Here is a 55781-nt window from a genome sequence, read left to right as displayed (position 1 = left end):
GGTGTTCCCGACGATGACCGAGCCGCTGCCGACGGCGGCGACGGTGCGCGCGCGGCTCGGCGACGACGAACTGTGGGAACAGGTGACCGAGCGACCTCTCGGCGAGCTCGTGCGCGCGAGTCTCCTGACCGATCTGATGCGCGGGGTCGCTCTCACCGACGGGCTCATCGGCACGTCGTCATGGTCGGACGACCCCTCTCTCGCCCAGAACCGGTGCTTCCTCTATCACGTGATCGGTGGCGGCACCGGCGACTGGGACGTGCCCGTCGGCGGCATGGGACGGGTCAGCGCAGAGATGGAGCGGGCAGCCCGCGAGGCGGGTGCCGAGGTGCGCACGCGCGCGGAGGTGACGAGCGTGTCACCCGACGGCGAGGTGCGCTGCGCCGATGGGCGGGTGGTGCGCGGGAGGCTCGTGCTGTCGGGCGTGGGGGCCGCCGTTCTCGCCGATCTGGTGACGGCCGGTGGGGGCGAGGCATCCGCTGTCTCTCGTCCGGCCGGCGCGCAGGTGAAGGTCAACATGCTGCTGCGTCGACTGCCGCGGCTGCGCGACACATCCGTGGCCCCCGAGGCGGCGTTCGCGGGAACCTTCCACGTGAACGAGCGGATGAGCGATCTGGATGCCGCGTACGCCACGGCGCGCGCCGGTCGCGTGCCCGATCCGCTGCCGGCGGAGATCTACTGTCATTCGCTGACGGACCCGTCGATCCTCGGACCCGAGCTGCGCAGCGCCGGCGCCCAGACCCTGACACTGTTCGGGCTGCAGGTGCCGCACGCGTTGGTGACCGGACGCGACGCCGCGGGCGCGCGCGACGAGGTGCAGTCCGCGGCGATCCGGTCGCTGAACGCGGTGCTTGACGAACCGATCGAGGACTGCCTGTGGATCGCGCCCGACGGGTCGCCGTGCATCGAGGCGCGCACGACCGACGATCTCGAACGCTCACTCGGCATGGTCGGCGGTGACATCTTCCACGGCCCGTTGTCGTGGCCGTGGCTCGATGACGCCCCCGATGCCGCACCCGCCCGCTGGGGCGTCGCGTCAGGCGTCGACGGGGTGCTGCTGTGCGGATCGAGCGCGGTGCGAGGTGGCGCGGTCAGCGGCATCGGCGGTCACAACGCGGCGATGGCGGCGCGGGAGCTGCTCGAGGCCTGAACCCCAGGTTCAGTCGCGGGCCGCCGTTCCATCGGGTCGCGCGGCCCGTCGCCGAGTCAGGTCACGCGGGGAGGGCGCGATCTGACCGTGGGTGTGCGACCCGGCGGTCACTCCGTGGGCGTCTGCGGCGGCAGCGGAAGGCGCGGCGGAAGCGTCGGGTCACCGGTCGGCGCAGCGACGGGAGCCGCGGGCGCCGGTGCGGCAGCGGGGGCCGTGCCCGGAGCGGGATAGCTGGGCCGGCCCGTGTAGTACGCGTTCCAGTCCGGCGTGCCGTTCGGCAGCGGAGGCAGCGGCGTGACCCGGTCGGCGTAGGTCGGCCATCCGGGCGGGGGCCCCGCGACCAGGGGCTTGGGAGTCCGCGGCGCGAACAGCACGGTCACGAGCGGCACGAGGGCGGTGCCGACGGCGGCGAGGATCGCGACGGCGACCGTGAGGCGCCAGTAGATGTCGTGGAAGCGCAGGAACTCCTGCAGCACGAGCGGGATCACCAGCAGCACGGCGAGGATGCCGACCAAGGCGATGGTCGCGAGAGACGTGACCGTGGTGAACGACGTGCGGAACCGCAGCCATGCCTTCACGTAGAGGCGCACGTGCAGCACGGCGAGCTGGAGGATCAGCACCACGAGAAAGAACGAGAAGGTGCGCTGCGCGCCGAGAAGCGGGTCGACACCGTCATACGACGGGACGAGCGGGTTGGAGCCGCTGCCGTAAGGATCGTCGTAGCCGCTTTGCGCGGAGCCTGCCGGCATCCAGATGAAGATCGCGCCGATGAGCAGCGTCACGACCCACACCGTCATGCTGACCAGCACGAACCACACCGGACGCCGCGATGACAGCCGCGCCTCGACGATCGAGACCCCGGCGAATGCGGCGAGCAGGAAGATCGTGAGGAACGCCCGCCCGATGAGGCCGTTCTGGTTGCCCACGAGCACCCAGACGACGCTCACGATTGCTGCGGCGATGAGTGCGCCGATGGCGACCCAGATCGATGCACGCACCAGTGGGGACGAGGTCGACCCGTTCGCGGCGGGCGGGGTGGCGGGCGTCGGCTGCGTCATGAGAGGGATCCGTTCTGCGGGTCGGTCGCGCTGCCCCCATCGTGGCATGCGGCGTCCCCGCGGCCCAGGACGATGACGTCCCGCTGTGGATGACCGCCAGCGGGAAGCGTGCGGGGAGGGCTACTGGGGGTGCGGACGCTCACCGCGCGCGAACTGCGCGACCAGCCGGTCGAGTCGCGCGGCGCGGGTCTCGGCCGTGGTGGCGGTCATGAGGCGGTGCAGCACTGCGTAGCGGTTGTTCGCGTTCGCCGTGGCGAAGGTCTCGACGGCGGTCGGGCCGGCCGCGGCGAGCGCGGCGACGAGGTCGTCGGGCACCTCCGCGGTCGCCGCCCCGGAGTATGCGCGATCCCAGCGACCGTCGGACTGTGCCGCATCGATCTCGATCTGGCCACGCGCGCGCATGCGCGCATCGGCGATGAGTCGTTCGACGATCTCGACGTTGCGGGCCGACCACATCGATCGCTTGCGGCGCGGGGTGAAGCGCTGCAGGAAGGTGGCCTCGTCGTTCGAGCGCTTCTGCCCGTCGATCCAGCCGCTGCACAGCGCCTCTTCGAGCGCCTCCTGGTAGACGAGGGAGGTCGGCTCGGTCACGCCCTTCTTGGCGAGCGCCAACCACACCCCGTCGGACTCGTCATCGTGAGCGATCAGCCATTCCCGCCACGCGGCGACGTCGACGACGACGAACACCTCGATGTCGGTCATTGGTCGAATCCGGATGCCGCGGTCACGCGCCCGAGCATACGGGCGGGGCGGGACATCCGCCCGGAAAAACGTGGAACGGGCCTCGACATGCGAGGCCCGTTCTGGGGTGGCAGGTGAGGGATTCGAACCCCCGAAGGCTGAGCCGGCTGAGTTACAATCAGATCCCTTTGGCCGCTTGGGTAACCTGCCATGGCGCACCCGCCCGGCTTTTTCAGTCGACCGGAGGCGCGATCTCCGATCTTACCCGCGATGCGGTCCGTGTCGAAATCGGCCCGGGTGCGCGCTCAGGTGCCGATGCGGTCGAGGTCGATGCCGCCCAGCGACTCGGGGAGCCGCAGCAGGGCGCCCTCGACGCGGCAGGTCGCGGCCGCGACATCCATCGCCCGGTGCAGCACCGCGCGCCACGCGTCGCCGCTCTCCGGACGCCCCTCGATGACGGATGCCGCGACCGACGCGAGCACCGCATCGCCGGCTCCCATCGTGTCGACGATGCGTCCCGGCAGGGCCGAGACGGGCAGCGACACATCGGCGTCCCCGGCGACGATGCGCGCGCCCGCAGAACCGCGGGTCGCGAGCACCGCCCCGACGCCGAGGCCGACGAGTCGGTCGGTGAGCGCATCGAGGGAGATGCCGTAGAGCAGCTCGGCGTCGTCGTCGCCCACCTTGACGAGGGTCGCCCCCGCGGCCGCGCGCTCGAACCCGCGCACGAACTCGTCGCGGTCGTGCAGCATGCCGGCGCGAGGATTCGGATCGATGGCGACGACGGATGCCGCGGCCACCGCGTCGATCAGCTCGTCGGTCTGGGCGCGGTCGTCGAACGGCACGCAGCTGATCGCGACGAGCGGCGCGGCGGCGATGGCCGCACGCTCGGCGGCGCCGTAGACGACTCGCCGCTGTTGGGCGGCCGTGTTGAAGACGTAGGTCGGCTCGCCGCCGGCGCTGCGCGTGCTGACCGCGCGCGAGGTGCCGTGCGGTGACGCGGAGGCGATCAGCTCGACCCCGTAGTCGGCGAGGAACCCGCGGATGCGCTCCCCCGGCTCGTCGTCGCCGACCATCGCGATGAGGCTCGTCGGCACGCCGAGACGCGACAGTCCGACGGCGACGTTCAGGGCCGCACCGCCGACGAACTCGCGCACCCCGCTGTCGTCGCGCAGTTCGTCGATGAGCGCGTCGCCGATCACGACGACCCGGGATTCAGCGGCCATGGATGCTCCTTCGCAGTCGTGCCCACTCTGTCAGCGCGGAGCGCAGGGCGCCACCGCACGCGGGGCGTGTCAGACGCGCTCGGCGACGCGGGCGACGAACGACTCCGCCCGCTCCTTCGTGCCGTCGATGCGCACGTCGACGCTCGCCCGGATCTCGCCCGGCGCCAGCGGCGCCGCCAGCCGCACGTTCTCGTGGCAGCTGAGATCGGCGCAGATGTAGGTGCCGACGCTCGACCCCGAGGCATCCGGAAGTCGCGCCGAGAAGAGCGTCACCTGGTTGCCCGGCTGCATCGTGTGGCAGAGGTTGCACAGGCCCACATGTCCGCGTGACGACGAGGATGCCGCGCGCAGCACGACCCCGTGCGGGGAGCCGTCGCGTTCGGCGACGAGGTAGCCGCGGTCTCGGTTCTCGGGGTCGCGCCAGGCGAGGAAGTCGAGGTGGTCCCAGTCGAGGATCGGGAAGTCGTGCGGCAGGGCCAGCAGACGCAGGTCGTCGGTCGAGGCGTTCACGAACGCGGCGCGCAGATCGTTCTCGGTGAGCGCGTGCATGCCGACCAGTCTACGAACCGGGCAGCGCCCCGGCTCGGGACGCCGCCACACGCCGCGGCTAGACTCGCGGGCATGGCAGACAGCTCCTTCGATATCGTCAGCAAAATCGATCGTCAGGAGGCCGACAACGCCCTCAACCAGGCGCACAAAGAGGTCGAGCAGCGCTACGACTTCAAGGGCACCGACGCGTCGATCGCGTGGAGCGGCGAGCAGATCCTCATCAAGGCGAACAGCGAGGAGCGCGCGAAGGCCGTGCTCGACGTGTTCCAGTCGAAGCTCATCAAGCGCGGCATCTCGCTGAAGTCGCTCGACTCCGGGGACCCCGTCGCCAGCGGCAAGGAGTACCGCATCACCTCGAGCCTCAAGGAAGGCATCTCGCAGGAGAACGCGAAGAAGATCGGCAAGATCATCCGCGACGAGGGCCCCAAGACCGTGAAGAGCCAGATCCAGGGCGACGAGCTGCGCGTGACCTCGAAGTCGCGCGACGACCTGCAGGAAGTGCAGCGCCTCCTCAAGGCCGCCGACCTCGACGTCGACCTGCAGTTCGTCAACTACCGGTGATCGCGCCGGACCTCGAGGACTCCGACCGGGCCACCGACGACCAGATACTCGCCGCATATCGCGAGATGGGATTCGAACCCTCCGAAGCCAAGGCCTACCTCGCTGCTTTTCGCGGCCGAATGCCGCCGGGGCCGGGGGTGGACTAAGTCGCGGAGAGCGGGACCGCGCGGTGATCGACCCGGATGCCGCGGCATCCCGTCACAGCAATCGCATAGCGTTCTCTCCCCGCCCGCCCGGCGCAGACCTGGGGAGCGCATCAGTGCGACGCGCACGCTTCTTTCACAACGGAAGGAGCATCCGATGCGCAGAAGTGAGAAGGCGAAGCTGCGGGCGACCCTCGCGACCGCCGCGGTGATCTCAGCCGGAGCGGGCGTGCTGATCGCCGCCGCCCCCGCGGTCGCGACCGAGTGGAGCGGAACGAGCACGACCTCGACGTCGTCCTCGAGCACGGGCACCTCGAGCACGGGGACGTCGAGCACGGGCACATCCGGCTCGAGCACGTCGTCGTCGGGCACCACCAGTTCGGGCACCACCAGTTCGGGCACGACGTCGTCCGGTTCGAGCTCGAGCTCGAGCAGCGGATCGACCAGCTCGAACTCCGGCTCGGTCTCGAGCGGATCCGGCACCACCTCGCACGGCACGACGTCGGGCTCACGATGACCGCCGCGCACGAGTGGGCGCTGTGGTCGACCGACGCCCGCCTCGTGGTCACCCGCGACGACGCCCTCCCGATGGCGATCGAGGTCGCGCAGCGCGAGCTCGCGATCATCGCCGCCGCGGTCGACCGGTTCGACGCGACATCCGAACTCAACCGCATCTCCGACCGGCTGCCGGACGGAGTGCGTGTGAGCGCCACGCTCGCCGACTTCGTGCGCGCCGCCCTCGAGGCCGCCGAGCTCACCGGCGGACTCGTCGACCCCACCGTGCGCACCGCGATGGACGCCCTCGGCTACGACCGCGACATCCGCCTGATCCTCGACGACGACCGGCCCATCCGCGTCGTCGTGCGTCACACCCCCGGGTGGCGCCGCATCACGCTCGACGGCGACCTGCTGACCGTGCCCGCGCACCTCTCCCTCGACCTCGGCGCGACCGCGAAGGCGCTCGCCGCCGATCGCGTGGCAGCCGCAGTCGCCGTCGCGTGCGACTGTGGCGTGCTGCTCTCCCTCGGCGGCGACATCGCCTGCGCCGGCCCCGAGCCGGTCGGCGGCTGGCAGGTGACGGTGCAGGATGCCGCGGGCGAGCCGATCGACCAGGTCACCCTGCGCGCGGGCGCGGGCATCGCGACATCCAGTGTTCTTCATCGCCGGTGGCAGCGGGCGGGACGCGACATCCATCACATCGTCGACCCGCGCACCGGGGAGCCGGCGCCCGAGGCGTGGCGCACCGTGACGGTCGCGGCGCGCAGCTGCGTGGAGGCGAACGCCCTGTCGACGGCAGCGATCATCCGCGGTGCGCAGGCGCCCGCGTGGCTCGCCGACCTCGCGCCGGCCCGCCTCGTGTCGGCTGCCGGCGACGTGGTCACGACCGGCGGGTGGCCGGCGCCGACCCGCCTCGCCGCGTAAGTCGAGCGCGCACGGCCCAACGCCCTCGAGCGATGCCGCCTACCCTCGCGCAAGCACCCCGTCGGCCCAGCGCGCGAGACGCGCGTACGCCTCCTCGCGGGCATCGTGGCGCGACAGGAAGACGTCGTGCAACGCACCCTCGATGCGCTCGACCGTCACCGACGAGCCGAGCTGCACCGCCGCGCGGGCGATGTCGTCGACCACGAGCACGCTGTCGGCACGGGTGAGCTCCTCGCTCCACCGGGTGGGCACGGCGCTGCGCGCCGACAGCAGCACGCACACTGGCGCGTCGATGCGCAGCCCCGCCTCGACGCGCGCGTGCCCCGCGAGAATCGCGTTCAGCCACCCGGTGTGCACGGCCATCGTCTGCTCGGGACGCCAGTCGAGATCGATCGACACCGGATCGGTCGGGTCGGCCACCTCGCGCTGCGCCCGTGTGTAGAAGCCGAGATCCACCTGCGGCACGGTCTCGTACGGACGCATCCGGGCCCCGATGCCGACGACCGGGGCGAGCGCACTGCGCCGACGCCCGGGCAGCTGGAACTCGAGCCACGGACTGTTCAGGATCACGGCTGCCGCCGCCCGCGGATGCCGGTCGGCCCACAGGCTCAGGGTCAGCCCGCCGGTCGAATGCCCGAGCAGCACGAGCCGGCGATGCGGATGCCGCCCCTCGCCGTCGCGACCCATGGCGCCGAGGGCTGCGGCGATGTCCTCGTCGTAGGTCGTGAGGTCGGTCACGTACCCGGGGGTCTGCCCGGGCCGGAGGCTGCGTCCGTACTTGCGAAGATCCAGGGCGAAGAAGCGGGCGCCACGGGAGGTCCAGAATCGGGCGAGCCTCGTCTGGAAGAAGTAGTCCGACCACCCGTGCACGTAGAGCACATCGACGTCTCCGAGCGGCCTTGCGGCGAACCACGACGCCGGCCCCCGCTCAGGCACCGCACGCACCAGGGTGGCGACCACCGCACCCTCGGAGTCCTCCCCGAGGGGCAGGCTGAGCTGCATGAATCCGTCGCCGAGGATGTCGGCGCCCCACCCGACCGTCATGCCGCCAGCCTACGACCGCCCCGGACCGGCAAGATGATCCCCGTGACGATGAACACTCCCCCGCACGTCGCCGCAGGATCCGTGACCGCACGCATGCGCCGCATGCTCGGCCGGAACCCCCGCGAGCACGGCCGCGCAGCGACCCCACTCGAACTCCTCTTCGACCTGACGTTCGTCGTCGCGTTCGGCATCGCCGGATCCCAGATGGCGCACGAGATCGCGGAAGGACGTCTCGCCGTCGGGCTCGGCGGATTCGCCTTCGGGATGTTCGCGATCATCTGGGCCTGGATCAACTTCTCGTGGTTCGCCTCGGCGTTCGACACCGACGACTGGGTGTACCGCCTCACGACGATGGTGCAGATGGCGGGCGTGCTGGTCCTCGCCCTCGGCCTCTCCGACGTGTTCCACTCGCTGGAGGGCGGCCACGGCATCGACAACACGGTGGTCGTCGCCGGCTACGTGATCATGCGCGTCGCCATGCTCGCCCAATGGCTGCGCCTCGCAGCCCAGTCGCCCGCGCACCGCCGAACGGCGCTGATCTACGCGACGTTCATCGCGATCGCACAGATCGGGTGGGTAGCCACCGCCGTGCTGCATCTCGAACTCGGCCCCACCCTGGCGTTCGCGGCCGTGCTCTACCTCATCGAGCTCGGGGGTCCGCTGCTCGCCGAGCGGCGGCATCCGACCCCCTGGCATCCGCACCACATCGCGGAGCGCTACGGCCTGCTCGTGCTCATCGCCCTCGGCGAAGGCGTGCTCGGCACGGTGACCGCGGTGCAGCCGATCATCGCCGAGAGCGGCTGGTCGGGCGACGCGATCGTTCTCGTCGCGGCCGGCGTGACCCTCACCTTCGGCATGTGGTGGGCCTACTTCGCGGTGCCGTTCGGCCACCTGCTCGAGCATCGCCCCGGCGGCGGCTTCGTGTTCGGCTACCTGCACATGCTCGTCTTCGCGGCGGTCGCCGCGGCGGGGGCGGGACTCCATGTCGGCGCCTACGTGGTCGAGGGGCAGGCGCACGTCGACTTCGCGGTCGCCGTGCAGGTCGTCGCGATCGCGGTCGCCGTGTTCCTCGCGACCTATCTCGCGGTCGCCGCAACGCTCACACGCCGCGTGCGGCGCGCACACGCGGTGGCTCTGACGCTCGCTCTCGTCGTGCTCGCCACCGCCGTCGTCCTGGCCGAGATCGGCACATCGTTCGCGCTCTCGATCCTGCTCGTCGCCGCGGCACCCTGGGTCGTGGTGGTCGGCGAGGAGCTCACCGCAGGGCGATCGGCCGCGGCATCCGCTCGTCCCGTCGCCGAATAGCCCGAGTCGCGCCCGAGTCGTCGCGGTTCGGCGACCATCACGTCGCTGACGATGTGGACATCGACCCGCCGTCGAATTAGTATGTGCGCATACTGAATTGAGGGAGTTCGACATGTGGGTACGAGAGTTCACGGGCGAGTGCGACGCGACGCCGTCGGCGGTGTTCGCGATCATGGCCGACCCGGCGCGGTGGTCCGAATGGAACGACGGCGTCGCAGCCGTGCGCATCGACGACCCGTTCGCGGCGGGCACGACCGCGGTGATGGTGTTCCCCGACGGGAGCGAGCTGCCCTTCGAGCTCACGTGGGTCGAGGCGGAGCGTGGATACGAGGACCTCACACCCGTGCCCGATGCCGGGGTGACGGTGCGTGTCCGCCACGAGATCGAGGCGTGGGGAACCGGAAGCCGGGTGACCTATCGCTGCACGGTGGAGGGGCCTGACGAGGTGTCGGCCGAGGTCGGCGCGGGCGTGAGCGAGGACTTCGCCGACGTCATCGCCGCGCTCGGCGCACACGCGAAGCGCCCGCGTGGCTGACTCGCTCGAGCCGCGCGAGAGCCCCGGACTCCTCCTGTGGCGAGCGACGCTGAGTTGGCAGCGGGTCATCACGTCCACGCTCAAGCCGCTGGGCCTCACACACGTGCAGTTCGTGCTTCTCGCCAGCGCCTGGTGGCTGACCCGGGTGGCCGGGGAACGGCCGAATCAACGACGGATCGCCGAGCATGCGAACACCGACGCCATGATGACGTCGCAGGTCATCCGAGCGCTCGCGGAGAAGAATCTGCTGGTGCGCACGACCGACCCCGATGACGCCCGTGCGCACATCATCGACGTCACCGACGACGGCGTGGCCCTCGCGCTCCGGGCGGTTCAGGTGGTCGAGGAGGCCGACCGCCTGTTCTTCGAGTCGGCCGGCGACCGATCTGCACTGATGGCGGTGCTGACAGCGCTCAACCGGTGAGCCACGGTACCCGCTCCGCCGCGGGCGGCTCCGCCTAGGCGGCCGGCAGCGGCCGCGGACGGGTGAGCAGCACGACGACCGCCGCCACCGCCGATGCGACGAGCGCGACGAGCGCCATCGGCACCGCCGTGTCCTCGCCCCACAGGCCGACGAGCGGGGAGGCGATCGCCCCGACGAGGAACTGGCTCGACCCGAGCAGGGCCGCTCCCGCGCCCCGCGCCGCAGCCGCGCGGGCGAGAGCGAGCGCACTCGCGTTCGACATGATGAGACCCGTCGCCGAGGTCAGCACGAACGCGCACAGGATGAACGTCGCCGGCTGCAGCGCCCCCGTGAGCGCGAGCACCGCCAGCGCGACCGAGGCGACGACGGAGAGCGCGACGCCGACCAGCAGCATCCGTCTCACGCCGACTCTCGGCGCGACCCGCGCGTTGACGAGGTTCGAGAGCACGATGCCCGCCGCTCCCGCCGCGAACCCGAACGCATACACGAGGGGCGGCATGCGCAGCACGGTCTGGCCGACGAACGGCGAGGCGGAGATGTAGGCCATCATCGCGGCGAAGCCGAACGCGAACACCGTCACATAGCCGCGCACGCCGCCGTCACGCAGCAGCGTGCCATACCGCGCGAACGCGCTCGCCACCCCTCCTGCGTGTCGCTTCTCGGGCGGCAGCGACTCCGGCACCACCGCCACGGCGAGCACGAACATCGCGACCGAGATCGCGGCGAGCACCCCGAGCACCCCGCGCCAGCCGGCGATCGCCGCGACCGCGCCGCCGATGGGGGGTGCGATGAGCGGCCCGAGCCCGACGAGCATCGCGATGAGGCTCAGCGCCCGCACCGCCGTCTCGCCCTCGCTGAGGTCCACGGCGATCGCGCGGGCGAGCATCATGCCCGCGGCTCCCGTCAGACCCTGCACCAGGCGCAACGCGATGAACACCTCGACGGTCGGCGTGAACGCCATCGCGACACCGGATGCCGCGAACACCGCCAACGCGATGACCAACACGGGGCGCCTGCCGAACCGGTCGGACAGAGGTCCGAGGATCAGTTGACCCACGCCAATGCCGATGAGGAACGCGGTGAGGGTCAGCTGCACGCTCGAGGCGGGAGCGGCGAGATCGGTGCCGATCTGCGTGAACGACGGAAGGTACATGTCGACCGCGAACGGGCCGACCGCCGTGATGAACCCGAGTGCCGCGAGCAGCCCGGGGGTGGGTCGCCGTGCCGCGGTCATTCGCCGCGGGAGATGCTGATCATCTCGTCGCGCGGAACGACCTTGATGCGTGCGCGCTCGTGCGCAGCCCCGAGGGCGATCTCGTGCTCGTCGAGGCGGTGCCAGCCCTCGAGGTCGGTCCAGCGCACACCGCGCTCGGCGAGGAGCGCGGGGATCGCCTCTTCGGACGGGTCCTCGGGCTGCCACCACGACGCCTGGTCGCCCACGAGGTGGCGCACGGTCTCCATCGCGTCGGACTTAGTGTGGCCGATGAGCCCCACCGGCCCGCGCTTGATCCACCCGGTCGCATAGACGCCCGGAACGATCTCGTTCGAGTCGGGCTCGAGAACCTGACCCTCGTGGTTCGGGATGACCCCGTGCCGGTCGTCGAACGGCACTCCCGGCAGCGGCGAGCCGAAGTAGCCGACAGCGCGGTAGAGCTGCCCGATCGGCACCTCGCGCAGCTCGCCGGTGCCGACGACCCCGCCCTGCCCGTCGGGACGGGTGCGCTCGTAGACGAGGGACGCGACCCGGCCCGCGGCATCCGTCGTGACCTCGACAGGCTTCGCCCAGAAGTGCAGGTGCAGGCGGCGCGAGGCGGGCCCGGCAGCACCGTTCGCCGCCGGACGCGTGCGCCACTCCTGCAGCACGCGGTCGATGACCTTGACCTGCTTGTTGCTCGCGATCGCCGCGAGGGAGGCCTCGTCGTAGTCGAAGTCCTCGTCGTAGACGACCATGTCGACGTCGCGCAGCTCACCGAGCTCGCGCAGCTCGAGCGGGGTGAACTTCACCTGCGCCGGGCCGCGGCGGCCGAACACGTGCACGTCGGTGACGGGGCTCGCCTCGAGGATCTCGTAGACGTTGCCCGGCACCTCGGTCGGCAGCAGGTCGATCGCGTGCTTCGCGAGAATGCGCGACACGTCGAGCGCGACGTTGCCGACGCCGACGACAGCGACGGATGCCGCCTCGAGCGGCCAGGTGCGCGGGACGTCGGGGTGCCCGTCGAACCAGCTCACGAAATCGGCCGCGCCGTACGAGCCCTCGGCGTCGATCCCGGGGATGTCGAGGTCGGCGTCACGGATCGCTCCGGTCGCGAAGATTACCGCGTTGTAGTGCTTCTTCAGGTCCTCGAGGGTGATGTCGACGCCGTAGCGCACGTTGCCGAAGATGCGGATGTCACCCCGGTCGAGCACCTCGCGGAGCGCCGTGATGACGCCCTTGATGCGCGGGTGGTCGGGGGCCACGCCGTAACGAACGAGTCCGTAGGGAGCCGGCAGGTGCTCGAACAGATCGATCGAGACGTCGAAGGGCCGCTGTTCCTTCAGGAGGATGTCGGCGGCGTAGATCCCTGCGGGACCGGCACCGACGATGGCCAGCCGGAGCTTGGTCATGGGGGTGTCCTTTCGTGGGGCGCGACGCAGTCGGATGCCGCGGCGCGGCCGGGCGTCGGGGGGTCAGCTGCTGCGGTCGACGACCGCGTCGGCGAACCGCGTGAGGCCCTCGCGCACGGGCCCGGCGGGGAGCGGCGCCAGGGCGGCGACCGCGTCAGACGCCCACTGACGGGCGAGCTCGAGCGTGCGGAGGGTCGCGGGGTGCTCGCGCAGCCGGGTGAGCGGCTCGTCGAGGATCGCCGGGTCGGCGCCGTCGGCGATGCGGGCGACGCCCTCGTCGATGCGGGCGCGCAGGTCGACCGAGGCGGCGTCGGTGTCGGCGCCGAGCAGCAGGTAGGGCATGGTCGGAACGCCCGCGCGCAGGTCGGTGCCGGGCACCTTGCCGGTCTCGTCGGCGTCGGCCGAGAGGTCGATGACGTCATCGAGCAACTGGAACGCGACGCCCGCCTTGTCGCCGAAGACCTGCAGCGGCTCGGCGTACTCCTCGGGGCCGTTGCCGAACGTGATTCCGGCCTTCGCGGATGCCGCGATGAGTGAGCCGGTCTTGTCGGCGAGCACCTGCAGGTAGAACTCCACCGGGTCGTCGTCGTCGGACGCACCCACGGTCTCGTGCAACTGGCCGAGCACGAGTCGTTCGAACGTGTCGGCCTGCAGCTGGATGGCGGCATCGCCGTGGCGGGCCATGATCTGGCTGGCGCGGGAGAAGAGCAGGTCGCCGGTGAGGATGGCGATGCTGTTGCCCCACACGGCATGGGCGGCCGGAACGCCGCGGCGCACGTCCGCACCGTCCATGACGTCGTCGTGGTAGAGGGAGCCGAGGTGGGTGAGCTCGAGCGCGGCGGCACCCTCGATGACCGGCTGTGTCGCGCCGTCGCCGAGCTGCGCGGTGAGCAGCGTCAGCATCGGCCGCACCCGCTTGCCGCCGGCCTGGTAGAGGTAGCGGCTGGTGACGTCGGCGAGCCGATCGGTGAACGCGATCTCGGTCGCCAGCTGGGCCTCGACCTGCGCGAGACCCGCTTCGACCGTCTTCCACAGGCGACGGGAGGCCGGCCCCGCGAACACCCGCTCCGTCACGCTGAGGTGACCTGCCAGGGGCAGACCGGGCGCGGACGAGGTCGGAGTCACGCAGACAGCCTACCGGCGCTCACTCCACCGGTGGCCGCCGATCCCGTCGGTCGAGAACGCCTCGTAGCCGATGCCCAGGTGCGCCGATCAGGCCTTCACCGCACGGTGGAGCGCGACGATGCCGAAGGTGAGGTCGCGGTAGGCGACATCGGTCCAGCCGGCCTCGCGCACCCATGCGGCGAGCGCGCGCTGGGCGGGCCAGGCCTTGATCGACTCGTTGAGGTAGTCGTACGCATCGGCGTTCGAACTCACCCAGCGGGCGACGGTGGGCAGCACGCGGTCGTTGTAGAACCGGTAGAGCGCCGCGAAAACCGGATTCTGCGGCTGGGAGAACTCGCAGATCACGAGGCGGCCGCCGGGCTTGGTGACCCGCAGCAGCTCGGCGAGGGCGACCTTGGGCTCGGCGACGTTGCGCAGCCCGAACGAGATGGTGACGGCGTCGAACGATGCGTCATCGAACGGCAGCGCCATGGCGTCGGCTTCGACGAAGGAGAGATTCGGGATGCCGCCGTGCCGCCGCGCGCCCTCGGCGATCATGCCGGGCGAGAAGTCCGCGGCGACGACCTCGGCGCCGCTGCGGGCGAGTGCGACGCTCGATGCTCCTGTGCCCGCCGCGAGGTCGAGCACCCGCTCCCCCGGCTGCGGCGCGACGGCGCGGGTCATCGCGATGCGCCAGAGGCGATCGTTGCCGAGGCTCAGCAGCGTGTTGGTGCGGTCGTAGGCCGCGGCCACCTGATCGAACATGCCGCTCACACGGGCGGGATCCTTGCCCAGGTCGGCGCGGTTGGGCTCGTCGGCGGCGGTCACCCGTCGAGTCTAGGCGGGCCGGGCGAGGCCTAGGCTGGACGGGTGACCCTGCCCGCTCCCCCCCGACTGGTGGCGGTCACCCGGGAGACCATCGCGCACGAGGATCTGCTGGCTCTGGCGGACCCGCACACACCGCTGGTGTGGTCGCGGCGCGGCGACGGATTCGTCGGGATCGGTCGCCCGCTGATCACCCTCGAGGCATCCGCGGAGGCCGCGACCCGGCTCGCGTCGACGTGGCGCGCGATCGCGGATGCCGCGTCCGTCGACGACAAGGTGCACGCCCCCGGCACGGGCCTCCTCGCCTTCGGCTCTCTCGCGTTCGACGAGCACGCCGAGGCGCGCTCCCGTTCGGGTGCGACGTCGCGACTGGTGGTTCCGTCCGTCGTCGTCGGCCGCACCGGCGGGAAGACCTGGATCACGCGCATCACGAGGGAGGAGGCATCCGATCAGGGCGAGGATGTCGCCCCGATCCCGTACGGCCCGTACTGGTCGGCCACGCTCGGACCCGGCGCGCAGAGCCCCGAGGACTACACCCGCGCCGTCGCCGAGGCGGTGGCCCGCATCGGCCGCGGCGAGCTCGAGAAGGTGGTGCTGGCCCGCGACCTCGTGGGGTCGGTGCCGGCGGGCGCCGACCTGCGCCGGCTCGTGCGCGCCCTGCAGAGCGGCTACCCCGACACGTGGACCTTCGCCGTCGGCGGCCTCATCGGCGCGAGCCCCGAGACCCTCGTCACCGTGCACGACGGCACCCTCACCGCCCGGGTGCTCGCCGGCACCGCCGCGCGCGGCGCCGATGCCGATCGGGATGCCGCCGCCGCCGTCGCTCTCGCGACCAGCCAGAAGGATCTCGACGAGCACCGCTTCGCCGTGCAGAGCGTGCTCGACGCGCTCGCCGGTCACACGCGCGCGGTGACCGCCGCCGAGACGCCCTTCACCCTGAAGCTGCCCAACGTGTGGCACCTCGCGACCGACGTCGAGGGCGACCTGGGGCACGAGGCATCCGCTCTGGATCTCGTCGCGGTGCTGCACCCCACCGCCGCGGTCGCCGGCACCCCGACGGCGTCGGCCCTCGCGACGATCCGCGAGCTCGAGCCGTTCGACCGCGGACGCTACGCCGGTCCGGTCGGCTGGATCGACGGCGACGGCGACGGCGAGTGGGCGATCGCGCTGCGCTGCGCGCAGTTCGGCGCAGAGTCGTCGTCTCCCACGGCCGAGGATCGCGACGACATCCCGGTGACGGCGTTCGCGGGCGCCGGCATCGTCGCCTCGAGCGACCCCGAGGCGGAGCTGCTCGAGACCCGGGTGAAGTTCCGCCCGATCGTCGACGCGCTCGCCTGAGCGGATGCCGCGGCGCGCTCAGCGCTCGAGAGGCACCTCGATGAGCTGACGTCCGCCCGACGGCGATGTGAGCACCTGATCGAGCGCGGACCGTGTCGTGACGCGGTGGTACTCCCAGCCGTAGGCGAGGGCGAGCTGTTCGAGGCGCACGGTCTGCGGCGTGTACTGCACGCGATCCATCGCCTCGGGGCCTGCGATCTGGGCCACCTCGAGCCCGTCGAAGATCGTGCCGCCGCCGTCGTTGCCGACGATCACCTGGATGCGCGGTTCCGGCTCGCCGGGCGCGGCCAGCAGCGCGCCGACGTCGTGCAGCAGCGCGAGGTCGCCGAGGAGCACCCGGGTGACGCCCGGTCGCCCGTCCGCCTGCGAGGCGGCGGCGACGCCGAGGGCGGTCGCGATCGTGCCGTCGATACCCGCGAGCCCACGGTTGGCGTGCACCCGCACCTTCTTGCCGGCGAGCACCTGGTCGGCGACCCGAACGAGCCGCGACGATCCGAACACGAGTCGGTCGTGCGGCCAGGTCGCGCGCCAGACGGCGTCGACGAGCAGCGTGCGGTCGACCCGCTCCCGCGCGACCGCGAGCTCGGCGTCGATCGCACCGAGGCGGCGCTGAGGCTCGGCGGACGCGAGCGCATCGGCGTCGGGCGCGGGCGGGGTGAGATCGACGGATGCCTCGCGCGACGCCCGCAGCCATGCACCGAGCCACTCGCGGTCGGTGTCGCCGGGTTCGACGGCGAGCGCGTCGACGGCGAGGCTCTCACCGTTGAGGTTGAGCGGCTCGCCGGGGCCGCGCAGCGCGACAACCTCGACGTCGGCACGCGAGAGCAGGGCGGTGACCTCGCGGCTGAGAGTCGGATGCCCCAGCACCACCGCCCGCTCGACGGCTCCGCCGAGCGCGGGATCGCGGAGCAGTTCGCGATAGCCGTGCACGAGCTGCCGGCCGAACCGGGCGCCGGAGACGATCTCGGCGACGAGCGGCCAGCCGCCCAGGTGGGCGAGCTGCTCGGCGTCGGGCCCGGCGTCGGATCCGGCGATCACCACGGTGCGCGGACCCCGCACGAGCAGGTGCGGCAGGGGCTCGGGGTCGGTCGCGACATCCGCCTCGCCGATGCCGCCGCCGCCCTGGTAGAGCGCGCCGAACGACTCCTCTTCGCCCTCCTCGGCGGGGGCGGCGGGAACGGGAACGGCCGCAGCCTCGGCCGCGAACCAGGCCGGGAGGGGCCCGGCGAGCGGCTCGCGGTACGGCAGGTTCAGGTGCACCGGGCCGGCGGCGCGGGTGCCGGCACCGATGGCCTCCTCGACGGCCTGGGCGGCCACGGCGCGCAGCATCGCGGTCTGCTCGGCGGTGCCGTCGGGGTCGGTCTCCTCGGGCACCGGAAGATCGGTCTCGTGGCGCGCGGCGAGCGCGAAGAGTCCCGGCTGGCGGGTGGTCTGGTTCGCGCCCACGCCGCGCAGCTCGGGCGGGCGATCTGCGGTGAGCAGCAGCAGCGGCACACCGGCGTGGTGCGCTTCGAGGGCGGCAGGCAGCAGGTTCGCGACAGCGGTGCCCGAGGTGCAGATGACGGCGGCGGGCACACCGGACTCGCGGCCGATGCCGAGCGCCGTGAAGCCCGCGACGCGCTCATCGATGCGCACGTGCAGCTGGGCGAGTCCGCGGCGGTCGAGCTCCGCGGCGGCGAGGGCGAGGGCCTGGGAGCGCGAGCCGGGGCTGACGACGAGATGCCGCACCCCCTGCGCGACGAGCGCGCCCAGCAGGGCCGCGGCGGCATCCGTCGCCGGAGATCGATCGGTCACGCGGTCAGCCCTTGCGCTTCTCGTCGTCGTCGGTCGTACGGGGAGGGAGGTCGGGGTCGGCGTCCTCCGCGTCGAGGCGTGCCAACTCCTCTTCCAGCCGGCGGATGCGCTCATCCTGGTCGGAGAGATCCGCGAGCGACCCGAGGAACGCGGGGTCGTCGTCGGGGGCGGGCCGTCCGGCGGAACGAAGCCGCGAGCGGCCGATGGTGAACCAGAGCACCCCGCCGATGACCGGCAGGAGCAGCAGGATGAGGATCCACACGGGCTTGGACACGCCGCGGTGCCGGTCGGCCGGTTGCACAGCGCCGTCGATGACGCTGTAGATCCAGAACACGACCGCGAGCACTGCAACGATCAGCACGAGCCGCATGCCCTCATCCTAGGCGCGCCCGCCGGGGAGAGGCCTGGGGAGGACGGCGGGATGACGCATCCGCTCGTTCAGGCGACACGTCACCGGCCGACCTACGATGGAGGGATGTCCGCCCATCCCGTGCGCTCGGCCGTGCTCTACTCGGTGCTGCGTCTGCTCGCATTCGCCGTGCCGTTCGGCCTCATGATGCTGCTCCCGATCTTCCAGCAGTTCGTCTGGCTCGCCGCGATCTTCGCCGCACTGATCGGACTGAGCATCTCGGTGATCTTCCTGCGACGCCCCCTCGACGAGGTCACCACGACCCTCGCCGACAACCGCGAGCGTCGGCGCGCCGCGCGCAGCGGCGACCGCGTGCGCCGCAACGAGTTCGACGAGGACGAGGCGGCAGACGCCTACTTCGGCGACGACGACGCGCGCTGAGCGTCACTCACCGGCCGGAGCGGATGCCGCGGTTCAGGCCGAGAACGCCCAGAACAGCAGTGCGCTGTAGGCGAGGGCTCCGAGGGACGTGAGACTGAGGGCGATCACGAGCTCCTGCGGCTTGCCGTACATCCACACGATGAGCAGCGCCGGACCGAGCAGCAGCAGCGACATCAGCGCGAGCCACGCGATCGGGTAGAAGAACCCGAGGAAGCAGGCGATCAGCAGCGCCACGACGACGAACACCGTGTACAGCGCCTGTGTGCCGCGCGCGCCGATCAGCACGCTCAGGGTGCGCTTGCCGGCCTCACGATCCTGGGGGATGTCGCGCAGGTTGTTCGCGAGCAGCACGGCACAGGCGAGCAGACCCGCTGCGACCCCGCCGAACCAGGCTTCCTGCGGCACGACGCCGACCTGGATGAAGGTCGTTCCGGCCGTGGCGACCAGCCCGAAGAAGACGAAGACGAACACCTCGCCGAGGGCGTTGTAGCCGTAGGGACGCTTGCCGCCGGTGTAGAACCACGCCGCCGCGACGCACACCGCGCCGACGATCAGCAGCCACCAGTGCTGGGTGCGCACCGTGAGCACGACTCCGACGATGCCCGCGAGCGCGAAGAACGCCAGGGCGACAGCGAGGACCGCCTTCGGGGCGGCCTTGCGGGAGCCGGTGAGCCGGCCCGGGCCCACCCGGTAGTCGTCGGTGCCGCGGATGCCGTCGCTGTAGTCGTTCGCGTAGTTCACGCCGATCTGCAGGAAGACCGCGACCGCGAGGCATCCGAGTGCCAGCACCCAGTGAAGGTTCGGGTCGATCACGTGCGCGGCGCCGGTGCCGATGAGCACGGGGGCGATCGCGAGCGGCAGGGTGCGCAGACGCGCGGCGGCGATCCAGTCGCGCACACCCGCGCGACGCGGCGCGGTCACGGGCGAGCCGGAGCGCTGCGGATTGCCTCGGGGGTGCGTCTTGCGCGCGGGCGCCGAGCGCCGCTTCTTGGTGTTGCCTGCCACGGGGAGCAATCCTAGGGGCGCGCGCTCATGTGCCCGCCGAGAGGGCGGCGCGTGCGTGCGCGGCGAGCGCACGCCGGTCGGGCTTCCCCGAGACGAGCAACGGCATCTCGGCGACGGTCAGCAGGTGCGCGGGGCGGGCTGCGCCGCCCACCTCGGCCTCGACGCGCGCGCGGGCCGCGGCGAGCGCGGCGGCCTCGTCGACGTCCCCCGCGACGACGATGGCGGATGCCTCGCCCCACCGCGCGTCCGGCACGCCGACGACGATCGCGGCGACGAGCGCGGGCACCGTGCGCACCGCCCGCTCCACCCGGTCGAGCGAGACGTTCACCCCGCCCGAGACGATCACGTTGTCGATACGGCCGGTGATGCGCAGCATCCCGTCGTCGACGCTGCCGGCGTCGCCCGTGCGATACCAGCGCACCCCGTCGGCGTCGACCGGGAACACCGCCGCGGTGAGTGCCGGATCACCCAGGTAGCCGTCGGCGAGCGTCGGCCCCGCCACCTGCACCTCGCCCGCTTCGACGCGCAGCCGCACGCCGTCGAGCGGCGCTCCGTCGTAGACGCATCCGCCGGCGGTCTCGCTCGACCCGTAGGTGCGCACGATGCGCACCCCCGCCGCCGCGGCCCGTTCGGCGAGCGCGGGGGCGAGCGCTTGACCGCCGATCAGCACGGCGTCGAAGCTCGCGAGCGCTCGGGCGGCGGCGGCATCCGCGTCGAGCAGGTCGCTCAACTGGGTCGGCACCAGGGCCGTGTAGCGGGGCCCCGGGCCGAGGGCGTCGGTGGCCTCGATGACATCGGATGCCGCGAACCGTCCGCCGTGCGCAATCGATGGCAGCACGACCGGCTCGGTGCCGCTGACGACCGAGCGCACGAGCACCTGCAGGCCGGCGACGTAGGTGGGGGTCAGCGCGAGCAGCCAGCGCCCGGCGCCGAGCAGCCCCACGGTTGCGCGCGCCGACGCGAGCAGGGCATCGGCCGACAGCACGACCGACTTCGGATGCCCCGTCGACCCCGACGTCGTGATGACCGCCGCCGCGCCCGGCAACAGGTCGTCGCGCGAGGACAGGGAGCCTTCGCGGGCAACGTCCTGTTCTCGCGCGTTCTCCTGCGGCCGCGCGGCCGGCGCCGCAGCCACCGGCTCGCCGCCGAGACGCAGCGCGGACCCCGACCCGTCGAGCGCGGCGCGCAGCGCACGGGTCAGGGCCGCGACATCCGTCATCTCAGAAGTGCCAGGGATACGGCGACCAGTCGGGGTCGCGCTTCTCGAGGAATGCGTCGCGGCCCTCGACGGCCTCATCGGTGCCGTAGGCGAGACGCGTCGCCTCGCCCGCGAACAGCTGCTGGCCGACGAGCCCGTCGTCGACCGCGTTGAACGCGTACTTCAGCATGCGGATCGCCGTGGGCGACTTGCCGAGGATCGTGCGTGCCATCGCCACCGCCTCGCGCTCGAGGTCCTCGTGCGCGACGACACGGTTGATCGCCCCGATCTCGTACGCCCGCTCTGCGGAGTATTCCTCCGCCAGGAAGAAGATCTCCCGCGCCACCTTCTGACCCACCTGGCGCGCGAAGTACGCCGAGCCGTACCCCGCGTCGAACGAGCCCACGTCGGCGTCGGTCTGCTTGAACCGGGCGTGCTCACGCGAGGCGATCGCCAGATCGCACACGACGTAGAGCGAGTGCCCGCCACCGGCCGCCCATCCGGGGACGACCGCGATCACGGGCTTCGGCATGAAGCGGATGAGCCGCTGCACCTCGAGGATGTGCAGCCGCCCGGCGCGGGCCGGGTCGTGCACTGCGGCCTCGTCCTCGCTGTATTTGTAGCCGTCGCGACCGCGGATGCGCTGGTCGCCGCCCGAGCAGAACGCCCACCCGCCGTCCTTCGGGCTCGGCCCGTTGCCGGTCAGCAGCACCACGCCGATGCGCGGGTCCTGACGCGCGATGTCCAGCGCCCGGTAGAGCTCGTCGACCGTGTGCGGACGGAACGCGTTGCGCACCTCGGGTCGGTCGAACGCGATGCGGGCGATGCGCCCGTCACGGCTGACGTGGGCGGTGATGTCGGTGTACGACGCCGCCCCCGGGGCATCCGCCCACTCGGACTCATCGAACAGCGGCGAGATCATGCGCGGCTCAGTTCTTGCCGTCGCGCCACTGCAGCCAGCGGCGCACGACGTCGAAGTCCCAGTCGGGTCCGTCGAAGCCGAGCGTGAACAGGCGCACGCCGGCGTCATAGAGCGCGTCGGCGTCGTCGGTCGTGCGGCGCTGCAGCTCGTTCGAGACGACCAGGTTCGACACGTCCGTGCCGTCCTTCGCCGCCCACTCGTCGATGACCGAGATCTTGTGCGCGAGCTCCTCGGGGGTGACGAAGCTGTGCCAGATGTCGGCGTGACGGGCGACGATGCGCAGTGTCTTCTGCTCGCCCTTGCCGCCGATGAGCACCGGGATCTTTCGGGTCGGCACCGGCACCAGCTTCTCCCAGCGCGCCTCGATGCGCGGCAGAGCCTCGGCGAGCGCGGTGAGGCGGGTGCCGGGGGTGCCGAACTCGTAGCCGTACTCGTCGTAGTCGCGCTCGAACCAGCCCGAGCCCGTGCCGAAGATGAAGCGCCCCTCGCCGCCCTTGGCCGAGATGTGGTCGACCGTGCGGGCCATGTCGGCCTGCAGGTCGGCGTTGCGGTAGCTGTTGCAGTTCACGAGGGCGCCGAATTCGACCTTCTCCGTCTGCTCGGCCCACGCCGCGAGCATCGTCCACGACTCGAAGTGGCGGCCCTCGGGGTCGCCCGAGAGCGGGTAGAAGTGGTCCCAGTTGAAGAGGATGTCGACGCCGAGGTCTTCGAGGGTGAGGACCGCACGACGGATGTCTTCGTAAGAGACGTGCTGGGGACGGATCTGGATGCCGAGACGGACCGGGGTGTCGAGGAGCATGGCATCCAGCCTATTCCTGCCCCGCCCGACGCCGCCGCCCTCGCGGCCGGCCTGGGCGGCGGCGGGCGGCGCTCAGCCGAAGAAGCCGAAGCGGATGATGCTGGCGACCCCGACCACGACGCAGTAGATCACGAACGGGTACAGCGTGCGCGTGTGGAAGTAGCGCGACAGGAACGCCACCGCGGCGAAGGCCGCGACGAATGCGCAGATCGAGCCGACTATGACCTGGCCCATGATGCCGCGGGCGTCGGGCTGCAGCAGGTCGGGGACCTTCAGAACCCCGGCGGCGAGGATGACGGGCGTGGCGAGCATGAACGCGAACCGTGCGGCGCTCTCGTGGTCGAGGCGGCGCAGGAGTCCGGCCGAGATCGTCACACCCGAGCGGGAGATGCCGGGCAGCAGGGCGAGCGCCTGGGTGGTGCCGATCAGGGCTCCCTCGCCGAGGGACAGGTCGTCGATGCGGCGGGCGGCGACGCCGCGGGCCTCCGCACGCGACCCGGCGGCACGGGCGGCCCGCCCGGCGAGGATCGTCTGACGGCGACGCAGCAGCTCGGCCGTCAGCAGCACGAGGCCGTTCAGGGTCAGGAAGACGGCGGCCACGAGCGGGGTCGAGAAGAGCACACGCAGCGGCTTCTCGAGCAGCAGGCCGATGACGCCCACCGGGATCGTTCCGATGATGAGCAGCCACGCCAGACGCGCCTCGCTGCGGCCGAGACTGCGGTGGCGCAGCGACCAGAAGAACCCGCGGATCACCGCGACCCAGTCCCGCCAGTAGAAGACGATGAGCGCGAGCGCCGTCGCAACGTGCAACGCCACGACGAACGCGAGGAACGGGGTGTGCCCCGACGAGTCGCCCTGGGTGACGAGGGACTGCCACTCGCCGCCGATCCACGCGGGGACGAGAATGGAATGCCCGAGGCTGGAGATCGGGAAGAGTTCGGTCACTCCCTGGAGGAGTCCGATGACGACGGCCTGCAAATAGGTCAGATCCACGCGGGCATGATCGCACACCCGCTCATGGATGACGCTAAGGAAACGGAACGCCCGATGCCAGACACCCCGTCGCTCGCCGACATCGCCGCCACCGCGCGGGTCGTCGCACTGCCGATGGCGACCCGCTTCCGGGGCGTGACCGTGCGCGAGGCGCTGCTGTTCGAGGGGCCGCAGGGCTGGTCGGAGTTCGCCCCCTTCGCCGAGTACGACGACGACGAGGCATCCGTCTGGCTGCGTGCGGCGATCGATTTCGCCTGGATGCCGCAGCCCGCCGCCCGCCGCGACGAGATCCCGGTGAACGCGACCGTGCCGGCGGTCGCGGCGGACGAGGTGCCCGTCGTGCTGGCCCGCTTCGACGGCTGCCGCACCGCGAAGGTGAAGGTCGCCGAGCGCGGGAAGTCTCTCGCCGACGACGTCGCCCGCGTCGCGGCGGTGCGACGGGCGCTCGGCCCGGAGGGACGCGTGCGCCTCGACGCGAACGGCGGATGGAACGTCGACGAGGCCGAGCACGCCATCCGCGCGCTGGAGCCGTACGACCTCGAATACGTCGAGCAGCCGTGCGCGCGGGTCGACGAGCTCGCCGACATCCGCGCCCGCATGCACGACCTCGACGTGCCGATCGCCGCCGACGAGAGCGTGCGCAAGGCCGAGGATCCCCTCGCCGTGGCCCGCGCGGGGGCGGCCGACATCCTCGTCGTCAAGGCGGCGCCGCTCGGCGGTCTCTCCCGGGCACTGGAGGTCGTGGCCGCGGCGGGGCTGCCGGCGGTGGTCTCGAGCGCGCTCGACACCTCGGTCGGGCTCGGCATGGGACTCGCCCTCGCTGCCGCGCTCCCCGAGCTCGACTACGACTGCGGGCTCGGCACCTCGTCGCTGTTCCTCGCCGACGTCACAGCGCAGCCGCTGCGCCCCGAAGGCGGTGTCATCGCCGTGCGCCGCGCGCAGCCCGACGCGGCGCTGCTGGCGCGGCACGAGGCATCCGACGACCGACGCGACTGGTGGATGTCACGCCTCGCCCGCTGCCACGCGCTGATCGCCGGCTGAGCGAGGCGCGGCTCAGAGCAGCGACTGCAGCAGACCGAGCTGCAGCTGGGCGGTGCCGAAGATGGCGAGGTACACGAGGATCGTGAGAAGCGGGATCCACGGGGTCAGCACGCGGCCGACCTTCGCGAGCGCCGTGCCCGCATAGCCCTCGCGGAACACATGCAGCACGGTGGCGAACCACATGGGAGTCACCGCGAGGTAGACCAGGGCGCACCACGGGCACAGCGTGTGCAGCGAGAAGATGCTCTCGGACGCGAGCCAGAGCACGAAGCCCATCGCGAAGGTCATGCCGGCCAGGAACAGCCACCAGAACCAGGCGGCGAAGCGCGCCCGGGCCAGAAGCCCCACCCCGACCGCGATCGGTGCGGGGAACATCATGAGACCGAGGATCGGGTTCGGGAACCCGAACACGTTGCCCTGCGGCGACTGGATGTTCTTGCCGCACTGGATGAACGCGTTGACCGAGCACGAGAGCGCCGCGTCGGGGTTCTTCAGCAGCGCCAGATCGTCGAGCGTCAGGTTGAACGCCGCGATGAGACCCGCCAGGCCCCCGACGATCAACAGGATCGGGAGGGCGAGCGGGATGCGGGATGCGGGGGCTGCGGCGGCGGTCGGCGTCGGCGAGGTCACCTCGCGAGGCTATCGCGACCGGCGCACGACGGGGTCGCACCGGCGCGGATCCACAGGGATCCGACGGCTCGACACGGCGGCGGCTCAGCCTGCGGGCGACTCGACCAGCAACGACGCCAGAGCCGCGATGCGCTCGGCGCACTGCTGCTCGGCCCGCTTCGGCGACAGGCGCGCGATCGCCGCGTGCACCGCGGCATCCTCCCACGTGTTCACGAGCATCCGGGCGGCCTCGTCGTCGGGGACGCGTAGCGCGAGACGCGACGTGCGCCGGATCTCGGCGATGATCTGCGCGACCCGGGCGGCCATCGCGCCGTCCCAGGCGAGATAGGCACGGGCCAGGCGCTCGTCGCGCATCGCGTTCGTGCGGATCTCACTCATGAGCAGCACGCCGAGACGGTCGTCGGTGGCGATGTCGAGCACGAAGCGCACGATCTCCGCGGTGCTGCGGGGCACCTCGGCGGCGGCCATCTCGGACACGCGGTCCGCGACGCGGGCGAGCTTGGTGTCGGAGACCTGCCGGGCGAGTTCGAAGAAGAGATCCTCCTTCGACTCGAAGTTGGAGTAGAAGGCTCCGCGGGTGAAACCCGCGCGCTCGCAGATCGCCTCGACGGATGCCCCGTCGAAGCCGACTTCTGCGAACACCTCGGAGGCCGCCTCGACCAGGCGGGCTCGGGTGTTCTCGCGACTGCGCGTCGTCGGCATCAGCGACGCACCACCTCTCCGTGCGCTCATCCGCCGTTCAGGTTGCGGGGGATGGCGGACTCTACGATACACACCTGTATCGGATACAGTCATGTATCGAACCCCGAACCTCGATTTCGCGGAGGCGTCGTGTCCACACTGCTCTACTCGCTCGGCCGTTGGTCGTTCCGCCACCCGTGGCGGGTGCTGCTGACCTGGGTGCTGCTGCTGGTCATCGCCGGCGGCGCCGCCGCGGTGTTCGGCAAGGGCACCGACAACGCGTTCTCGATCCCCGGCACGGAGTCCCAGGCCGGCCTCGAGCAGCTCAGCCGCACCTTCCCGCAGGCGGCCGGCACGAGCGCGCAGATCATCGTGGTCGCCGCCCCCGGGCAGACGGTCGACGAGAGCGCCTACACGAGCGAGATCGCGAACACCGTCACCGAGATCGGAGCGCTCGACGGCGTGCTGGGAGCGACCGATCCGTTCGGGAAGACCGTCAACGGCCTCGTCTCCGACGACAAGAGCGCCGCCATCATCAGCATGCAGTTCAACGGCCAGGTCACCGACGTTCCGGCGAGCACGAAGACCGACCTGCAGTCGATCACGACCTCGCTGCAGCACGCCCTCCCCCAGGGCGCCACCGCCCAGCTCGGCGGCGACCTGTTCGCCGTCTCGGTGCCGGGCATCAGCATCACCGAAGCGGTCGGGCTCGTGATCGCCCTGCTGGTGCTGCTCGTCACCTTCCGGTCGTTCCTCATGGCCGGCATGCCCCTCGGGAGCGCCCTCATCGGCGTCGCGATCTCCATGTCGCTCATCCTCGGGGCGACGGCGTTCGCCTCGGTGTCCTCCACGACCCCTCTGCTCGCGCTGATGCTCGGGCTCGCCGTCGGCATCGACTACGCGCTGTTCATCGCCGCGCGACATCAGGACCAGGTGCGCGCCGGCGTCCCTCCGGAAGAGTCCGCCGCCCGCGCGACCGGCACCGCCGGCTCCGCCGTCGTCTTCGCCGGCATCACCGTGCTCATCGCGCTCATCGGCCTCGGCTTCGCGAACATCCCGTTCCTGACGACGATGGGCATCGCGGCCGCGCTCGCCGTCGCGATCGCGGTGATCGTCGCGATCACCCTCACCCCCGCCTTCCTCGGCTTCGCGAAGGGCCGGGTCGTCGGCTGGTCGCGCCGTCCGAAGGCCGCCGCGAAGAAATCGGATGCTGCACCCCGCCGGTCGTTCTCCACCCGCTGGGCGGGCGTGGTGACGAGGCATCCGCTCGTCACGACCATCGCGGTCATCGTGACGCTCGGCGTGCTGGCCATCCCGGCGGCGAGCCTGCAACTGGCCCTTCCGAACGCGGGCGTACTGCCGAAGGACAACGAGGCGCGCAAGACCTACGACCTGATCTCCGAGCACTTCGGACCCGGCTTCAACGGCCCGCTCATCATGACCGGCACGATCGTCACCTCGACCGATCCGCTGAACCTCATGAAGAAGATCGGCGACGACGTCGCCACCCTGCCGGGGGTCAAGACCGTCGCCCTCGCGACCCCGAACGAGACCGCCGACACGGGCATCGTGCAGATCATCCCCACGACGGCGCCCGACTCACCCGAGACGGCCGCACTCGTGCGGGAGCTGCGCGCGCAGCACGACCACATCCTCGACACCTACGGCGTCGACATGAAGGTCACCGGCTTCACCGCGGTCGGCATCGACATCTCCGATCGCCTCGGCGGCGCGCTGCTGCCGTTCGGCATCTTCGTCGTCGGGCTCTCGCTCGTGCTGCTCATGGTCGTGTTCCGCTCGATCTGGGTGCCGATCAAGGCTGCGCTGGGCTACCTGCTGTCGGTGGGCGCCGCGTTCGGCGTCGTGTCGGCCGTGTTCGTGTGGGGCTGGGGCGCCGACCTCATCCACGTCGCGAAGGTCGGCCCCATCATCAGCTTCATGCCGATCGTGCTCATGGGCGTGCTGTTCGGCCTGGCGATGGACTACCAGGTCTTCCTCGTCTCGCGCATGCGCGAGGACTTCGTGCACGCGAAGGCCGACGGCCGCACCCGCCGCGAGGTCGCGATCGACGCCGTGCGCAGCGGCTACACCGGCTCCGCCCGCGTCGTCACGGCGGCGGCGACCATCATGTTCGCCGTGTTCGCCGCGTTCATCCCCGAGGGGGACTCGAGCCTCAAGCCCATCGCACTGGGGCTCGCCAGCGGCATCCTGTTCGACGCGTTCCTGGTGCGCATGACGCTCGTGCCGGCCGTGATGGCCCTGCTCGGCGCGCACGCCTGGTGGATGCCGCGCTGGCTCGGCAAGCGCCTGCCCCACTTCGACATCGAGGGCGAGGCCGTCGAGCGCGAGATCGCGCTGGCCGACTGGCCCGACGACGCCGACCGCTATGCCGTGGCCGCCGACGCGCTCGAGCTCGACGACGAACGGCGTCGCGTCTACACCGGCGTCGACGTGAGGCTCGCGACCGGCGACGGCCTGCTCGTCACCGCGGAGGACCCGCGGGCGACCCGCGCCCTGCTGCTCACGATCGCCGGACGCCTCGAGTCGACCGGCGGGCGCCTGCGTGTGGCGGGCCACCTTCTCCCCGGACGCAACGCCTGGGCCCGTCGACACAGCGCGTTCGTCTCGCTCGGCACCAGCGAGGCGCCGCTCACCGACCTGCGCCGTGGCCTGCGCCGCGCCAGCATCGTCGTGATCGACGGCATCGACCGGCTCGAACGCCTCACCCCCGCCGACCGCGACCAGGCGCTCGCCCTGCTGCGCGAGGGCGCCGGCGACGGCCGCGTGACGCTCGTCGCGTCGGCGCCACCGACCTCCGTCGACGATCTCGGCGCCCTGCTGCGGGGCGCTCGCATCTCCATCGCGCCCGCACTGCGCATCCGCACGACGCTCTCCGCGTCCGACGTCGCCGAGGTGACCGCATGACTCTGCTCGAACGCTCCCGCACCCTGCGCCCGGTGACCTGGCTCGCCGTCATCGGCGTGATCCTGCTGCCCGTGCTCGTCGGCGCCGTGCTGGTCGTGTCGCTGTACAACCCGACCGACCGGCTCGGCAACATGACCGCGGCCATCGTCAACAACGACAAGCCGGTCACCCTCAACGGCCAGACGGTGCCGCTCGGACGTCAGTTGACCGCCGGCCTCGTCGAGGGTTCGAAGGACCTGCCCTCGAACCTCGACTGGGTGATCTCCAACACGGATGACGCGGCCTCCGGTCTCGCCGACGGCACGTACGCCGCGGTCATCACCATCCCCGACAACTTCTCCGCCGCCGCCACCTCCACCGCCCCGGGCGGCACACCTGAGAAGGCGACGATCTCGATCGCGACGGCCAACGACGCGAAGGTCGTCGACTCGGCGATCACCGCGCAGATCGCGCAGACCGCGACATCCGTCATGGGACAGCAGCTGTCGCAGAACTACGTCAAGAACGTGCTGCTCGGCTTCACGACGCTCAACACGCAGCTCGGACAGGCCTCGAGCGGTGCCGAGCAGCTCGCCACGGGCGCCGCCACCGCCGCGAGCGGTGCGGCCGCCCTCCCCTCCGGCATCGGCCAACTCGCCTCCGGGGCGAACCAGCTAACCTCCGGCGCGAACCAGCTGTCATCGGGCGCCGGCCAGCTCGCGAGCGGACTGGAGACCGCTGCCGCGCAAGTCGCGAGCCCGTCGTTGAACTCGGCCGCCGCCACCACGTCCCAGTACGCGGCCAGCGCGGCCAGCCAGACGACAGCGGTCGCGACGACGCTCGGCGCCCTCGCCCAGGAGTGCGCGCAGCTACTGCCGCCGCACGCGCTGCCGAACACGAACACGGCCGCCATCGCGACGCTGTGCGAGAAGCTCGGCACACTCGTCGGCTCCCCGACCGACCCCGCGAACGACACGGCGATCGGGGCGGCGACGGCCGCCGGCTACGCGGCGGGCTACGCGTCCGGCACCCAGACCGGCGTGTCCCAGCTGACGTCGCAGACCTCGGCCGGTCTCACGCAGTCGGCCGCCGCGGCGCACCAGCTGCAGTCCGGAGCATCCGGCATCGCCGCCGGCTCGGCCGCGCTCGCGTCGGGCGCCACCCAGGCGTCGTCCGGGGCGACCCAGCTCGTCGCCGGCGTGGACCAGCTCGCCACCGGCGCCTCGTCGCTCTCCGACGGCCTGAAGACGGCCGTCTCATCGATCCCCACCTACAGCGACACACAGGCGGCGACCCTCGCCGACGTCGTCGCGAACCCGGTGACCGCCAGCGGGGTCTCCACGAACCTGTTCGGCGGCTCCGCCATCCCGCTGCTGTCGACCCTCGTGCTCTGGTTCGGATCGCTGGCGACCTTCGTGGTGCTGCAGGCGGTCTCGCGTCGTGCGCTCGCGAGCCGTCTGCCCTCGGTCGTGCTGGCGCTGCGCTCCTTCGCCCCCGCCGCCGTCATCGGTGCCCTGCAGGGCGTGCTCGTCGCCATCGTCGTGCAGATCGCGGCGAACTACGACACCGGATCGTGGCTCGCGTACGCCGGGCTGAGCGTCGTCGCCGGCATCGCGTTCGCCGCGGTCAACCAGGCGCTCGTCGCGCTCTTCCGCGGCACCGGCCGCCTCATCGCCGCGATCGCCGGAACACTCGCCATCGCCACGTCGGTCGTCTCGACGACGCCGTCGGGGCTGACCTGGCTCGCCGGTCTCATGCCGACCGCGCCGGCCTACAACGCCGCCCTCGGGGTGCTCGCGAGTGCCGGTGGCGTCGGATCCGCCGTCGTCGGCATGGTCGTATGGACGGTGCTGGGTCTGCTCGCCACCACCTTCGCGGTGTGGCGCCACCGCACGTCCTCGGTGCGGGCGGTGGTCGCCGGCACGACGGCCTGACCCGCGTCCGCGCGACATGACGAGGGGGTGGATGCCGCGGCATCCACCCCCTCGTCATATGCCGGTCGGCTCAGCTGCCGCCGGTGGTGAGCCCGCTGTAGGCGTGCAGACCCTTGAAGAACATGTTGACGATCGTGAAGTTGAACATCACCGCGGCGAAGCCGACGATCGACAGCCACGCCGACCGCGTGCCGCGCCAACCGCGCGTCGCACGCGCGTGGATGTAACCCGCGTACAGGACCCAGATGACGAAGGTCCAGACTTCCTTCGTGTCGAAGCCCCAGTAGCGTCCCCAGGCGTCGTTCGCCCAGATGGAGCCTGCGATGAGGGTGAACGTCCAGAAGATGAAGCCGATGATCGCGAATCGGTAGGCGAGGGACTCGAGGTTCTCGGCCGACGGCAGCAGCCGCAGGAATCCGGGACCGGTCTTCGCACCGGCGGTGCCCGCCTCGGCGGCGGCGAGCGCGCGGCGCTCGCGGCGGATCTGCATGAGCTGCAGCACCGAGAGCGCGAACGCGAGGGCGAACAGCGCCGTCGCGAGAGAGGCGACGAACACGTGCACCACGAGCCACACGCTCTTCAGCGGATCGGCGAGGGGCGTGATCTCGCGGTAGAACGCGACTGCAGAGCCACCCATGAGCAGCACGATGAGGCCCGTGATGAAGGAGCCGAGGAAGCGAAGGTCGTAACGGAACAGCACCGCGAGGTACACCGCGACGATCAGCAGGGTTCCGGTGAGGGCGAACTCGTACATGTTCGACCAGGGCACCCGGCCCGAGGCGATTCCGCGCGTGACGTCGGCCGCGAGGTGGAAGAGGAAGCCGAGCCAGGTCAGCGTCGTGCCGATGCGCGCCCACACGGGGCGGTCGCGACGCGATCCGCGGGCCGTCAGTGCCTCGGCGGCGCGCTCCTGTCGCGCACGCACCTGATCGATGGTCTCGACCGAGCCGCGGGAAGAGGCCGACGACGAGGCCGTCGCCGCCCCTACGCCGACGAGCTCGCGCACATCCTCGGTGGCGGCATCCTTCGCGTCGATGGCGGCCACCGAGCGTCGGGAGAGGTCGATCGTGTAGGCGATGAACGCGAGCGCGTAGATGGCGATCGCCGTCCACACGAGCAGGACCGAGGCGGAGTCGAGCGAGAAACCGGTGGAGGGCATGGCGGTGATTCTACCCGCGGCCGTTGTGGGCTTCGCCGGGAGTCGCGTCGTCGCCCGCGGGGGCATCGGAGGCGTCCGTCGACGCCTGCGGCGCCGTCTTCGCCGCCTTTGCGACCGACTTCGCGTGGCGCTCGGCGAGCTGGGTCACCGCGACGGCGATCGCCGGGTCCTCGCCGCGCGCGAGCCCCGCGTACTCCAGGCGCAGCGCGCCGTCCTTCGGAGTGACCCGCACCCACATGCGGCGGCGCGGAACGAACAGCGCGGCCAGAAGCCCGGCCACGGCGAGCCCGGCGAACACCAGCACCCACACCGACGAGGCGTCGTGGTGGATCGACAGCGACACGAAGCGCTTCACCGACGCGGAGTAGTCGGTGCCGACCGCCTGCATCGTCTTCGAGGCGTCCAGGCTCCCGGTCACCAGGGTGGATGCCGACGGGTCGGCCTCGTTCACGAAGGTCACCGTGCCCCAGTCGTTCGGGAGCTTCGCGGTCTGCCCCGGCATGAGCTCGAGCGAGTTCACCCCGGTGGTGCCGCCGGTGAGCTGGGTCATGCCGGTCGGGTCGAGGGTGTACACCGAACGCGGTGTTCCGTCGTTGATGCCGAGGTCGCCGGCGTAGACGTTGAGGGTCAGCACCGGGTAGATCAGGTCGGGGTAGACCGAGCTGAACGCTCCCGTGGTCAGCGGCTGCATCGTCGGGTAGAAGAATCCGACGAGACCGAGCTGCTGCGGCAGCCCGTCGGGGATCTTCACGACGCCCAGCGAGGTCATGTTGTTGTCCTGCGGCAGGAACGGCACCGACTCGTTGTAGATCACCTTGCCGGCGGAGTCGCGCACGATGATCGTCGGCGCGTACCCGTTGCCCATCAGATAGACGCGGTCCCCGGCGACCTCGAGCGGATGGTTCACCCGCACCTCGTCCTGCTGGGCGGACCCGCCCTCGGTCTTGGTGGTCAGGTGGGCGACGAAGTCGCCGGCCTGGCCCGCGCCCGTGTCGCTGGCGGGCGTATAGGTCACGTCGAACTTGTCGAGGGTGAGCGAGAACGGGTCGAGCGCGTTGCCGTCGACGAAGCGTCCCGGATTGAACGACGAGTAGTCCTGCAGCTGGTTGACGAAGGTCGTGCCCTGCACGATGACCCGCTGCCCGGTGTAGGTGAACGCCCCGCCGACGCCGACCGCGATCAGCACTCCCACCAACGCGATGTGGAAGAGGAGGTTGCCCGTCTCGCGCAGATAGCCGCGCTCGGCCGACACGGAGTACGAGCCGCGGCCGTCGTAGCGGTGCACCCGGTAGCGGGCGCCACGCAGCATCCGCTCTGCGGCGTCGATCGCGTCCGCCGCGGCGGTCGTCGCATCGACGCCGTCGGCGAGCGTGAGGGTGGCGGCGCGGTGGTCGTCGAGGCGGGAGAGCCGAGCCGGCGTGCGCGGGGGGAGCGCCCGCATGGCCTTCCAGTGGTGCTTCAGACGCGGGATCACGCAGCCGATCAGCGAGATGAACAGCAGCAGGTAGATCGCCGAGAACCACGCCGACGAGTAGACGTCGAACAGCTGCAGCTTGTCGAGGATCGGGAACAGATCGGGGTGGTCGGTCTGGTACTGCGTGACGCCGTTCGGGTCCGCCGTGCGCTGCGGCACGATCGATCCGGGCACCGCGGCGATCGCCAGCAGCAGCAGCAGGATCAGGGCCGTGCGCATGCTCGTGAGCTGACGCCACGCCCACCGCGCCCAGCCGAGCGGACCGAGTCGCGGCGAAGTGACGGCGGATGCGGCATCCTTCTCGTCGACGGAGCCGACGGCGTCGGCCTCGTCGGCGCCGTCGATGTGGTCGGACGGGCGCAACGGGTCGGCGTCGCGACCGGACTCAGAGCGGGAGCGGGACACTCGAGAACACCCCCTGGAGGTGGGACATGAGGTCGGTCCACAGACCCGTGACCATGGCGAGGCCGACGAGGATGAGGAGCACGCCTCCGATGATGTTGACGACACGGATGTGGCGGCGGATGAACGCGACGGCGCCGGCCGCCCAGCCGAAGCCGAGGGCGATGAGCAGGAACGGGATGCCGAGCCCGAGCGAGTAGGCGAGGCCGAGCACGGCCCCCCGCCCCGCGGAGGCCTGCGTGAACGACATGCCGAGGATGATCGCGAGGGTCGGGCCGATGCAGGGCGCCCAGCCGATGCCGAGGGCCAGCCCCAGCAGCGGCGCCCCGATGAGGCCGAGGTTGCCGCGCACCACCGGCTTCAACGTGCGCTGCGCGAACCCGAACAGCCCGATGAACACGAGGCCGAGCAGGATGATCGCGACTCCCAGCACCCGCGTGATGATCGCGTTGTACGAGATGAGGAACGCGCCGAACGTGCCGCCGAGGATGTTCATCGCCATGAAGATCACGGTGAACCCTGCGATGAACAGCACGACACCCAGCACGAGGCGTCCGCGCGTGACCTGCCCGCCACCGCGGCGCGGAGCGACGGCGCCGCCGATGAATCCGAGATAGCCCGGCACCAGCGGCAGCACGCACGGCGAGAGGAAGGAGACGAGCCCTGCCAGCATCGCGATCGGGATCGCGAGCCAGAGGGCGCCGCCGGCGACGATGTCGCTCATGCGTGCCCCCGGGTCCGGCGGGCGCGGGTCACGACGTCTGCCCCGCCGTGGTGATCAACGAGGTGAGGATCGAGGCGTCCGAGAGCTGACTCACGATGCGCGAGGACACGCGACCCTGCTTGTCGAGAACGACCGTGACCGGCACGGCACTCAGCGGCACGTACTTCGCGAACGACATCTTGATGTCGCCGTTGTTGATCGCGATCACGCTCGGGTAACTCACCCCGTAGGTCTGCGCGAACGAGCGCGACGTCTCGGCCTGGTCGTAGATGTTGACGCCGAGGAACTCGACGTCCTGCCCCTTCACGTCGGTGAACGCCTTCTCGAGCACGGGCGCCTCGGCGCGGCACGGGCCGCACGCGGCGTACCAGAAGTTCACGACGACGACCTTGCCGAGGTACTGGCTGCTCGTGACGTCGGTGCCCTGATCGGTCGTTCCCGAGAAGGTCACCGCGTCGCCGCGCTGGTCGGCGGGGATCTCCTGCACCTGGAAGTCGCCCGAGATGAAGCCCTTGTTGTCGCCGGCGCGGTACTGCGCGGCGAGCGAATCGTTGCTGCAGCCGGCCAGCACGAGGGCTGCGGCCGCGACGACGGCGGCGGCGATGACGCGGATGCCGCGGCGGTTGGGTCTGGTCATCGTCACACTGCTCCCACATCCACGGCGCCCGACAGCGACGCCGGCTCGACGTAATCGATCTCGACCCAGCGCTCGCCCCGTCGCTCGAAGCTGGTCACGCTGGAGAGCCCGCAGCGGCGCGACCGGGGGTCGTGCCGGAACGGGAGGCCCGCGACGGCGAGGTGCGTCACCCAGATCGGAAGCTGGTGCGAGACGACGACCACGTCGCCGGCGGCGGTCAGGTTCCACGCCTCGGTCATCGCGTCATCCATGCGCGCGGCGACCTGGGCGTAGGGCTCGCCCCAGCTCGGCACCGAGGGTCGCAGGAGATGGCGCCAGTTCAGCGGGTTGCGCAGGGCGCGCGACATCCGCCGGCCCTCGAACACGTTCGTCGGCTCGATCACGCGCTCATCGACGCGCGGCTCGATGCCGAACAGCTCGGTGAACGGCTCGGCCGACTCCCGGGTGCGCTGCAGCGGCGAGCACACGAGCGCCCCGACCGGGCGCCCCAGCCCGTGCACGTATTCGGCGGCGCGGCGGGCCATGACCCGACCGTCGACGCTCAGCCGGAAATTCGGCAGACGTCCGTACAGGACGTGATCGGGGTTATGGACCTCACCGTGGCGCACGAGATGCAGTCGGTCGGCGGACACCCGCACAGTTTACGGGCGCTGCTTCTGTGTCTAGCCTGAGCGGCGGGCGCTCAGGCCTCGTCGACCGACCCGCGTCGGGTGCGCAGCAGCTGGCGCACCCGCACCCACCCGAACCAGGCGACCCCGATCACGACGGCGGCGATCACGACGTACTGCAGGATGTCGGCGTACTGCTCGATGACCGGCCACGACTCGCCGAGGAAGAATCCGGCGAGAACGAACGCGGTGTTCCAGATCGCGCTGCCCGCGGTCGTGAGCAGCGTGAACCGCCACAACGGCATGCGGGTGACACCGGCCGGGATGGAGATGAGGCTGCGGAAGATCGGGATCATCCGCCCGAAGAACACCGCCTTCGCCCCGTGGCGGCCGAACCACTCCACGGTGCGGTCGACGTCCTCGACGTGCAGCAGCGGCACCTTCGCCGCGACGCGGCGGAGCCGATCCAGCCCGAGCCATGCTCCGATGCCGTAGAGGATGAGCGCACCGACGACCGAACCGAGCGTCGTCCAGACGAGCGCCTCGACGAGCGTGAACATGCCGCGGTTGGCGGCGAACCCCGCGAGCGGAAGGATCGCCTCGCTCGGCAGCGGCGGGAAGAGGTTCTCGAGCGCGATCGCGATGCCCGCACCGACCGGGCCGATGACGTCCATGAGTGAGACGACCCACTCGACGAGGGCGCCGAGCCACGAGTCATCCGGTTCATCGGATGCCGCGGCCCGCAGTGTCGCGGCGGGACGGAAGGGGGGAGCGGCCAGGGCGGCGTCGGTCATCGGACATCCTCGGGGTCGGCAGTGTCGGCCATGCGGAACGGTGATCGGCGCGCCGCGAGGCGCACTCGTCCGACCCTATGAAGCCGACATCCCAAAGGGCTGGGAGCCCCTGCGGCGCGGTCAGCGCAGGTTCGCCGACCCGAACACGATCGCCGCGCCGCCACACCACGCGAGCGCCATCAGCACGAGCGCGACGAGCGGAACCCAGAACGCCAGCCGCCGCCGCACGAGCAGCACGATCGCGACCACGCCCGCCACGACCAGCACGGCCCACGGTGCGATCATCGCGACGAAGAAGCCGGCGGTGCCGAGGCCGTCATTGCAGGTGTCGCTCGAGCACGCGTCGAACGCGAACACGAGGAACACCGCCATGTATGAGGCGATGAGCGCCGGCACGATCAGCAAGACCAGCAGCACGATCGTCAGCACCAGGTCCCAGGTGCGGCGCACCCCCGGCGCGGTCACCGCGACCGGCGCGGGCGGCAGCGGCGACCCGACGGGCGGTTGCGGAGGCCCCGCGGGCGGCACCGGCGGCTGGCTCATGCCGTCATGCTAGAGGCGGGCCGCACGTAGACTGAAGGTTTGTGAGCGAACGCGTCCTCGTCAAGCAGCTGAAGTCCCTCCCCGAAGGACCGGTCCGGGTGTCCGGCTGGGTCGAGACGGTGCGCGATCAGAAGAAGGTGCAGTTCGTCATCCTGCGCGATGAGACCGGCGCCGTGCAGCTGGTGAACCCCGCAACCCGCGAGGTGACCGACGATGCGGATGCCGCGGCATCCGTCGCCCTCGCCCTCACCGAGGAGATCTCGGCGCTCGCGAGCGGCACGTTCCTCACGGTCACGGGAGAGCTGAAGCACGACGAGCGGGTGAAGCTCGGCGGCGTCGAGATCAAGATCGCGACGCTCGAGGTCGCGGCGGCGGCCAACCCCGAGACCCCGATCGCCGCCGACAGCGGTCTCGACAAGCGCATGGACTGGCGCTTCCTCGACCTGCGCCAGGCCCGCAACAACCTCATCTTCCGCGTGCAGACGACCTTCGAGCACGCGCTGCGCACCTACTGGGTGGAGCGCGACTACATCGAGATCCACTCCCCCAAGCTCATGGCGAGCCCGTCGGAGTCGAACGCGGAGCTGTTCTCCCTCGACTACTTCGAGGACAAGACCGCCTACCTCGCCCAGAGCCCCCAGTTCTTCAAGCAGATGGCGCAGTCGGCCGGCTTCGGCAAGATCTTCGAGATCGCGCCGGCCTTCCGCGCCGACCCCAGCTTCACCAGCCGCCACGCCACCGAGTTCACCTCGGTCGACGCGGAGATCAGCTGGATCGACTCCCACGAGGACGTCGCCCACATGCAGGAGGAGCTGCTGCAGACCGCGTTCCAGGCGGTCAAGGACACGCACGGCGCCGAGATCGAAGAGCTGTTCGGCATCGAGGTGCAGGTGCCCGCGGTGCCGTTCCCGCGCATCCCCCTCGCCGAGGCCCGGCAGATCGTCGCCGACCGGGGCTACGAGATCCCCCGCACCGACGGCGACCTCGACCCCGAGGGCGAGCGCCAGATCTCCGCCTACGTGCAGGAGACCTACGGCCACCAGTTCGTCTTCATCACCGACTACCACCCCGAGATCCGTGCGTTCTACCACATGCGCGACGCCGAAACGGGACTCACCAAGTCGTACGACCTGCTGTTCAAGGGCGTCGAGATCACGACCGGCGCGCAGCGCGAGCACCGCGTCGACGTGCTCATCGAGCAGGCGAAGGAGAAGGGGCTCGACCCCGCCCACCTCGACTTCTACCTCGACTTCTTCCGCTACGGCGCCCCGCCGCACGGCGGCTTCGGCATGGGCCTCGCCCGCGTGCTCATGCTGCTGCTGGGCGAGGCGTCGATCCGCGAGGTCACCTACCTCTTCCGCGGTCCCACGCGCCTCGCGCCGTGATCACGGCGCGGTGAGCGCCGACACCGGATGCCGCGGCATCCGGTGTCACCGACCCGTCACCTGACGGACACCTGACGCTCTCACCGGCGCCACTCGCCGCACGTACGTTCCTCTCGTCCCGGTGCGGGGTTCCCGAACCCCCGCCACACCATCCGAGAGGAACTGACATGACCCACACGCGCGCACTCCTGCGCCGTGCCGGCGCCGGCATCGCCGTCGCCGCAGCCGCTTCCGTCGTGCTCGCCGGCTGCGCCGGCGGCAGCTCGTCGACGAGCTCTTCGGGCGGCGTCGACGCGAAGACGGCGACCAGCATCTCTGACTTCGGTTCGCTCGCCGCCCTCGAGGCCGCAGCCAAGGCCGAGGGCCAGCTCAACGTCATCGCACTCCCCCACGACTGGGCCAACTACGGCGCCGTCATCGACGCGTTCAAGAAGAAGTACCCCGAGATCACCGTCAACGAGGCCTCGCCCGACGCGTCGAGCGCCGAGGAGATCCAGGCCGCGACCTCGAACCAGGGCCTGGACACCGCGCCCGACGTGTTCGACCTCGGCCTCACTGTCACGCTGCAGAACACGGACAAGTTCGCCCCCTACAAGGTGCAGACCTGGGCGGACATCCCCGACACCCTCAAGGAGTCGTCGGGTCTCTACTACGGCGACTACGGCGGGTACATGGCCATCGGCTACGACTCGTCGAAGTACCCCGCCCCGACCTCGCTGAACGACCTGCTCGGCTCGGCGTACAAGGGCGCGGTCGCCCTCAACGGCGACCCGACCCAGGCGGGCGCGGCCTTCGCCGCGGTGGGTCTTGCCACCGTGCAGTCGGGCGGCACGCTGGATGACTACCAGGCGGGCATCGACTTCTTCCAGAAGCTCAACAAGGCCGGCAACCTGCTCAAGGTCGACGTGACCAGCTCCACGGTCGCCAGCGGCGAGACCCCCGTCGTCTTCGACTGGGACTACCTGAACCTCGCCCACAAGAAGGACAACGCGAACTGGAAGGTCGCGATCCTTCCCGGCACCGGCTACGCCGGCTACTACAACCAGGCGATCAACAAGGATGCCCCGCACCCGGCGGCTGCGCGCCTGTGGGAGGAGTTCCTCTACAGCGACGAGGCGCAGAACCTGTGGCTCGCCGGCGGCGCCCGCCCGGCCCGCATGGCGGCCATGACCACGGCCGGCACGATCGACGCGACCCTCGCGGCGGAGCTGCCGACCGCGCCCACCCAGAGCGTCGTGCCGACCGCGGCCCAGAGCACGGCTGCGGGCACCCTGCTCGGCGCCAAGTGGGCGGCGGCCGTTCAGTGACGTCAGTCGCTTCGGCGACACGGACCGCCGGGCCTGGCGCACTCGCGCTGGCCCGGCGGCCCCGTCGGGACTGGGCCTGGATCGGCCTGGTCCCGTTCGCCGCATATGTGCTGATCTTCCTCGCGCTGCCGACGGTGCTCGCCATCGGCTCCGGCTTCTTCACGAAGAAGGGCGCGTTCACCCTCGACAACATCGCCGCACTCGGCGACCCGGTCATCCTCGCGACGTTCTGGAACTCCACGTGGGTCTCGGTGCTCACCGCGCTGGTCGGAGCGATCGTCGGCGCACTCGCCTGCTACGCGATGCTCGGCCTGTCGGAGTCGGGTGTGGTCCGCACCTCCGTGAACGCGGTGTCGGGCACGTTCGCACAGTTCGGCGGCGTCACGCTCGCGTTCGCGATGATCGCGACGATCGGTCTGCAGGGAGTCGTCACGAAGTTCCTCGCGACGACCTTCGGCATCGATCTCTACGCCGGCGGCGCCTGGATCTACGGCCTGCCCGGCCTCATCCCCGCCTACCTCTACTTCCAGATCCCGCTCATGGTCATCACGTTCATGCCCGCCCTGTCGGCACTGCGGCCGCAGTGGGTCGAGGCGAACCTCACCCTCGGGGGCACCCGTGCCGGTTTCTGGCTGCACGTGGGCTTCCCGGTGCTGGCCCCGAGCTTCCTCGCCAGCCTCCTGCTCCTGTTCGCGAACGCGTTCTCGTCGTATGCGACGGCCGCGGCCCTCGCCAGCCAGGGCTCGCAGATCGTGCCGCTGCAGATCCGCGCGGCGCTCACGAGCGAGACCGTGCTCGGCCGCGAGAACCTCGCGGGTGCGCTCGCGCTCGGCATGATCGTCGTCGTGGGCGTCGCGATGGCCGTCTACAACGCGGTGCAGCGGCGGGCAGCGAGGTGGCAGCGATGAAGGGCCTCGCTCCGCACCCCGTCACCCGCTGGGTCATCGGCATCCTCGTGGGGCTGTTCTTCGCCATCCCCATGGTCGCGACTCTGCTCTACACGCTGCGCGACGGCGACGGCTATTCACTCGTGCACTGGGCGACCCTCTTCGATCCCGCGAGCGCATACCTGCTGCGCCCGTTGTGGCTCGCGATCGGCAACTCGCTCATCATCGCGGTCGTCACGGTGGTGATCGTGCTCGTGTTGCTCGCACCCACGATCGTGCTCGTGAACCTGAAGTTCCCCCGCCTGCGCCGGGTGTTCGAGTTCGTCGCGCTGCTGCCGATCTCGATCCCCGCGATCGTGCTCGTGGTGGGGCTCGTGCCGGTCTACCTGCAGATCGGACGCACCATCGGCACGGCCCCGTGGACGCTCGCGTTCGCCTACGGCATCACGGCGCTGCCTTTCGCGTTCCGCTCGATCCAGGCGTCGGTCGACGCGATCGACCTGCGCACCCTGACCGAGGCCGCGCGCACGCTCGGGTCGGGGTGGCTCACCGTGCTCCTTCGCGTGCTCGCGCCGAACCTGCGTCCGGGGCTGCTCGCGGCATCCCTTCTCACCGTCGCCGTCGTGCTGGGCGAGTTCACGATCGCGTCGATCCTGAACCGCCAGGTGCTCCAGACCGCGCTCCTCGTGGTCGGAAAGACCGACGCCTATCTGCCGGCGATCTTCACCCTGCTCTCGCTCGCAGCCGTGTTCGTGCTGCTGCTCGTCATCGGCCGCGTCGGACGCGACCGTTCCGAAAGGACCCGCTCATGACCTCCGATCTGCGAGCACTGCCGCGCACCGGCGACAATCTGCTCCTCGCCGCTCAGGGCGATGGCACCCGCGTCGAGTTCCGCGGCGTCACGAAGGACTACGGCACGACGCGCGTACTGCACGGGGTCGACCTCGACATCGCGCCGGGCGAGTTCGTCTCCCTGCTGGGTCCCTCGGGATGCGGCAAGACGACGGCCCTGCGGGTGCTCGCCGGCCTCGAGCGTGAGACCTCGGGGGCGGTTCTGCTGGGCGAGAAGGATGTCTCGTCGGTGCCGACCAACAAGCGCGACATCGGCATGGTGTTCCAGGCCTACAGTCTCTTCCCGCACCTGCGGGTCGTCGAGAACACGGCCTTCGGCCTGCGCCGCCGCGGCGTGGGCAAGGCCGAGGCGACGCGACGCGCGACCGACGCGCTCGCGCTCGTCGGGCTCGACCACCTCGCCGATCGCTTCCCGCACCAGCTGTCGGGCGGTCAGCAGCAGCGTGTCGCGCTCGCCCGCGCGCTGGTCACCGAGCCGCGGGTGCTCCTGCTCGACGAGCCGCTGTCGGCGCTCGATGCGAAGGTGCGCGTGCAGCTGCGCGACGAGATCCGCCGCATCCAGTTGCGCCTGGGCATCACGACGCTGTTCGTGACGCACGATCAGGAGGAGGCGCTCGCCGTCTCCGATCGCATCGCCGTGATGAACGCGGGTCGCATCGAGCAGGTGGGCACGCCTGAGGAGCTCTATCTGCGCCCGGCGAGCGCGTATGTCGCCGGCTTCGTCGGCCTGTCGAGCGCCGTTCCGGGCCGCGCGACCGGCACGAGCGTCGATGTGTGGGGCATCCAGCTTCCGGTACAGGGCGAGCCCGTCGTCGGCGAGGTCGACGTGTTCGTGCGCCCCGAGAACGTGCGGCTCGTCGCCCCCGGCGACCATGCGGTGCCGGCGATCGTGCAGGAGAGCACGTTCCTCGGGAGCTTCCGCCGCACCCTCGTGCGCACCGCCGACGGCTCCCTCGTGCGCCTGCAGCATTCCGCCGGCGACCGCGTGGAGTTCGACGAAGCGGTGCATCTGACGATCGACGCCGTCCCGGTGTCGGTGCGTCCGGCGGCCCCCGACGCGTGAGACGCCGTCCGTCGCCGCGTCGGGTGCACGGCGCGGCGGCGGGCGCGGTACGCGCGGGTCAGACCTCGAAGTCGACCGAGAGCCGGGAGGCCACGACGCTGCGGATGTAGCCCGCGGCCTCCTGGTGGGCGGGGTGCGTCTGATACGCCTCGAGTCCGGCGAGATCGTCGACGTCGATGACGACGGCGACATCGGCGTTCACATCGGCGTAGGCCACGTTCGGTCCGGCAGAGATCGCCCGGATCGAGGGAACCACCCCGTCGAGGGCGAGCAGGCGACGCGCGACCTCGGCGGCCTGCTCCGCACGCTCGGCGGGATCTGTCGCCGCGAGCGTCCAGGCGACGACATGCCGCAGGGTCACGAGGCGCTCACCGCGTGGAGCGACTCGGTCACCGCGTCGCGCAGCCGCTCCGGCGCGACCCGCCAATGGGCGTGCACGCGGCCGTCGATCAGCACGACCGGGATCTTCTCCCACCAGAGGTCGAACAGCTCGGGATTCTCGAGAATGGATGCCTCGGCCACCACGACACGGTCGGCGTCGGCGTCAGGCAAGTCGGCGACGACCTGCTCGATGACGCCGCGAGCGACGTCGCAGAGGTGGCATCCGTCTTTGCCGATGAGGGTGATCTCGGTCACGGGGTCATCCTAGGAAGAGGGGCGGACAGTGCCCGGTCACTGCTCCACGGCGAAGCCGGCCGAGACCCACTCGCCCGTGCCGCCCTCGACGTTGGTGGCGTCGTAGCCGCGTGCCTCGAGGGCCTGCACCGCGCGGGCGGATCGGCCGCCGAGCTGGCAGATGACGTTGAACGCACCGTCGGGCAGCGCGTCGAGGTTGTCGCCGAGCGTGGACAGGGGGATGTTCACGGCGCCGGGCACGTGGCCGGCGGTGAACTCGTCGACCTCACGCACGTCGACGAGGGGCACGTCGGACTGCTCGTGGAGCTGCTGCACGGTGATGGACTTCATGCTCTGAAGCGTACTGGGCGCGTGCGCCCGGGAAGACCGCCCGGAGCAAACACGAAGCGCCCATCCTCACGGACAGGCGCTTGTGTCAGTACCGCTGGTGCGGCGGCCGCTCACTTCTTGTTGCGGCGCTGGTGGCGAGTCTTGCGAAGCAGCTTGCGGTGCTTCTTCTTCGCCATGCGCTTGCGGCGCTTCTTGATGACAGAACCCACGGAAAACCTCACTGGTCGGCGGTTTGGGTGCGCCCGATGCGCACCCGGGAACGGGCAATCGAAAAAATGCCTCGGATCAGTCTAGCCGACGTCGGCCGCGGGACGCGTCACGACCTCGTCGACGGCGCTCGCGGGCACGCGGAAGCTGCGCCCGAAGCGCACCGCGGGAAGCTCCCCGGAGTGCACGAGGCGATAGACCGTCATCTTCGAGACCCGCATCACGTCGGCGACCTCGGCGACCGTCAAGAACTGCACTTCGGGCAGCCCCGTCATGGTTTTCCCTTCCCCCCAGCAACACGCGTCACACGCGTAACGCACATCGTAGGGGTCGCGCGACTTCCGTGTAAACACGGGAGACGGCGGATCCCCAGCGACTTCATCGACGCATGATGAGCGGCATCCACCTCCGGCGCGCATCATGCCGCCATGTCCGACTCGACGACCCCCGATCAGCCCACCGTGCCGCTGCCCGCGAACCACCACGCCGGCGGTGCCGCCGGCGAGCTCACCCCCTCGTATGCAGCGGATGCCGCGGCATCCGCACCGCCCGCACCGCCCGCGGCGACGGGCGCGGCGACGGGTTCGGCGGCCACGCCGCCACCCGCCCGCAGCCGCCGCGGGTGGATCATCGGAGGCTCGATCGCGGGCGGCCTGATCCTGCTCGCCCTGACCTTCGGCGGCGGCGTCGCGGTCGGATGGGTCGGAGCACACATCCAGGTCGCCGTGTCGAACTCGATGCACACGCGCGGCGGTCAAGGCGGGATGATGCCCGGCCACGGCAACGGCTACGGCAACGGGAGCGGCGGCCAGGGCGGCTACGGCCCGTTCGGCCACCAGCGCGGCAACGGGTCCAACTCGAGCAACGGCAACGGCTCGAGCAACGGCTGAGCCGAGTGGCTCAGCGGCCGGGGAGCTTCTTCAGCGCCGTGGTCACGACGTGACCGACGGATGCCGCGGCGCGCCCCACGACCTCCGCCGCGTGCGCGGCAGGCTCGGGCAGCACGGCGCTCAACGCCTCACCCTCGGGCAGATCGAAGAACGGCAGCAGCCAGTCGTCGACCTCGTCGAGGGGTGACGCCGACAGGCTGTAGTAGCGGTGCTGGCCGTCTTCACGCACCGAGACGAGCTCGGCCTCGCGCAGCACCTTCAGGTGCTTGGACACCGTCGGCTGGCTCACCCCGAGCTCCTGCACGATCAGCGAGACACTCGTTCCGGCCTCGGCGGTGCGCGACCGCTCGAGCAGGAACGAGAGGATGTCGCGCCGGGTCGCGTCCGCGATCACGCCGAAGATGTCCGCCATGTGCCTAGGTTAGCCGGGGCTCGTGGCCGCTACCATGACAGGCGCGGCGACGAGAGGGGCAGCGGTGGCAGGCGAGGTGTCCACACCCGGCCCCGCACGCGCCCTCGGCACCTGGATCGCCCGGTTCGCCCGCGACATCCGCGATCTGTCGACCGCCTCTCCCGCCCGTTTCGCGGTGCTGGTGTTCACCGCCCTGATCCTCGTGTTCACGGGTCTGCTGTCGCTCCCGGCCGCAGCGGCCGACGGACGCGCGACCCCGTTCGTCGACGCGCTGTTCACCGCCGTCTCGACAGTGTGCGTCACGGGGCTCGCCACCGTCGACATGGCCGCGCACTGGTCGGCGTTCGGCCACGTCATCATCTACGTCGGCGTCAACGTCGGCGGGATGGGTGTTCTGACTCTCGCCTCGATCATGGGGCTCGTGATCTCGAAGCGCCTGGGGCTGCGAGCCAAGCTCATCGCCGCGAGCGACACCAATCCGCTCCGGGCTCACGCCGGCCCCGTCAACGAGGGCCAGACCGTGCGGCTGGGCGAGGTGGGCCAGCTGCTGCGCACCGTCGCACTGTCGACGCTGGTGATCGAGGCGGTCATCTCGGTGCTGCTCTATCCGTCGATCCTGCTCGCGGGCATCGACCCGCTCACCGCGTTGTGGCAGGCGCCCTACTACGCGGCCATGTCGTTCACGAACACCGGCTTCACCCCGAACCCGGGCGGACTCGCCCCCTTCGCACACGACTACGTCTTCCTCACGACCCTCATGGTGAGCGTGTTCCTCGGCAGCATCGGCTTCCCCGTGATCTACACGCTCGCCCGGCACCGCTGGCACGTGCGCCGATGGTCGCTCCACGCGAAGCTCACCCTCATCACGACAGTGGTGCTCTTCCTCGCCGGCGCGGTGGTCTTCCTCACGCTCGAGTACGCCAACCCGAAGACGTTCGGCAGCATGGACGCCTTCGACACCACCTTCCAGTCGTTCTTCCTCTCCGCCATGACCCGCTCCGGCGGCTTCTCCGTGGTGAACATCGGGGATCTCAACGGGTCGTCGCTCGTGGTCGGGTCGATGCTGATGTTCGTGGGCGGCGGCTCGGCCTCGACCGCCGGCGGCATCAAGGTCACGACGCTCGCCGTGCTCGCCCTCGCGGTGTGGTCGGAGGCACGCGGACGCCCGTCAGTGAACGCGTTCGGCCGCCGTATCCCGAGCGACGTGCAGCGGGTCGCGCTCTCGGTCGTCGCCTGGGGCGCGACGATCGTCGCCGCCTCGACGATCACGATCGCGCAGATCACGCAGGCCCCGATCGCCGATGTGCTCTTCGACGTGATCTCCGCATTCGGCACCGTGGGGCTCTCGACGGGGCTCACCGCCGAGCTCCCCGACCCGGCCGCCTACGTGATGGCGGTCACGATCTTCATGGGCCGCATTGGTACAGTCACACTGGCCGCGGCCGTGGCGGCGTCGTCGCGCTCGCAGCTCTACACGTTCCCCACCGAGAGGCCGATCGTTGGTTGAAAAGGTGCGCAGCGATGCCCCGGTGCTCGTCATCGGGCTGGGCCGGTTCGGGGCCGCGTGCGCGGGTGAGCTCGACCGTCTCGACCGCGAGGTGCTCGCGATCGACGACAGCGCGGAACTCGTGCAGAAGTGGTCGGACCGGGTCACCCACACCGTGCAGGCCGACGCCCGCAACATCGACGCCCTGCGGCAGATCGGGGCGCAGGACTTCCAGGTGGCCGTCGTCGCCGTCGGTTCTCTCATCGAGGCGTCCGTGCTCATCACCGCGAACCTGGTCGATCTGAAGGTGCCGCAGATCTGGGCGAAGGCGGTGAGCCAGTCCCACGGCAAGATCCTCGCCCGCGTCGGGGCGAACCACGTCATCTACCCCGAGCGAGAGGCCGGCGAGCGCGTCGCGCACCTCGTCAGCGGCCGCATGCTCGACTTCATCCGCTTCGACGACGACTTCGTGCTCGCCAAGCTCTACCCGCCGAAGTTCCTGCGGGGAGTCGCCCTGAGCGCCTCGGGCGTGCGCACGAAGTTCAACGTCACCGTCGTGGGCGTGAAGTCGCCCGGCAAGCCGTTCCGCTACGCCGAGGCCGACACCGTCGTCACCGCGCACGACCTGGTGATCGTGTCGGGCACGAACGGCGACGTCGAGAGGTTCGCGGCGCTCGAGCGTTGACGGATGCCGCGGCATCCGCTCTCTCAGGCGCCGGCGGCGAGCTCCCGGGCACGGGCGAGGGCGGCATCGGTCGCGCGACCGAGCAGCTCGTCGAGATGGGCGTCCTGCAGCACCGCGATCGCCCGCTCGGTCGTGCCCTTCGGGCTCGTCACCTGGCGGCGCAGCTCGGCCGGATCCTCGCCGGTCGCCGCGAGGAGCGCCGCAGCACCGATCACCGTCTGCTCGGCCATGAGCCGCGCATCCGCGGGCGAGAATCCCTTGGCGAGCGCGGCCTTGGTGAGCTCCTCGATGAAGAGGAAGAGGTAGGCGGGCCCTGAGCCCGAGATCGTCGACAGGGCGTCGATCTTGTCCTCGGGCACCTCGACGACGGCCCCCACGGTCTCGAAGAGCCGTCGCACGAGCGCGACGTGCGCGGCATCCGCCGTCGTGCCCGCGGCGAGTCCGGTCACCGCCCGTCCGACGGTCGCCGGGGTGTTCGGCATCGAGCGCAGCACCACGACGCCGTCACCGAGGATGCGCTCGAACGTGGCCACAGTCACGCCCGCCGCGAGGCTCACGACGATCGTGCCGGGGCGCAGCACGGGGGCGACGGCCTCGAGCAGGTCGGGCACCATCGCGGGCTTCACGCCGATCAGCACGATGTCGGCGCCGGCGGCCGCGGTGAGGTTGGCGTCGGGATGCGCCTCGAGGGCGATCGATGCGAGACCCGCGATGCCGTCGAGCGTCGCGGCCTTCGCCGCCGAGCGGTTCGTGACGACGATGCCACGGGAGGACCCGGATGCCGCGACTCCGCGGGCGATCGCACCCCCCATCGAGCCTGCTCCGAGGATGGCGATCGGGGGAAGCTGCGCGTCGACCATGTCGCCATCCTAAAGTTCACGCGGCAGGACCGATGATCGACCTGAAAGTTCATTCACATGGCGGCACGGCGCGACTATCATCGGCAGTGCCGGGGCGGTGCCGCCTCGGCTGAGCCGCGGAGGGACGCCCGATGACCACCCAGCCCGATCTGTTCGACGGAATCGTCGCCCGCACCGTCGCGACCGACCGCCTCGCGGTCAACGTGCTCCTGCGCGAGGACGACGACCCGACCACTCCCGCCGATCGCACCGTCGTGCTGGTGCACGGCAACGTGTCGTCCGCGCTGTTCTGGCAGGAGATCATGCAGGACCTCCCCGGGGACGTGCGGGTGATCGCCGTCGACCTGCGCGGGTTCGGCGGGAGCGAGAGCCTGCCCATCGACGCGACCCGCGGGGTGCGCGATTTCAGCGACGACGTGCATGCGACGCTCGAGGCCCTCGGGGTCGCCGCGCCCCACCTCGTCGGCTGGTCGATGGGAGGCGGCGTCGTGATGCAGTACGCGATCGACCACCCCGTGGCATCCCTCACTCTGCAGGCACCGGTCTCTCCCTACGGCTTCGGCGGCACCCGCCGCGACGGCAGCCGCCTGACCGACGACGACGCCGGCACCGGCGGCGGCGGAGCGAACCCGGACTTCGTGCAGCGCCTCACCGACCACGACACCAGCGCCGACGCCCAGACGTCGCCGCGCAGCGTCTTCCGATCCGGATACGTCGCCCCGGGCTTCGAGAGCGAGCACGAGGACGCCTGGGTCGCCTCGATGCTCACGACCTCCACCGCCACGGGCAACTACCCCGGCGATGCCGTGGCGAGCGAGAACTGGCCCGGATTCGGGGCCGGCCGCATCGGCGTGCTGAACACCATGGCGCCGGGCTACTTCAACACGTCCGGCATCGTCGGTCTCGCCGTCAAGCCCCCGGTGCTGTGGGTGCACGGCGACGCCGACGCCATCGTGTCCGACGCGTCGTTCTTCGACCTCAACCACCTCGGGGCGCTCGGCATCATCCCCGGCTGGCCCGGGGCGGACGCCGCGCCCGCCCAGGAGATGGTCTCCCAGACCCGTGACGTGCTCGAGGCCTACGCCGCCGGCGGCGGCGAGGTCACCGAGCTGCTGCTGCCCGGCGTCGGCCACTCGCCGCACCTCGAGCGCCCCGCCGAGGTGCGGCGCGCACTCCTCAGTCACATCGGCTACGTGGGCCGACCCGTCGACCCGGCGCCGCCCACCGAGACGATCGTGCTGCGCTCGGCCGACTGACCGGGCCCGGGGCGCCCGGAACGGCGAGGGATGCCTCCGGCCCGGGACGGGGCATCCCTAGACTGACGCCATGAGCGCATCCGGCGGCAACAGGGCGGTCATCGCGGCACTTCTCGCGAACCTCGGCATCGCCCTCACCAAGTTCCTCGCGTGGGCCTTCTCGGGGTCGGCGTCGATGCTCGCCGAGGCGATCCACTCGCTCGCCGACTCGGGAAATCAGCTGCTGCTGCTCTTCGGCGGCCGTCAGGCCCGGCGCCGCGCCGACGCTGAGCATCCGTTCGGCTACGGCCGTGAACGGTACGTCTACGCGTTCGTCGTCGCGATCATCCTGTTCTCGATCGGTGGGTTGTTCTCGGTCATCGAGGGCATCGACAAGTTGCAGCATCCGCACGAGCTCGAGAACCTGTGGCTGCCGCTCGTCGTGCTGCTGCTCGCCATCGGTCTGGAGTCCTTCTCGCTGCGCACCGCCATCCGCGAGTCGAACCACCACCGCGCCGCCGGGGAATCGTGGTTCGGGTTCATCCGGCACGCGAAGGCGCCCGAGCTGCCCGTCGTGCTGCTCGAGGATGTCGCAGCCCTCACCGGTCTCGTGTTCGCACTGTTCGGCGTCGGGCTGTCGGGACTCACCGGCAACCCGGTGTTCGACGCCCTCGGCACCCTGTTGATCGGCCTGCTGCTGATCGCGGTCGCGATCGTGCTCGGCATCGAGACGAAGAGCTTGCTGGTCGGCGAGGGCGCGCGCCCCGCCGACCAGCGGGCGATCGAAGCGGCCATCACCGGCGGCGGCGAGATCTCGCAGCTCATCCACATCAAGACCCTCTATCTCGGACCCGACGAGCTGCTGGTTGCGGCGAAACTCGGCTTCGCCGCCGACCTGCCGCTCGCCCGCGTCGCCAGCGACATCGACGCGATCGAGGCGCGCATCCGCGCCGCCGTGCCGATCGCGCGGGTCATCTACCTCGAGCCCGACCTCTACCGGGCGCACGGCGAGCCCGAGGCATCCGCTCGACGGCAGATCACCCCGCCACCGCCGACCGCCGAGGTCATCGTCGCCTCGTCCGACTGACCGCTCTCGCCCACCGCGGGCCGGAGCGGCAGACTGGGGACATGGAGTACTGCCTGTTCACCGAGCCCCAGCAGGGGGCGTCGTACGCCGACCAGCTCGAATTCGCCCAGGCCGGTGAGCGGCTCGGGTTCGACGGGTTCTTCCGCTCGGACCACTACCTGCGCATGGGCGAGGGCGACCCGCTGCCCGGTCCGACCGACGCGTGGACGACCCTCGCCGGCCTCGCCCGCGAGACCTCGCGCATCCGGCTCGGCACCCTGGTCTCCTCGGTGACCTACCGGGTTCCCGCGATCCTCGCCATGCAGGTCGCGCAGGTCGACGCGATGAGCGGCGGCCGGGTCGAGCTCGGGCTCGGCACGGGCTGGTTCGAGGCCGAGCACACCGCCTACGGCATCCCGTTCCCGCCCCGCCGCTTCGACCTGCTCGAGGAGCAGCTCGCCGTGATCACCGGGCTGTGGGAGGCATCCGGATCATTCTCGTTCGACGGCGCCCACTACCGCCTCGAGGACGCGCCCGCCCTGCCGAAGCCCGTGCAAGGCCGAGTGCCGGTGATCGTCGGCGGCGGCGGACCTCAGCGCACCCCCGCGATCGCGGCGCGGTTCGCGACCGAGTTCAACATCGGGTTCCAGCCCGAGCACGTCATCGCCGAGAAGTTCGCGGGCGTGCGCGGCGCGTGCGCCGAGATCGGCCGCGACCCGAGCACGCTCAAGCTGTCGGTGGCACTCCCGACACTCGCCGCCCCCACCGAGGCGCAGCTCGAGCGCCGTGCGGCGGCCATCGGCCGCGACCTCGACAGCGTGCGCGGCGACACCAACATCGTCGGCGGGCTGGATGAGATCGTGGCGAAGGTCGAGCGCCTGCAGGCAGGTCGTGGGCTGGGTGCTCGCCGCCGAGGCGCAGGCGCAGCTTCGGAGCTTCTTCGAGGCGCGCCGACCCGACGCCCTCTGACACGGCGTGTCGGGAAAGGGCTCCGACGTTGCGCGGCCCGGCGTCCGGGCGGCGCGCCCGCCGCCGGCCCGCCCGCCGCGCAACGTCGGAACCCTTTCCTGACACGCCGTGTCAGAGGGCGTCGGGTCGGCGCGCCTCGAAGAAGCTCCGAAGCTGCGCCTGCGCCTCGGCGGCGAGCACCCCGCCCACGACCTCTGCGCGGTAGGGCAGACGGCGGTCGCGCACCACGTCGTACATCGACCCCGCTGCACCCGCCTTGTCGTCCCACGCGCCGAACACGACCCGCGACACACGCGCTTGCAGCAGCGCCCCCGCGCACATCAGGCAGGGCTCCAGGGTGACGACGAGCGTGCACCCCTCGAGGTTCCACGACCCGATGGATGCCGCGGCCTGCCGCAGGGCGACGACCTCGGCGTGCGCCGTGGGATCCCCCGTCGCCTCGCGCAGATTGCGCCCTTCGCCGATCGGGGTGCCCGCGGCATCCACCACGACCGCACCCACGGGAACATCGCCCTCCGTGCCCGCCACCTCGGCGAGCGCAAGCGCCCGGCGCATGGCTGCGAGGTCGGCGGGGGTCGTCACGGTGACAGCGTAGGCGGTGCTCTAGCCTGTGATCATGCGCTTGCACGTCGCCGACCACCCGCTCGTCACCCACAAGCTCACGGTTCTGCGCGACCAGCGCACGCCGTCGCCGATCTTCCGCCAGCTCACCTCCGAGCTCGTGACGCTGCTCGCCTACGAGGCGACCCGCAACGTGCGGGTGAAGGACATCGAGATCTCCACGCCCGTGACCACCACGACCGGCGTCGCGATCAGCGACCCGCGCCCGCTCGTGGTGCCGATCCTGCGCGCCGGTCTCGGCATGCTCGAGGGCATGGTGACGCTGCTGCCGACCGCCGAGGTGGGATTCCTCGGAATGGTGCGCAACGAGGAGACGCTGGAGCCATCGACGTACGCCGAGCGCCTCCCCGACGATCTGAGCGACCGTCAGTGCTTCGTGCTCGACCCGATGCTCGCCACCGGCGGGTCACTGGGTGCCGCGATCGAGTTCCTCTTCACGCGGGGCGCACAGGATGTCACGGCGATCTGCCTGCTCGGCGCCCCGGAAGGCGTCGCGGCGATCGAGAAGCAGGTCGCAGGACGCGACGTGACCCTGGTGCTGGGCGCGCTCGATGAGCGGCTCAATGAGCACGGCTACATCGTGCCCGGGCTCGGAGACGCGGGCGACCGCCTCTACGGCACCGTCTGACCGCGGTCGCTCGGGCCGGCGGCGACCCCCATGTGTGGGCCCGGCACGCGCGGCCTCCGTCGCCCCGCGATGCGTCGACGGACCGCGCTCACAGCCAGTGCTTGCGCTTGAAGATGAAGTAGAGCGTCGTGGGGAATGCGAGCATCACGCCGATCGCCAGCGGGTAGCCGTACTGCCAGTGCAGCTCGGGCATGTCCTCGAAGTTCATGCCGTAGATCGTTCCGATGAGTGTCGGCGCGAAGATGATCGCCGCCCAGGATGAGATCTTCTTGATCTCGTCGTTCTGAGCCAGATTCGCCTCGGTCTGTCGCCGCGCGACGAGCGCGGAGTGCACCGTGAGCGCCTTGTCGAGCAGCGTACGGTAGCCGTCGACCTGGGCGTCGATCTTCTCGACGTGGTCGAGCACGTCGCGCAGGCTGCGGCGCAGCTCGAGGTCGACGTCGTACTTCTCGAAACCGCGCTGGAGCTTGTCGATCATGGCGGCGAGGGGGTGCACGGCCCGACCGATGCTGAGCACCTCGCCGTACAGCTCGTAGATACGTCGCGACAGGGCGTCGTCGTCGCTGTCACCGAAGAGCTGATCCTCGATCTCGTCGAGATCGTTCTCGATTCCGGCGACGACGGGCTCGTACTCGTCGACCACCCGGTCGAGGATCGCGTAGAGGATCGCCTCCGGACCCAGCGCGAGCAGGTCGGGCTGGTGCTCGAGTCGCGAGCGCACCGCCGCGAGGTTCGGTGATTCCGCGTGACGGATCGTGATGACGAAGTCGGGGCCGACGAACACGTGCACCTCGCCGAGCTCGACCTCCTCGCGCTCGTCGTCGTAACGGGCGGGTCGCAGGACGACGAACAGGACGTCGCCGTAGCGTTCGATCTTCGAGCGCTGGTGCCCGGTGAGTGCGTCCTCAACGGCGAGCGGGTGCAGGTCGAACTCGGCGGCGACCGAGGCGACCTCTTCGGCGCTCGGACGGTAGAGCCCGATCCAGGCGAGCCCTCCGCGATCGTCGTGCAGCCGGTAGGTCTCATCGAGCGTGCCGGGTGTCTCGGCGCGGCGACCGTCGACGTAGATGGCGTTGTCGACCAAGGGCATGGGCGGGCTCCTCTCTCGGGGCGGTCGCGCCGCTCCGACTCGGGACAGCGGGTGGAGCGCGGCGAAGCCGCTCGATGGTAGCCGACCGACATGACCTGTTCGGGGCATCCTGACGAGATCCTCACGGCGGCACGTCGCTCGGCGTCGCGGCACCTGCCGGTGGGCGTGCGCGAGGGGTGCCGCGACGCGGCCGGCGTCGTCGAGCGCGCCGCGGGCCTGGGGTCAGGCGACGCCGACGAGCCGAGCGAACGCGCTCAGGCGCGCGACGCCGGCCGGGGTGTACGGCAGGTCGTCGAGCAGAGCGGGCGAATAGATCACGTAGGCGGCGACCTTCGCCCGCGAGACCGCGACGTTGAGCCGGTTCTGCAGCAGCAGGAACTCGAGTCCGCGCGGCGCCGCCCGCCCGGACGACGCGGCGAGGCTCACGATCGCGACCGCCGCCTCCTGCCCCTGAAAGCGGTCCACCGTGCCCACCCGCACGTCGGCGAGACCGGCGCCGGCGAGCGCCTCCTCGACGAGCACCTGCTGCGCGTTGTACGGGGTGACCACGATCAGATCGGATGCCGCGAGCGCCCGTCCGCCCGCGGCATCGGGATCGCCCGGGTCGGTGTACGTGCGACCCACCAGGTCGCGGGCGAGTCGCACGACCTCGGCGGCCTCTTCGGGCGACTGCACGGCATTGCCCTCGTGGGCGAGGGGCAGCGGATGCAGGCCCGGCTCGATGCCGGCGAGCGAGCGGAGCCCGGCGTCGGGAGCGGAGGCGAGCGCACCGTCGTAGGACAGGGTCGAGACCGGGGCGGCGACACGCGGATGCATGCGCCAGGTGCGCGAGAGGAAGTAGCCGTGGGTCGGCGGGAGCACCGCGGCATCCGCCATCACCCACCCGAGCGCGGACGTGTCGACCGGCTCGGGATGCGTTCCCTGACTGACCTGCGGCAGCTGCTGCGGGTCGCCGAGCAGCAGCAGACGCGGGGCGGCGAGCGAGACGGCGATGGTCGAGGCGAGGGAGAACTGCCCCGCCTCGTCGATCACGAGCAGGTCGAGCCCGCCGCGCGCAACGCGGTTGGTGTTCGCGAAGTCCCAGGCGGTGCCGCCGACGACGAACCCGCCCGGCTGGTCGGCGATGAACCCGGCCATCCCGTTCTTGCGGATCGCCGTGAACGCATGACCGGTCGATGCCGGATCCTTCGGCGCCTTCGCCACCTGCACGGCGGGCACCCCGGCGGCGATGACCCCTTCGAGCATGTGCTCGACGACGGCATGGGACTGCGCGACCACACCGACCCGGAACCCGCGGTCGCGCACGAGGCTCGCGATCACCCGGGCACCGACGTAGGTCTTGCCGGTGCCCGGAGGACCCTGCACGGCCAGGTAGCTGCGGTCGAGGTCGGCGACGGATGCCGCGATCGTCGCCGCCAGCTCGCCCGCCGCGCGCCCGTGCGGGCTCGAGGTGAGCTGACGCCCGCGCAGACGCGGCGGACGGCGGCGCAGCAGATCGGTCGCGGGGTCGTCGGGGAACCCGGGGGCGGCGTCGAGCAGCCCCTCGGCCCATGCGTCGATCGCGGTCTGCTGCCCGGCGGCCTGCGGGGGCCGCGGCGGAGTCAGTGCGATCGGCAGCGTGTCCCACGTCTCGCCGTCGACGGCGAACTCGGCGATCACCGCGCCGTCGTCGAGCACCTCGAGCACCTGAACGGTGCGGCCGGCGTGGATCCACCGCGGCGACGGCTGGGCGATCGGGTAGGGCGCAGGCATGGGGTAGAGCGCGAACGGATCGGAGCCCTCGCTCAGCCGGGTGCCGGGCGCGACGTCGCCGTGCAGCTCGATGATGCGGCGGTCGACCCGCTGCCCGTCGCCGCGGTGCCAGTCGGTCACGACCCGGCTGCGGGCCGCGTCGACGACCACCACGTCACGAGTCTGCTCCCAGAGCGACACCGGCTCGCGCAGCCGCAGGAAGTGACCCGCCCAGAACGTCTTCGCCTCGCGCGGGTAGTAGTCGATGGCGGCCGCGGCGAGCGCCAGCGCACGCACGTCGGGGTCGTCGGGCGACGTGAGGGCCGCGGCATCCGTCGCCCGTCGACTGAGGGCGACCGATGCCGGCGACGGCTCGTAGGGCGTCTCTTCGGGGGTCACGTCGCGGGCGGGGTAGAGCCCCGCCTCCCGCGCGCGGGCGA

The 55781-nt window shown here is 71.1% G+C and carries 57 protein-coding genes, 1 tRNA gene and 1 pseudogene (1 of these 59 running past the window's edge); 23 read left to right on the top strand and 36 right to left on the bottom strand.

All coding sequences use genetic code 11. The features are described 5' to 3' along the window. Nucleotides 1–1150: the 3' portion of a phytoene desaturase family protein gene (locus ABT08_RS00295; protein WP_288113625.1), read on the top strand. Its footprint begins 416 nt before the window's first position; the window shows 1150 of its 1566 coding nt (coding positions 417–1566); the start codon falls outside the window, past its left edge; the stop codon is at nt 1148–1150. A 107-nt stretch (nt 1151–1257) separates the two neighbouring features. Here the strand turns inward: ABT08_RS00295 and ABT08_RS00290 are convergent, their stop codons facing one another. The 5 genes from ABT08_RS00290 to ABT08_RS00270 all read right to left on the bottom strand — a co-directional run bounded on the left by ABT08_RS00290 (nt 1258) and on the right by ABT08_RS00270 (nt 4664). Then, nucleotides 1258–2208 carry a hypothetical protein gene (locus ABT08_RS00290; RefSeq protein WP_288113623.1) on the bottom strand — a complete coding sequence of 317 codons (951 nt, stop codon included), beginning with the start codon at nt 2206–2208 and terminating at the stop codon, nt 1258–1260. Nucleotides 2209–2328: 120 nt separating this feature from the next. Next, entirely contained in the window at nt 2329–2910 is a 582-nt protein-coding gene (locus tag ABT08_RS00285) for a YdeI/OmpD-associated family protein (protein WP_056207692.1), read from the bottom strand. Nucleotides 2911–3017: 107 nt separating this feature from the next. Then, nucleotides 3018–3099 (bottom strand) — tRNA-Tyr (locus ABT08_RS00280). Nucleotides 3100–3194: 95 nt separating this feature from the next. Further along, nucleotides 3195–4115: a PfkB family carbohydrate kinase gene (locus ABT08_RS00275; protein ID WP_056207694.1), complete on the bottom strand. Its 921-nt coding sequence runs from the start codon at nt 4113–4115 to the stop codon at nt 3195–3197. A gap of 69 nt (nt 4116–4184) precedes the next feature. Beyond that, nucleotides 4185–4664 carry an FBP domain-containing protein gene (locus ABT08_RS00270; RefSeq protein WP_045247769.1) on the bottom strand — a complete coding sequence of 160 codons (480 nt, stop codon included), beginning with the start codon at nt 4662–4664 and terminating at the stop codon, nt 4185–4187. Between the two features lie 72 nt (nt 4665–4736). On the opposite strand from ABT08_RS00270, the gene ABT08_RS00265 reads away from it, so the two are divergent. Beyond that, entirely contained in the window at nt 4737–5225 is a 489-nt protein-coding gene (locus ABT08_RS00265; protein ID WP_045247768.1) for a YajQ family cyclic di-GMP-binding protein, read from the top strand. A gap of 407 nt (nt 5226–5632) precedes the next feature. After that, nucleotides 5633–6790, top strand: coding sequence for an FAD:protein FMN transferase (locus ABT08_RS00260; RefSeq protein WP_288113620.1), 1158 nt, complete (start codon nt 5633–5635; stop codon nt 6788–6790). A gap of 39 nt (nt 6791–6829) precedes the next feature. On the opposite strand, the gene ABT08_RS00255 is transcribed toward ABT08_RS00260, so the two are convergent. After that, nucleotides 6830–7834 (bottom strand): alpha/beta hydrolase, encoded by a 1005-nt coding sequence (locus ABT08_RS00255; RefSeq protein ID WP_056207697.1) that lies wholly within the window; start codon nt 7832–7834, stop codon nt 6830–6832. Nucleotides 7835–7915: 81 nt separating this feature from the next. Between ABT08_RS00255 and ABT08_RS00250 the strand changes: the two genes are divergently transcribed. From ABT08_RS00250 to ABT08_RS00240, 3 genes are all read left to right on the top strand, one after another. Continuing rightward, nucleotides 7916–9139 (top strand): low temperature requirement protein A, encoded by a 1224-nt coding sequence (locus ABT08_RS00250; RefSeq protein WP_288113617.1) that lies wholly within the window; start codon nt 7916–7918, stop codon nt 9137–9139. 112 nt (nt 9140–9251) lie between these two features. Beyond that, complete coding sequence (locus ABT08_RS00245) at nt 9252–9674, top strand: SRPBCC family protein (protein WP_056207701.1); 423 nt, start codon at nt 9252–9254, stop codon at nt 9672–9674. Next, nucleotides 9667–10098 carry a MarR family winged helix-turn-helix transcriptional regulator gene (locus ABT08_RS00240; protein ID WP_056207702.1) on the top strand — a complete coding sequence of 144 codons (432 nt, stop codon included), beginning with the start codon at nt 9667–9669 and terminating at the stop codon, nt 10096–10098. The genes ABT08_RS00245 and ABT08_RS00240 overlap by 8 nt, the downstream gene beginning before the upstream one ends. Before the next feature lie 34 nt (nt 10099–10132). Here the strand turns inward: ABT08_RS00240 and ABT08_RS00235 are convergent, their stop codons facing one another. The 4 genes from ABT08_RS00235 to ABT08_RS00220 form a co-directional block, all read right to left on the bottom strand. Next, a complete protein-coding gene (locus tag ABT08_RS00235) occupies nt 10133–11332 on the bottom strand; it encodes a multidrug effflux MFS transporter (RefSeq protein WP_288113616.1) in 1200 nt (399 codons plus the stop codon). Continuing rightward, nucleotides 11329–12702, bottom strand: coding sequence for an FAD-dependent oxidoreductase (locus ABT08_RS00230; RefSeq protein WP_288113615.1), 1374 nt, complete (start codon nt 12700–12702; stop codon nt 11329–11331). Before ABT08_RS00230 ends, ABT08_RS00235 begins: the two co-directional genes overlap by 4 nt. Nucleotides 12703–12765: 63 nt before the next feature. Further along, nucleotides 12766–13827 (bottom strand): polyprenyl synthetase family protein, encoded by a 1062-nt coding sequence (locus ABT08_RS00225; protein WP_056207712.1) that lies wholly within the window; start codon nt 13825–13827, stop codon nt 12766–12768. 87 nt (nt 13828–13914) lie between these two features. After that, complete coding sequence (locus ABT08_RS00220; protein WP_288113614.1) at nt 13915–14634, bottom strand: demethylmenaquinone methyltransferase; 720 nt, start codon at nt 14632–14634, stop codon at nt 13915–13917. A gap of 48 nt (nt 14635–14682) precedes the next feature. Here ABT08_RS00220 and ABT08_RS00215 point away from each other — a divergent pair, with 48 nt between their 5' ends. Beyond that, nucleotides 14683–15969: an isochorismate synthase gene (locus ABT08_RS00215; protein WP_416361451.1), complete on the top strand. Its 1287-nt coding sequence runs from the start codon at nt 14683–14685 to the stop codon at nt 15967–15969. 18 nt (nt 15970–15987) lie between these two features. On the opposite strand, the gene menD is transcribed toward ABT08_RS00215, so the two are convergent. Both menD and ABT08_RS00205 read right to left on the bottom strand, forming a co-directional pair. Next, on the bottom strand, nt 15988–17877 hold the full coding sequence (gene menD / locus ABT08_RS00210; protein WP_502685863.1) for a 2-succinyl-5-enolpyruvyl-6-hydroxy-3-cyclohexene-1-carboxylic-acid synthase: 1890 nt from the start codon (nt 17875–17877) through the stop codon (nt 15988–15990). Next, nucleotides 17768–18133 carry a PLDc N-terminal domain-containing protein gene (locus ABT08_RS00205; protein WP_045247759.1) on the bottom strand — a complete coding sequence of 122 codons (366 nt, stop codon included), beginning with the start codon at nt 18131–18133 and terminating at the stop codon, nt 17768–17770. The genes menD and ABT08_RS00205 overlap by 110 nt, the downstream gene beginning before the upstream one ends. A 105-nt stretch (nt 18134–18238) precedes the next feature. Here ABT08_RS00205 and ABT08_RS00200 point away from each other — a divergent pair, with 105 nt between their 5' ends. Beyond that, the gene (locus tag ABT08_RS00200; RefSeq protein WP_045247758.1) at nt 18239–18553 is read left to right on the top strand and encodes a DUF4229 domain-containing protein; all 315 of its coding nucleotides are present in this window, start codon (nt 18239–18241) and stop codon (nt 18551–18553) included. Between the two features lie 33 nt (nt 18554–18586). Here the strand turns inward: ABT08_RS00200 and ABT08_RS00195 are convergent, their stop codons facing one another. The 5 genes from ABT08_RS00195 to ABT08_RS00175 all read right to left on the bottom strand — a co-directional run bounded on the left by ABT08_RS00195 (nt 18587) and on the right by ABT08_RS00175 (nt 23470). After that, on the bottom strand, nt 18587–19558 hold the full coding sequence (locus ABT08_RS00195; protein WP_288113611.1) for a 1,4-dihydroxy-2-naphthoate polyprenyltransferase: 972 nt from the start codon (nt 19556–19558) through the stop codon (nt 18587–18589). A gap of 25 nt (nt 19559–19583) precedes the next feature. Next, nucleotides 19584–20777 carry an AMP-binding protein gene (locus ABT08_RS00190; protein WP_288113609.1) on the bottom strand — a complete coding sequence of 398 codons (1194 nt, stop codon included), beginning with the start codon at nt 20775–20777 and terminating at the stop codon, nt 19584–19586. 1 nt (nt 20778) lies between these two features. Then, on the bottom strand, nt 20779–21678 hold the full coding sequence (locus ABT08_RS00185) for a 1,4-dihydroxy-2-naphthoyl-CoA synthase (protein ID WP_056207720.1): 900 nt from the start codon (nt 21676–21678) through the stop codon (nt 20779–20781). 7 nt (nt 21679–21685) lie between these two features. Continuing rightward, nucleotides 21686–22477 (bottom strand): LLM class F420-dependent oxidoreductase, encoded by a 792-nt coding sequence (locus ABT08_RS00180; protein ID WP_137878161.1) that lies wholly within the window; start codon nt 22475–22477, stop codon nt 21686–21688. A gap of 72 nt (nt 22478–22549) precedes the next feature. Then, nucleotides 22550–23470 carry an undecaprenyl-diphosphate phosphatase gene (locus tag ABT08_RS00175; protein WP_056207726.1) on the bottom strand — a complete coding sequence of 307 codons (921 nt, stop codon included), beginning with the start codon at nt 23468–23470 and terminating at the stop codon, nt 22550–22552. 54 nt (nt 23471–23524) lie between these two features. On the opposite strand from ABT08_RS00175, the gene ABT08_RS00170 reads away from it, so the two are divergent. Continuing rightward, entirely contained in the window at nt 23525–24511 is a 987-nt protein-coding gene (locus tag ABT08_RS00170; RefSeq protein WP_288113604.1) for an o-succinylbenzoate synthase, read from the top strand. Nucleotides 24512–24523: 12 nt separating this feature from the next. Here ABT08_RS00170 and ABT08_RS00165 read toward each other — a convergent pair whose 3' ends face one another. Beyond that, nucleotides 24524–25141: a vitamin K epoxide reductase family protein gene (locus ABT08_RS00165; RefSeq protein WP_048808996.1), complete on the bottom strand. Its 618-nt coding sequence runs from the start codon at nt 25139–25141 to the stop codon at nt 24524–24526. An 84-nt stretch (nt 25142–25225) separates the two neighbouring features. Further along, nucleotides 25226–25873, bottom strand: coding sequence for a TetR family transcriptional regulator (locus tag ABT08_RS00160; RefSeq protein WP_286747462.1), 648 nt, complete (start codon nt 25871–25873; stop codon nt 25226–25228). Between the two features lie 99 nt (nt 25874–25972). On the opposite strand from ABT08_RS00160, the gene ABT08_RS00155 reads away from it, so the two are divergent. Both ABT08_RS00155 and ABT08_RS00150 read left to right on the top strand, forming a co-directional pair. Next, nucleotides 25973–28747 (top strand): MMPL family transporter, encoded by a 2775-nt coding sequence (locus ABT08_RS00155; RefSeq protein ID WP_288113600.1) that lies wholly within the window; start codon nt 25973–25975, stop codon nt 28745–28747. Then, nucleotides 28744–30660 (top strand): YhgE/Pip domain-containing protein, encoded by a 1917-nt coding sequence (locus ABT08_RS00150; RefSeq protein ID WP_056207734.1) that lies wholly within the window; start codon nt 28744–28746, stop codon nt 30658–30660. The genes ABT08_RS00155 and ABT08_RS00150 overlap by 4 nt, the downstream gene beginning before the upstream one ends. 70 nt (nt 30661–30730) lie before the next feature. Here the strand turns inward: ABT08_RS00150 and ccsB are convergent, their stop codons facing one another. The 7 genes from ccsB to ABT08_RS00115 all read right to left on the bottom strand — a co-directional run bounded on the left by ccsB (nt 30731) and on the right by ABT08_RS00115 (nt 37001). Beyond that, a complete protein-coding gene (gene ccsB, locus ABT08_RS00145; protein WP_288113598.1) occupies nt 30731–31819 on the bottom strand; it encodes a c-type cytochrome biogenesis protein CcsB in 1089 nt (362 codons plus the stop codon). 10 nt (nt 31820–31829) lie between these two features. After that, nucleotides 31830–33698 carry a cytochrome c biogenesis protein ResB gene (gene resB, locus ABT08_RS00140; protein ID WP_288113596.1) on the bottom strand — a complete coding sequence of 623 codons (1869 nt, stop codon included), beginning with the start codon at nt 33696–33698 and terminating at the stop codon, nt 31830–31832. Then, complete coding sequence (locus tag ABT08_RS00135) at nt 33679–34419, bottom strand: cytochrome c biogenesis CcdA family protein (RefSeq protein ID WP_273205173.1); 741 nt, start codon at nt 34417–34419, stop codon at nt 33679–33681. Before ABT08_RS00135 ends, resB begins: the two co-directional genes overlap by 20 nt. Nucleotides 34420–34447: 28 nt before the next feature. Then, complete coding sequence (locus tag ABT08_RS00130) at nt 34448–35056, bottom strand: TlpA family protein disulfide reductase (protein ID WP_045247745.1); 609 nt, start codon at nt 35054–35056, stop codon at nt 34448–34450. A gap of 2 nt (nt 35057–35058) precedes the next feature. Next, a complete protein-coding gene (locus tag ABT08_RS00125) occupies nt 35059–35688 on the bottom strand; it encodes a histidine phosphatase family protein (RefSeq protein ID WP_056207741.1) in 630 nt (209 codons plus the stop codon). Between the two features lie 50 nt (nt 35689–35738). Further along, nucleotides 35739–36458, bottom strand: a complete 720-nt coding sequence (locus ABT08_RS00120; protein WP_056207743.1) for a DedA family protein — start codon at nt 36456–36458, stop codon at nt 35739–35741. Between the two features lie 120 nt (nt 36459–36578). Continuing rightward, complete coding sequence (locus ABT08_RS00115; protein WP_288113590.1) at nt 36579–37001, bottom strand: DUF6264 family protein; 423 nt, start codon at nt 36999–37001, stop codon at nt 36579–36581. Between the two features lie 41 nt (nt 37002–37042). Between ABT08_RS00115 and aspS the strand changes: the two genes are divergently transcribed. The 5 genes from aspS to ABT08_RS00090 all read left to right on the top strand — a co-directional run bounded on the left by aspS (nt 37043) and on the right by ABT08_RS00090 (nt 42495). After that, a complete protein-coding gene (gene aspS, locus ABT08_RS00110; RefSeq protein ID WP_056519327.1) occupies nt 37043–38386 on the top strand; it encodes an aspartate--tRNA(Asn) ligase in 1344 nt (447 codons plus the stop codon). Nucleotides 38387–38553: 167 nt separating this feature from the next. After that, on the top strand, nt 38554–39693 hold the full coding sequence (locus ABT08_RS00105; RefSeq protein ID WP_056207748.1) for an ABC transporter substrate-binding protein: 1140 nt from the start codon (nt 38554–38556) through the stop codon (nt 39691–39693). Further along, entirely contained in the window at nt 39672–40601 is a 930-nt protein-coding gene (locus tag ABT08_RS00100) for an ABC transporter permease (protein WP_056519322.1), read from the top strand. Before ABT08_RS00105 ends, ABT08_RS00100 begins: the two co-directional genes overlap by 22 nt. Beyond that, nucleotides 40598–41392, top strand: a complete 795-nt coding sequence (locus ABT08_RS00095; protein ID WP_045247739.1) for an ABC transporter permease — start codon at nt 40598–40600, stop codon at nt 41390–41392. The genes ABT08_RS00100 and ABT08_RS00095 overlap by 4 nt, the downstream gene beginning before the upstream one ends. After that, nucleotides 41389–42495: an ABC transporter ATP-binding protein gene (locus ABT08_RS00090; RefSeq protein WP_045247738.1), complete on the top strand. Its 1107-nt coding sequence runs from the start codon at nt 41389–41391 to the stop codon at nt 42493–42495. Before ABT08_RS00095 ends, ABT08_RS00090 begins: the two co-directional genes overlap by 4 nt. 58 nt (nt 42496–42553) lie before the next feature. On the opposite strand, the gene ABT08_RS00085 is transcribed toward ABT08_RS00090, so the two are convergent. From ABT08_RS00085 to ABT08_RS00065, 5 genes are all read right to left on the bottom strand, one after another. Next, complete coding sequence (locus ABT08_RS00085; protein ID WP_045247737.1) at nt 42554–42856, bottom strand: Dabb family protein; 303 nt, start codon at nt 42854–42856, stop codon at nt 42554–42556. Beyond that, on the bottom strand, nt 42853–43131 hold the full coding sequence (locus tag ABT08_RS00080; RefSeq protein WP_045247736.1) for a glutaredoxin family protein: 279 nt from the start codon (nt 43129–43131) through the stop codon (nt 42853–42855). Before ABT08_RS00080 ends, ABT08_RS00085 begins: the two co-directional genes overlap by 4 nt. A 36-nt stretch (nt 43132–43167) precedes the next feature. After that, the gene (locus ABT08_RS00075) at nt 43168–43461 is read right to left on the bottom strand and encodes a rhodanese-like domain-containing protein (RefSeq protein ID WP_045247735.1); all 294 of its coding nucleotides are present in this window, start codon (nt 43459–43461) and stop codon (nt 43168–43170) included. A 110-nt stretch (nt 43462–43571) separates the two neighbouring features. Beyond that, complete coding sequence (locus tag ABT08_RS00070) at nt 43572–43670, bottom strand: 30S ribosomal protein bS22 (RefSeq protein ID WP_003792170.1); 99 nt, start codon at nt 43668–43670, stop codon at nt 43572–43574. Between the two features lie 81 nt (nt 43671–43751). Continuing rightward, the gene (locus tag ABT08_RS00065; protein WP_056519320.1) at nt 43752–43943 is read right to left on the bottom strand and encodes a helix-turn-helix domain-containing protein; all 192 of its coding nucleotides are present in this window, start codon (nt 43941–43943) and stop codon (nt 43752–43754) included. A 153-nt stretch (nt 43944–44096) separates the two neighbouring features. Between ABT08_RS00065 and ABT08_RS00060 the strand changes: the two genes are divergently transcribed. After that, a complete protein-coding gene (locus ABT08_RS00060) occupies nt 44097–44558 on the top strand; it encodes a hypothetical protein (RefSeq protein WP_056207754.1) in 462 nt (153 codons plus the stop codon). A gap of 10 nt (nt 44559–44568) precedes the next feature. Here the strand turns inward: ABT08_RS00060 and ABT08_RS00055 are convergent, their stop codons facing one another. Continuing rightward, on the bottom strand, nt 44569–44970 hold the full coding sequence (locus ABT08_RS00055) for an ArsR/SmtB family transcription factor (protein ID WP_056519317.1): 402 nt from the start codon (nt 44968–44970) through the stop codon (nt 44569–44571). A 115-nt stretch (nt 44971–45085) separates the two neighbouring features. Here ABT08_RS00055 and ABT08_RS00050 point away from each other — a divergent pair, with 115 nt between their 5' ends. Further along, nucleotides 45086–46477, top strand: coding sequence for a TrkH family potassium uptake protein (locus ABT08_RS00050; RefSeq protein WP_045247841.1), 1392 nt, complete (start codon nt 45086–45088; stop codon nt 46475–46477). Further along, nucleotides 46470–47141: a potassium channel family protein gene (locus ABT08_RS00045; RefSeq protein WP_045247731.1), complete on the top strand. Its 672-nt coding sequence runs from the start codon at nt 46470–46472 to the stop codon at nt 47139–47141. The genes ABT08_RS00050 and ABT08_RS00045 overlap by 8 nt, the downstream gene beginning before the upstream one ends. Nucleotides 47142–47164: 23 nt before the next feature. On the opposite strand, the gene proC is transcribed toward ABT08_RS00045, so the two are convergent. Then, nucleotides 47165–48001 carry a pyrroline-5-carboxylate reductase gene (gene proC, locus ABT08_RS00040; RefSeq protein WP_288113581.1) on the bottom strand — a complete coding sequence of 279 codons (837 nt, stop codon included), beginning with the start codon at nt 47999–48001 and terminating at the stop codon, nt 47165–47167. Between the two features lie 131 nt (nt 48002–48132). On the opposite strand from proC, the gene ABT08_RS00035 reads away from it, so the two are divergent. The 3 genes and pseudogenes from ABT08_RS00035 to ABT08_RS00025 all read left to right on the top strand — a co-directional run. Next, nucleotides 48133–49257 (top strand): alpha/beta hydrolase, encoded by a 1125-nt coding sequence (locus tag ABT08_RS00035; RefSeq protein WP_045247729.1) that lies wholly within the window; start codon nt 48133–48135, stop codon nt 49255–49257. A gap of 70 nt (nt 49258–49327) precedes the next feature. Further along, entirely contained in the window at nt 49328–50323 is a 996-nt protein-coding gene (locus tag ABT08_RS00030) for a cation diffusion facilitator family transporter (RefSeq protein ID WP_288113578.1), read from the top strand. A gap of 41 nt (nt 50324–50364) precedes the next feature. Continuing rightward, nucleotides 50365–51213, top strand: a pseudogene (locus ABT08_RS00025) (LLM class F420-dependent oxidoreductase); the annotation flags it as partial. A 169-nt stretch (nt 51214–51382) separates the two neighbouring features. Here ABT08_RS00025 and tadA read toward each other — a convergent pair. Further along, nucleotides 51383–51826 carry a tRNA adenosine(34) deaminase TadA gene (tadA, locus tag ABT08_RS00020; protein ID WP_056207830.1) on the bottom strand — a complete coding sequence of 148 codons (444 nt, stop codon included), beginning with the start codon at nt 51824–51826 and terminating at the stop codon, nt 51383–51385. A 61-nt stretch (nt 51827–51887) separates the two neighbouring features. On the opposite strand from tadA, the gene upp reads away from it, so the two are divergent. Continuing rightward, complete coding sequence (gene upp / locus ABT08_RS00015) at nt 51888–52520, top strand: uracil phosphoribosyltransferase (RefSeq protein WP_045247839.1); 633 nt, start codon at nt 51888–51890, stop codon at nt 52518–52520. Nucleotides 52521–52608: 88 nt separating this feature from the next. Here the strand turns inward: upp and corA are convergent, their stop codons facing one another. Together corA and ABT08_RS00005 are read right to left on the bottom strand one after the other, a co-directional pair. Then, nucleotides 52609–53610 (bottom strand): magnesium/cobalt transporter CorA, encoded by a 1002-nt coding sequence (gene corA / locus ABT08_RS00010; protein ID WP_045247726.1) that lies wholly within the window; start codon nt 53608–53610, stop codon nt 52609–52611. A gap of 222 nt (nt 53611–53832) precedes the next feature. Next, nucleotides 53833–55781 (bottom strand): DEAD/DEAH box helicase (locus ABT08_RS00005; RefSeq protein WP_288113570.1); only part of this gene is annotated, 1949 nt, incomplete at its 5' end.

The sequence above is a fragment of the Microbacterium sp. SCN 71-21 genome (assembly GCF_001725695.1).
GTDB classification, from domain to species: domain Bacteria; phylum Actinomycetota; class Actinomycetes; order Actinomycetales; family Microbacteriaceae; genus Microbacterium; species Microbacterium ginsengisoli.
This window is presented reverse-complemented; position numbering and strand designations above follow the sequence as displayed.

Coding starts and splice junctions, on each gene's coding strand:
- ABT08_RS00290 (WP_288113623.1), bottom strand. CDS start 2,208: ATGACGCAGCCGACGCCCGCCACCCCGCCCGCCGCGAACGGGTCGACC.
- ABT08_RS00285 (WP_056207692.1), bottom strand. CDS start 2,910: ATGACCGACATCGAGGTGTTCGTCGTCGTCGACGTCGCCGCGTGGCGG.
- ABT08_RS00275 (WP_056207694.1), bottom strand. CDS start 4,115: ATGGCCGCTGAATCCCGGGTCGTCGTGATCGGCGACGCGCTCATCGAC.
- ABT08_RS00270 (WP_045247769.1), bottom strand. CDS start 4,664: ATGCACGCGCTCACCGAGAACGATCTGCGCGCCGCGTTCGTGAACGCC.
- ABT08_RS00265 (WP_045247768.1), top strand. CDS start 4,737: ATGGCAGACAGCTCCTTCGATATCGTCAGCAAAATCGATCGTCAGGAG.
- ABT08_RS00255 (WP_056207697.1), bottom strand. CDS start 7,834: ATGACGGTCGGGTGGGGCGCCGACATCCTCGGCGACGGATTCATGCAG.
- ABT08_RS00245 (WP_056207701.1), top strand. CDS start 9,252: ATGTGGGTACGAGAGTTCACGGGCGAGTGCGACGCGACGCCGTCGGCG.
- ABT08_RS00235 (WP_288113616.1), bottom strand. CDS start 11,332: ATGACCGCGGCACGGCGACCCACCCCCGGGCTGCTCGCGGCACTCGGG.
- ABT08_RS00230 (WP_288113615.1), bottom strand. CDS start 12,702: ATGACCAAGCTCCGGCTGGCCATCGTCGGTGCCGGTCCCGCAGGGATC.
- menD (WP_502685863.1), bottom strand. CDS start 17,877: ATGAGCGCATCCGCCGGCTGGAAGAGGAGTTGGCACGCCTCGACGCGG.
- ABT08_RS00205 (WP_045247759.1), bottom strand. CDS start 18,133: ATGCGGCTCGTGCTGATCGTTGCAGTGCTCGCGGTCGTGTTCTGGATC.
- ABT08_RS00200 (WP_045247758.1), top strand. CDS start 18,239: ATGTCCGCCCATCCCGTGCGCTCGGCCGTGCTCTACTCGGTGCTGCGT.
- ABT08_RS00190 (WP_288113609.1), bottom strand. CDS start 20,777: ATGACGGATGTCGCGGCCCTGACCCGTGCGCTGCGCGCCGCGCTCGAC.
- ABT08_RS00185 (WP_056207720.1), bottom strand. CDS start 21,678: ATGATCTCGCCGCTGTTCGATGAGTCCGAGTGGGCGGATGCCCCGGGG.
- ABT08_RS00180 (WP_137878161.1), bottom strand. CDS start 22,477: ATGCTCCTCGACACCCCGGTCCGTCTCGGCATCCAGATCCGTCCCCAG.
- ABT08_RS00170 (WP_288113604.1), top strand. CDS start 23,525: ATGCCAGACACCCCGTCGCTCGCCGACATCGCCGCCACCGCGCGGGTC.
- ABT08_RS00160 (WP_286747462.1), bottom strand. CDS start 25,873: ATGAGCGCACGGAGAGGTGGTGCGTCGCTGATGCCGACGACGCGCAGT.
- ABT08_RS00150 (WP_056207734.1), top strand. CDS start 28,744: ATGACTCTGCTCGAACGCTCCCGCACCCTGCGCCCGGTGACCTGGCTC.
- ccsB (WP_288113598.1), bottom strand. CDS start 31,819: ATGCCCTCCACCGGTTTCTCGCTCGACTCCGCCTCGGTCCTGCTCGTG.
- ABT08_RS00135 (WP_273205173.1), bottom strand. CDS start 34,419: ATGAGCGACATCGTCGCCGGCGGCGCCCTCTGGCTCGCGATCCCGATC.
- ABT08_RS00130 (WP_045247745.1), bottom strand. CDS start 35,056: ATGACCAGACCCAACCGCCGCGGCATCCGCGTCATCGCCGCCGCCGTC.
- ABT08_RS00120 (WP_056207743.1), bottom strand. CDS start 36,458: ATGACCGACGCCGCCCTGGCCGCTCCCCCCTTCCGTCCCGCCGCGACA.
- ABT08_RS00115 (WP_288113590.1), bottom strand. CDS start 37,001: ATGAGCCAGCCGCCGGTGCCGCCCGCGGGGCCTCCGCAACCGCCCGTC.
- ABT08_RS00105 (WP_056207748.1), top strand. CDS start 38,554: ATGACCCACACGCGCGCACTCCTGCGCCGTGCCGGCGCCGGCATCGCC.
- ABT08_RS00095 (WP_045247739.1), top strand. CDS start 40,598: ATGAAGGGCCTCGCTCCGCACCCCGTCACCCGCTGGGTCATCGGCATC.
- ABT08_RS00090 (WP_045247738.1), top strand. CDS start 41,389: ATGACCTCCGATCTGCGAGCACTGCCGCGCACCGGCGACAATCTGCTC.
- ABT08_RS00075 (WP_045247735.1), bottom strand. CDS start 43,461: ATGAAGTCCATCACCGTGCAGCAGCTCCACGAGCAGTCCGACGTGCCC.
- ABT08_RS00065 (WP_056519320.1), bottom strand. CDS start 43,943: ATGACGGGGCTGCCCGAAGTGCAGTTCTTGACGGTCGCCGAGGTCGCC.
- ABT08_RS00060 (WP_056207754.1), top strand. CDS start 44,097: ATGTCCGACTCGACGACCCCCGATCAGCCCACCGTGCCGCTGCCCGCG.
- ABT08_RS00055 (WP_056519317.1), bottom strand. CDS start 44,970: ATGGCGGACATCTTCGGCGTGATCGCGGACGCGACCCGGCGCGACATC.
- proC (WP_288113581.1), bottom strand. CDS start 48,001: ATGGTCGACGCGCAGCTTCCCCCGATCGCCATCCTCGGAGCAGGCTCG.
- ABT08_RS00035 (WP_045247729.1), top strand. CDS start 48,133: ATGACCACCCAGCCCGATCTGTTCGACGGAATCGTCGCCCGCACCGTC.
- ABT08_RS00030 (WP_288113578.1), top strand. CDS start 49,328: ATGAGCGCATCCGGCGGCAACAGGGCGGTCATCGCGGCACTTCTCGCG.
- tadA (WP_056207830.1), bottom strand. CDS start 51,826: ATGCGCCGGGCGCTTGCGCTCGCCGAGGTGGCGGGCACGGAGGGCGAT.
- upp (WP_045247839.1), top strand. CDS start 51,888: ATGCGCTTGCACGTCGCCGACCACCCGCTCGTCACCCACAAGCTCACG.
- corA (WP_045247726.1), bottom strand. CDS start 53,610: ATGCCCTTGGTCGACAACGCCATCTACGTCGACGGTCGCCGCGCCGAG.